Origin of the sequence: Flavobacterium adhaerens (assembly GCF_040045115.1) — a bacterium.
Lineage (GTDB): Bacteria > Bacteroidota > Bacteroidia > Flavobacteriales > Flavobacteriaceae > Flavobacterium > Flavobacterium adhaerens.
On record NZ_JBDLZX010000003.1, the window covers coordinates 346,029 to 403,699 of the forward strand.

Genomic DNA, 57,671 nt, shown 5'->3' on the forward strand with positions numbered 1-57,671 from the left:
CATAACAACCTATTTTGAGAGTGTATTCGATAAAAAGTTAGAACAAACCAAATCAAGCCAAGATCCGCTCGCTATTGATTTTATATCTGGTTTTGTACAAGAACATCCAGAAGTAAGTTTATCGGGCTTTATTCGCTACAAAAACTACTATATTTTGAGTTATTACGATACGCATGAAAAAAAATACACGATGCGTAAATTTATAGATGGATTTGAACGTTAGTCTAGCACTAAAAATTTAATCCAATTTGGAGCAAAAAAAAACTTATTGATTCGATATTCGAATCAATAAGTTTTTTTTTGAATTTGAAAAAGTCTAGTCGTGAACAGGAGTTTGCGTACAAGGACAGTTACTAATTCCTTGTAGAAATCTAAATCCTAGAGTAAATGAATGTGTACCTGAATTATAAGCCGCTAAATCATTTAGAGTAACTTGATACGAATATCCAACAGAAATAAAACCTTTTTGGAAACCTACAATTGGTCCTACCGCTAAAGGTTTTCCGATTTGATCATTCAAGAAACGATAAGAAGCTCCTACCCAATAATAGTCCTCGTACCTATTGAATTTTCTATATTTGAAGTTCAAATCAGTTACCGAACGACCATCACTGTGGTAATATTGATAAAAGGCTGATGGCTCTAACTCTTGTCTGTTCCCAATATTAAAAACATAACCACTATACACTTGGTAATTAGTAAGCTTATTTGGTTCGTAAGCAATATCAAAGTTTAAATCCTTTTGCAAAATATTAGTTGCGGTAAGACTGGCATAAAATCCTTTGTTACGATAAAGCAAACCCACCTCGAAGTTGTTATTTACCGTTGAACGGTCATCAGTTATATTAGGATCAGGTGCAGAAGGATTAAAATTAGTTGTATTTATGCGAAATGAATTGTAGATATACGAAATACCAAAAGACATATACTGCTTAGAATAATAATCTAAAATGATATGATGAGCAAAGGTAAGTTTACCCCCAGCTTGTTTAGTATTACCATTAGAGTCATTATACAAAGTCAAGCCCACACCCGATTGATCTAAAACCCTAAAATCAGCATACAACGCCTGACTCTGTGGAGAATCTTCAACACCAACCCATTGTTTGTAACCATTTAAATTTATTCTAAAATTATCACCAATACCTGCGTAGGTTGGCGAAACAACATAGGGGTTATCGGCTAAATACTGTGTGGCAATAGGAACATTCAACTCTTGACTGTAACCATTGGCAACAGTCAAAAGTAAAATGCTTAATACTAACTTTTTCATCTTCTTGTTTTAATTTGGGGTAAAACGCTCGCTTCTCTTATTTTATCTGTAAAGTGTAAAGTGACCTATAAACTCGCGATCATCTTTAGAATGTCTTAATTTCAATACATACCAGTAATCACCCATTGGCAATTCGGCACCTTTGTATTTACCATCCCAAGATTGTCCTGCTCCAAAGCGTCCTACTTCACGTCCGTATCTATCGTAAACTACGAATTCAATATCTGGGTAATTAGTAGTATTTGTTGGTTCCCAAGTATCATTTGTACCGCTTCCATCAGGTGTAAACACATTTGGAATTTCGATATCAACAAACTCGAAATACTTAGTTGCACTAGCACTACATCCGTTGCTATCTGTTACTGTTACAGTATAGTTACCAGATCTGAAGTACACATATTTATTATTAGAACCGATATCTTCACCATTTACAGAATAAGTGTAAACTCCAGAACCACCAGTTACAGTAGCGACAATTTCGTTCAATCCTCCAAGATCGATAGTGATTGCCAACGGATCAATTTGATCAATATGGAACACTTCGGTTGCGGCTATACATCCGTTAGCATGTTGTACCATTATGAAATGATCACCAGGAGTCAGATTCGTAAACTCATTGCTAGTTTGCGTTACTGTACTGTTGTCTAATGAATAAACAACATCTGCTGGATTGTTACTAGGATCGATAGTTACCGTTACTTTATTGGCTGGTAAATCGTTCACACAATCATAATTTAAGCTTGCAACTGGATCTAAAGTTACAGAAGGATCTAATTGTACCAATAATTCAAATGTACATGTATTAGCATCTTGAATGTAAACTGTATGATCTCCTCCAGATAGTGCTGTAAAGTCAACTTGAGTAGGATCTGCTACTGGGCTGTATGTTCCATTAATGTCATCTAAACTTACAGTATATGGACCAACTCCTCCAGAGATTGCAATACTAAATGCTCCCTCATTGGTATCAGAACAAACAGATTGTTGAATAGATCCTGGAATGACATCAGCAGCAATAGAAGTTGGTTCAGTAACTTCAATATCTTCAATTAAAATGAAACATCCGTTTTCATCTTGAACTAAGACATCGTATAAACCTGGTTTCAAGTTCTCGAAAGTACCACTCTCTAAGAATTTATCCATATCAGGCTCAATTGCATACTTAATGATTCCTGTACCACCAGAGGCTGTTATGATTATTTTACCATCGCCATTACCATTACAGGTCACAGGAACTGTTGTGTATGGTGCCGATAATGATGTGTCAGGCTCTATAATATTAACTGGTCCTTCTACTTTATTACAATCACCACTATCTACTCTTACATAGTAAATTCCTGCAGGCAATTGAGTGAAATTACCAGGAGTACTTTGTAATCCTACGGTAATTGCGTTACCAGAAGCATCTACTAGAGAATAAACATAATTGCCTAAACCTCCATTTGCTTCAGCAATTATAACTCCAGTAACATCATCTTTACAATTGATAACAGCATTTTCAGTTTTTAATACGATATCTAACTCTTCTAAAGGATCATTTGTAATACCATTAGAAACAATACTCACACAACCATTAGCATCACGTACATAGAAACTGAATTCTCCATTTGGTACAGCGAAAGTAACACTGTTACCAGACATCGCAATCGGGCTTGCAAAACCTGCATCAGCACTGTAAGCGTATGGTGCAGTTCCTCCACTTGCTGTAAGTGTCAATGTTGCTTGAGTTAAACAAGTTTGTGACGTTGCTTTTACTAAACTAGCTTCAACTTTTGTTGGCTCGTTAATAGTAATTACTGCAGACGTTCCGCTACAACCCCATCCATCAGTAGCCGTAATCGTATAAGTTCCAGCTCCTAATCCTGTAAATACTCCTGAGCTTTGAGGTCCAGAAGAAATTACTGGTGATAATGATGTATAATTTAATGTGTATAAGTAATTACTTCCTTGACCATTAGTTGCTACAGCAGTAATAGTAACTGATTTATCACCATTACATGCAACTAATGATACATCTGGAGTTGCTGTTACAGTTATAGGTGTAGGATTGTTCAATACAACTTCTACAAATGCAATACATCCTTTACTGTCTCTTACATTAACTCTATAATTACCATTTGTCAAGTCAGTGAAATTGAATTCAGAACCGTAAGGAACAGCTTCAACACCATTTCTCATTAATTGATATTCATAATTACCAACCCATCCACCTGTAGCCGAAACTTGGATGCTTCCGTCATTACCTGGGGTACAAGTTATCTCAGTATGTGTTTCAACAACAGACAATACAGCAGATGGTTGTTCAATCGTAAATGTCGTTGTAACTGGACATTGTGGATTGTTTGTTAATGTTGCTGTTACAGTATATAATCCTGCCGTTAAACCAGAAAGTGTTAATGGTCCAGCTGTAGCAGAAGTACCTGTACTTGGTGTTGGTCCAGTTACTACGTAACTGAAAGCACCTGCATCGTCGGTTGGAACAGCTTGTGTATCTACTAATGTCAACTCAACTGTACCTTCATTTGAACCATAACAAATTACATCACTTGTTTTCACCGCTTTCAATTCGAAAGTATTCGGTTCATTTACATAATGATATTGCTGTAAACTACAACCAGTAGTAGGATTAGTTACAGTAATTAAATAATCAGCCACTTTCAATCCTAAGAAAACACCTGTTGAATTAGTCTGACTTGGATAAATACCACCCACAACACCTGTTGAAGCATTAACATCTACTAAAGTGTAAACTAAACCTGCTGGTGTACCACCTGTAGTAGTTACAGAAACAGTAATAGCTTCATCGGCTACACAAGTGATCGGAGTATTAACTGTAACCACTATTTCATCTAAACTTATAAATGGATTAATAGTAATTGGTGCAGTAGAAGATCCAATACAACCTTTATCATCCGCAACTGTTACAGAGTAAGTTCCACCTGTGTAGTTCGTTTCGATGTACACATTAGAAGTTCCTCTTTGAACGCTTGTTGTTCCATTAAAGAATTCATAAATAGTATAAACATTAGATCCTCCTGTAACATTATCAACCGTAATAGTAGCGTGGTTAGCATCATTACCTGCTGTACATCCAAATTGAACCACTGTTGGTGTGTTTACCACAATTGGTGCTGGTTGAGTGATCGTAATATCTTCTTGATCTTCGCAAAGTCTTCCTGATACAACTTTTACAGTATAATCACCCGCTTCTAAATTGGTAAATACTGGTAATGTTTGAGCTGCTCTCACAACAGGAACACCTGCTAGTGTCGTTCCAGTCAATTCATAAGTATAAACTGGGTTATCATTAACACCAGGAGCACTTAAGTCTATTGAAGCTGTAATAGTTCCATCATTTCCACCATTACAAGTCACATCTGTTTTGTCTACAGTAAGACCAGTAATATCAGTTGCTCTAATTAAATCTAAAACAACTGTATCTGTACAACCTGTCACTACATCACGAACAACAATAGTGTGTGATCCATGAGATAATCCAGTGAAGGTATGGGTATCTGCCGAAACAATAGCACCTCCATCTAATTGGAATCTATAATTTCCTGCTCCTGTACCACCCGTAACAGATACTTCTACACTACCGTCGTTAAAACTACAACTTGGTAAAGCTGTAATATTTGTTGCCAATACTAATGGCTCAACAATAGTAACTAATGTTGGGAATGTAAACTCACAACCATTAGCATCTTTGATCGTGATATCATAACTTCCTGCATTACTTACTGTAAAAGTAGGCGAAGTTTGGAAACCAGAACCAATACTGTACTGGAATGGCCCTACACCTGTTCCGTCGATAACAGTAATTTCATAAGTTCCACTTGTACTAGGACATTGAGAACTTAATGTAGCCGTAAATCCTGTTGGTAAAGCATCAGTTGCAATCGTTATTGGTAATTGAGCTTCACAATCATTATTGTCTTTTACGTAAGCAATCCAATTAGTGATTGTTTTATCAAGAACTGCATAAGCGTTTGCAGTATAATCAGTCGCAACAGGAGTTTGACCTACTGGTTTGAAAGCATATAAATAAGTTGGAGTTCCTCCAATAGCTTCTACAGTTACCTGAGCATCTGTCATACATGTTGCATTGATATTGCTCACTGGATTTAATCCTAATACTGCTGGCTCTGAAATCGTAGCTGGAGCAGATGCTATACAACCAGATACTAAATCAGTAATATTCAATGTATAAGAACCTGCTGCTAATCCAGTTATCGTAACGGTATCACCTGAAATGGTTTGAGTACCAGCCAATGGACTTAGCACAGCGCTAAATGTTCCTGTATAATTAGCCACTTTGAACTCTAATGTTCCGTTAGCTCCAGCATTACAAGTAACCGCTTTAATTTCTTGACCTGAAACGGTAATGTTTACTAAAGGTTCTACTGTGTAATAAGCCTCGTCTGTACAACCGTTAGCATCTGTAACACGGAATAAGTATGTATCTGCATCTAAACCTGTAAAGATTCCAGATGTAGCTCCTGTTGTATTTCCTACTGCAGTAGCTGGTTCTACAATTTCGAATGCTAAACTTCCGATTCCACTTGATGTCGCAACCGTAACAGTACTTTGTGTGTTTCCAGCTGAACACCATAAATCGGTTCCAGTAACCGTATCGATAACTGGTGGATTCAAGGCATCAATTGTAGTAGTCAATGTTCCTACAAATGGACATCCGTTGGCATCACGAACATAAGCTGTTACCGTTTCTGCTGTAAATGTTTTGTAAACATTGTTTGATGAATAATTGATTCCATCAAAACTGTATTGGTATGGTGCTGTTCCTGTTGTAGCATCAACTGTTACCGTAACCTCTGCTTGTGTTGCAACATTAGCTGTTCCACAAGTTAGTGGTGTAGTTACTGCGATACTAGCAACCAATGCTGTTGGTTGACCTATAGTTACATCAACTGATATTGATGGACAACCTTTCGCATCTTTGATAGCAATTGCATAAGTACCAGCTACTAAGTTGGCGAAATAATTATCCGTTTGGAATGCTCCTCCATTGATACTGTACGTATAAGGTGCTATTCCATTAGCAGCTGTTATAGTTATCGTTCCATCAGAACCTCCTGGACAACTTACATTAATATGTGAAGTTGTAAAGTCTGGTGTTGTTGTTGGAGTTACAGTAACAACGTTAGAGAATGCCTCACATCCTTGAGCATCTGTCACTCTAAACTGATAATCTCCAGCTACGTTTACTGTATGTGTATTACCAGTAATGGCTGTGAAAGTTCCTCCATTAAAGCTTACTTCGTAAGCTCCGTAAGGTGTTGTTCCTTGAGTAGCCAATACATCGATAGTAGCATCAACATCACAAGTTAAATCTTGTGTCAAAGTAGCTTGTAACAACAATTGTTGTTTCAAGGTGTAAGTAGTGCTTACCACACATCCGTTACCATCTTTGATATAGAATGTATAATCACCAGGGGCATTCAAGGTAAAGTTTGGACTTGATTGGTAGCCATTTCCAATACTGAACTCTGGTGTTCCTACATACGTTCCCGTAATCGTAATGTTTACTGGTGCACCTGTGTAGCAATACAATCCTGCTGATGAATTAATAGTTGGTAAGGCATCGATAGTAATCGCAAAATCATGTTGCGTTGTACAATCGTTAGCATCTTTTACATATACGGTCCAGTTCAATCCTAAAGTAGCATCTAGTACTGCATCGGCTGAAGCTGTGTAATCTCCAGCTGCTGGTGCCCCTGCAGTTGTTAATGCATAAGCATACGTATAATTTGGCGTTCCACCGGTAACGGTAGCCGTTACTCTAGCGCCATAGTTACAGTTCGCTGCTTGTATTTGACTTCCAAATACGCTTAAAGCTAAAGCTGGTTGGTCAATGATTACTGTAGCTGTTGCTGTACAACCTGTAGTTTCATCGGTTACCACTATTACTTGGTTGCCTATAGCTAATCCTGTTAATGGAATTGTTGCTGCTGTTTGTCCTGTTACTGCAGTACCTCCATTGATAGTATAACTGTATGTTCCCGTGAAGTTACCCACGGTAAACTCTGCTGTTCCGTTTGTTAATCCGAAACATGATACATCTGCAGTTACTTGACCTGAAACGGTAATGTTTACTAAAGGTTCAACTGTGTAATAAGCCTCGTCTGTACAACCGTTAGCATCTGTAACACGGAATAAGTATGTATCTGCATCTAAACCTGTAAAGATTCCAGATGTAGCTCCTGTTGTATTACCTACAGCACTAGCTGGTTCTACAATTTCGAATGCTAAACTTCCGATTCCACTTGATGTAGCAACTGTAACTGTACTTTGTGTGTTTCCAGCTGAACACCATAAATCGGTTCCAGTAACCGTATCGATAACTGGTGGATTCAAGTCATCAATTGTAGTTGTTAATGTTCCTACAAATGGACATCCGTTAGCATCACGAACATAAGCTGTTACCGTTTCTGCTGTAAATGTTTTGTAAACATTATTTGATGAATAATTAATACCATCAAAACTATATTGGTAAGGTGCTGTTCCTGTTGTAGCATCAACTGTTACCGTAACCTCTGCTTGAGTTGCTGCATTAGCTGTTCCACAAGTTAATGGTGTAGTAACGGCAATACTAGCCAATAGTGCTGTTGGTTGATCTATGGTTACATCAACTGATGCTGATGGACAACCTTTCGCATCTTTGATTGCAATAGCATACGTTCCTGCTGCTAAGTTTGCAAAATAATTATCCGCTTGGAATGCGCCTCCATCGATACTGTACGTATAAGGTGCAATTCCATTAGCAGCTGATACAGTTATCGTTCCATCAGAACCTCCTGGACAACTTACATTAATGTGTGAAGTTGTAAAGTCAGGTGTAGTCGTTGGAGTAACGGTAACAATATTGGACAATGCCTCACATCCTTGAGCATCGGTTACTTTAAACTGATAATCTCCAGCTATACTTGTTGTATAAGTACTTCCTACAATAGGTGTATAAGTACCTCCATTGAAACTTACTTCATAAGCTCCGTAAGGTGTTGTTCCTTGTGTAGCCAATACTGTCATCGTTGCATTTACATCACAAGTTAAATCTTGCGTCAATGTAGCTTGTAACAACAATTGTTGTTTCAAAGTATAGGTTGTACTTACCACACATCCATTTCCGTCTTTGATATAGAAGGTATAATCACCTGGTGCATTCAAGGTAAAGTTTGGAGTTGATTGGTAGCCGTTTCCAATACTGAACTCAGGTGTTCCTACATACGTTCCTGTTATAATAATGTTTACTGGTGCTCCAGTGTAGCAATACAAGCCTACTGCTGAATCGATTGTTGGTAATGCATCAATAGTGATTGCAAAATCATGTTGCGTTGTACAATCGTTAGCATCTTTTACATATACTGTCCAGTTCAATCCTAAAGTAGCATCTAATACTGCATCGGCTGAAGCTGTATAATCTCCAGCTGCTGGAGTTCCTCCAGTTGTTAATGCATAAGCATACGTATAATTTGGCGTTCCACCGGTAACGGTAGCCGTTACTCTAGCGCCATAGTTACAGTTCGCTGCTTGTATTTGACTTCCAACAACGCTTAATGCCAATGCTGGTTGATCTATAGTCACCGTAGCTGTTGCTGTACAACCTGTAGTCTCATCCGTAACAACTATAACTTGGTTACCAATAGCTAATCCTGTTAATGGAATAGTCGTAGCCGTTTGAGCCGTTACTGGAGTTCCTCCGTTAATAGTATAACTGTATGTTCCGGTGAAATTACCCACGGTAAACTCTGCGGTACCATTAGTCAATCCAAAACATGATACATCGGCGGTTACTTGACCAGAAACGGTAATTGCAGTTACATCATTTACAGTGTATAATTCTTGATACGTACATCCATTGGCATCGGTTACTTGGAAAGTATAATCGCCAGGTGTTAAACCTGAGAAAATTCCTGTTGTGTTACTAATTCCAGTAGTAAGGTTTTCATAAGTGAATGCACCTACTCCATCTGTAACAGAATTTATAGTAACTGTACTTGTTTGACTAGCCACTGGCATACAATAAATTGGTGTACCTGTAATATCCATTTCCGTTGGTGGGTCAAGAGCAATTACTGTAGTTGACACATCAAAAATACATCCATTAGCATCTTTTACCTTAGCGGCAACCAAACCAGCTGTATAAGTTTCGAATGTGTTTTCAGATGAATAGTTTGCACCTGCATCAAAACTATACTCATAAGGTGCTGTTCCAGTTCCTGTAGTTACAGCAACAGTAACAATAGCTTTTGTAGTCGCATTACCTGTAGTACAAGTTAACTCAGTCGTTACTGAAGCAGTTGCATCAAGTGCTAAAGGTGTTCCAATAGTAAATGGTTCTGTATAAGTACACATTTTAGCATCACGTACAGTAACCATATAAGCGGTTCCAGCTGCTAATCCTGTGAATTCATTTTCTGGTTGGAATGATGATCCATCTAAACTATACATATACGGACCAACTCCGCCTGTAACATTAATCGTTACACTACCGTTACTATCCCCAGCACACAATACAGCAATTGGATTGGCTGTGATAGTTGGTACTGGTATTGGGTCTAAAGTTATAGGTGTGGTTGCCTGACAATCATCAGTAGTACTAACTGTATTATTATTATTCGTAACTCTAAACACATAATTACCTGTTGCTGAAGTTGTATGAACGTTACTACCCATAGTCACATAAGGACCTCCTATTCCTGTAGTAGAATATTCATAAGTATAAGTACCCGCTGGGTTTCCTCCTGTAGCTGTCAATGTAATTTCAGCCGCTGGTGAAGTTGTACAATCCAACTCTTTCGTCAAATCGGCTTTTAATTCTAATTGAGGATATACAAAATAATCAACATCGGCTGTACAACCGTTACCATCTTTGATAACTAAATTGTAAGTACCAGCAGCGTTGAATGTAAATGATGGAGTTGCTTGGAAAGCACTTCCGTTTACACTATAAGTAGCCCCACCAATAATGTCTGTATCAACTGTACCTGAGAAAGTAATTGTAAATGACGTTCCATCATAGCATATTGGTGCTGGTGCTGTAACTGTTGGAGCATCATCAGCATTTAATGTTACAGCAAATGGCTTGATACAACCGTAAGCATCTTTAGCATAAACAATATAATTGCCCGCATCTTTATTAAATGTACTTGTTGAAGCCCAAGCTAAATCTGTAGCAATTGGAGCTGGATCTGTAGCCAATAATATTTGATACGTATAAGGTGCTGTTCCATCTTTGGCAATAGCTGAAATTACTCCTGAATTTGGATTACAATTAGCATTTTTAGAAACTATTGCTGATACTGATAAATCAATAGCAGATTCAGTAATATTAAATGGTGCTGTCGCAATACTACATCCAGCATGTGTAGCACCAGCTGTCTCAGTAACTAATACAAAATAGTTTCCGAAAGGTAAACTTCCAAAATTACTGATCGTTAAAGAACCACTTGCTGGAATGGTTGTAGCAACAGCTGTACTAATTGCAGTAGTCGATTGTGAATCAAAAATTTGATACGTTACTGGTGTATCAACTCCGTACAATTGATTCAAAGTAAAAGTCACATTACCATCTGCACTTCCCTTACAAGTAATATTATTAGCAGTAAGAGAACTTACAGTAATTGTAGAGTTTGTAGGAATAGGGAATTCTGCCGTTTCATAATAATAACATCCTGTCAATCCATCGTGTACAACAAATGTATATGTTACTCCTGGAATTAAATTAGGAATAGTAGCTGATTTACTACCTGGTGAATCTTCATCATACCAAGGTAATGCAGTTGGTGCTGTATAGGTCAATCCAGGAGTATAAACTGCAAAGTGGAATGGGCCTACTCCAGTAATAGATGAACTTGCTCCAATAGCTACTACAGCAGAACCTGAAGTTGAACAATCTGCTGGTGGAGGCGTAACTGTTATATCCAAATCATCTGGCGGTGAAGCTACTAAAATGTCTTGTATCAACTTAGTACAGCCATTAGCATCAGTAACAATTAACTGATACAAACCAAAATCAACAATATCAAATACTTGTAAGTTACCAGGTTGATTCGGAATTTGTTGGTTATATCCATTAACCCCAGTTACATGATAAGTATAGTTTGGTGTTCCTCCAGTTACAGAATTTACAATAATTCTACCTAAAGAAACACCTCCTGCGGCACAAGTAATTGGATCAACATCATAATCAACTACAATTGGATCTGGCTGAGTTATAGTAATAAACTCCTCGTCAAAACATCCTTTGGCATCTGTAACGGTAACTACATAATAACCAGCTGGTAAACCAGAAGTTTGCGTACCAAAATCTTGAACTAAAAGTGTATGAGCTGCATCAGAATATTGTTGTACATTAACTACAAATGGAGCTTGCCCTAAAGCAGGGTTATAGACAACATTAATAGCCGCTGAATTATCACCATGACAACCAATAAATTGTGTTTGCGTTACACTAGTAATATCAGGGTTAACTGGAGCAGTAATACTCAATGGTAGTGTTGTAACCGCCGTACAAGTTGATAAATCAGTTACTCTGAATACATAAGAACCAACCACGCTAGTATTTAATACATTACTAGCCATTGGTAACCATGTAGTTCCGGCATCAATAGAATACTCATACGTTTTAGCACCTGGATTACCTCCTATTGCTGTTAAAGTAAATTGAGCATCTGCTGGAGCATTACATGTAATGCCTTTATTTAAAACGGCAGATAATGTTAACTGTGGATTAACCGTTACGGTGTTGCTTGTAGCAATACAACCGTTTCCATCTTTCATTTTGATAACATAATTTCCAGCCGTAGTCACTGGGAAAGTATTGCCCGCTTGCCATGAAGCACCATTGTTAATACTGTAAGTGATTGGTGTAACGATTGCTCCAACTGTAGTATTAGTAGCCGTAATCGTATAGCTGCCTGATCCTAAACATTGATTTACAGCCGAAGCAGAAACCGTTGGAACTGGGTCTGAAGCAATAGTAATAGGCAATACAAACGTACAACCTTTAGCATCCTTAATATGTGCATACCAAGTTAAGCTCGTAGTTGGGTTTAAATTGGCAATATTATTATTTGTATAAGTGCCTGGTGTAGTAGCCGAAGTTACAAATGAATAACTATAAGATGGAGTACCTCCAGTAGTTGTAACTGTAACTCTTGAAGTCGTTACATTACAATTTGCATTAACTGCAACATAACTAGCACCTAAAGCCGCTGTTGGTTGTGTGATAGTTACTGAATCTGTAGCAGAACAACCCGTTCCTGCATCAGTAACTATAAACGTATAAGTATCAGCTACAAGACCTGTATAAGTGAAAATTCCACCTGTATTTGATGTAAAAGTTACAGGATTACCCAAACTGTTAGTCAAAGTAGCTGTTATAACTCCAACATTGTTTGTTACTGTAAAACGAGCAGAACCATTAGTACCTCCAAAACAGTCAACATTGCTTAAAATTAGCTTAGCAACTGCAACTCTTGTAGCTGGATTTATTCTAAGGATTTCTGTATCATAACATCCATTAGCATCTGTTACTCTGAAGGTATAGTTTACGTTTTCTACTAAACCAGCAAAAACATTGTTGGTTCCATTGTTAACCACAGATGGGCTAGTCATTTGGTAATTAAGAGTACCCACTCCACCTGTAACAGTAATAGTAGCACTACTAGTAGTTGCATTACAAGTGATTGTTGTTGGTACAATTGATGCAATAACTGGTGGATTCAATGGCGCTATAATTGCTGCTTGAGCAACAGAGGTACAACCATTTGCATCTTTTACAATGATTTGGAAAGTTTGTGAACTACCTGTATTAACAACTGTTTTAATATTACTTGGTCCAAAACTAGAACCATTATCAAAACTATACGTATATGTACCAGTTCCTCCTCCAGCAGTAACTGTAATGGTTGCTGTTTGAGGTTGATTAGTCGTGCTACAAGTTAATGTCGTTTGTGCAATACTTGCAGTTACCGCAGCTGGCTGTGTAATAGTAGCATCTACTTGACCCACACAACCTTTACCATCTTTTACATAGAAAGTATGAGTTCCTTGTGCCAATCCTGTAAATGTAGCACCTGCTACAAATGTTATATTATCACGGCTATAAGTATAATTTGAACCTGAACCTCCTGATCCTGTTAAGGTAACCGAACCGTTAGTTCCTCCATTACAAGAAACGTTCACTTGGCTTGCTACCGCTACTGCAGGGTTAGTTCTTGCAATTACCGTCGCTTGTGCTGTTGTTTGACAACCATTAGCATCGGTAATCGTAAAGGTATATGTATCAGCATTAGCAACTAATACAGTATGTGTAAATGTAGGACCAGCTACTCCTGTAGTTGGAGCACTTGGCGTACCTGCACCTTTGGTAACTGTATAACTGTAAGGGGCTCTTCCTCCTGTAATAGTTGTAGTGATTGTAGCATTTGGCGTAGCTGTACAATCTAATTCTTTTGTAGTTTGAGCATTAGCTGTCAATATTGGATAAACCGTAATGGCTGCTGCTGTAGCTTTACAACCATTGGCATCACGAACCGTTATAACATAAGGTGCAGTTCTTGAACTTACAGTAAATATTCCTGTAGTGTTCGTAAAATCATTACCGTCTATACTGTAATGTAATGGTGCCACTCCCCCTGTTCCTGTAGCCGTAATGGTAAAGGTACTGTTAGAGGTTGCGGTACATTGATTGTTCAAATCTGCTATTACCGTTGGCTGATTATCATAAATAATCGTTACCGTAGTCATTGCTGTACAACCGTTGGCATCTTTTGCCCAAACATCCCAAACCAAATTAGCTCCCGAATTCGTATCTACAACGATTGGGTTCGCTGCATATGCCGTAGCCGCTGGTGCTGGCTGACCTGTTCTAACTGCTGCATAGGTATAGCCTGCAGTTCCTCCTGTGGCTATTCCTGTTATTTGCGAAGTGAATCTATTACAATTTACATTTGTAGCTGTAGCTGTTAAGCCTAAAACTGCTGGTTGATTAATTGTAATTGACGCTGGAGTTGTTGCTGTACAACCTGTAGCACTATCCAAAACATTAATCGTATAAGTACCCGCTGTCAAACCTGTAACTGTAATGGTGTTATCCGTTTTTACGGCTGTTCCTGTATTTGGTGTAATGGTAAAGGTATAGTTCCCAACGGTAGCATTTCCTGAAACGGTATAAGTAATCGCTCCTGTGGCTCCTCCATTACACAATACATCGCTCACTACATTTCCTGCGACTGCAATTGGTGTAACTGCATTTATTGTATATGCTTCTTCATAGTAACATCCATTGGCATCGGTAACTCTAAAGTTGTACGTATCTGGTGCTAGACCTGTAAATACTCCTGTGGTATTTGAAGTTACGACTCCTACTGGTGAGGTAATCGCAAATGTCAACGGCGCTACACCGTTAGTAGCTGTAACTGTTAAGGTTGTCTGTGGTGCGTTACAAGTAATTGCTGCTGCCACAAATGCTAAATCTGTCGGTGGATTTAAGCCATTCACTACTACCGAAGTGTTAAACGGACATCCGTTAGCATCAGTAACTACAATGTTGATGGTTTGGTTCGTACCGTTATCAGTAACTGTATAAGTATTGGTTCCGTTTGAAGTTCCGTTAAAAGTATAAGTATAAGGTGAAGTTCCTGTAGTTGGTGGTACAACAGTTACTAAAGCCGTTTGTTTAACATTTGATGTATTACAAGACAGCGGAGTAGCTGAAGCTGTTGTCGTTAAAGCTGTTGGTTGTGTTATCGTAACTGGAATTGAACCCACACAACCTTTACCATCTTTTACATAGAAAGTATAAGTTCCTGCAGTTAATGCTGAGAATGTAGCACCTGCTACAAATGTTATATTATCACGGCTATATGTATAATTTGAACCTGAACCTCCTGATCCTGTTAAGGTAACCGAACCGTTAGTTCCTCCATTACAAGAAACATTTACTTGGCTTGCTACCGCTACTGCAGGATTAGTTCTTGCAATTACCGTCGCTTGTGCTGTTGTTTGACAGCCATTAGCATCGGTAATCGTAAAGGTATATGTATCAGCATTAGCAACTAATACAGTATGTGTAAATGTAGGACCAGCTACTCCAGTAGTTGGAGCACTTGGCGAACCAGCACCTTTGGTAACTGTATAACTGTAAGGTGCTCTTCCTCCTGTAATGGTAGTTGTTATTGTAGCATTTGGAGTAGCTGTACAATCTAATTCTTTTGTAGTTTGAGCATTAGCTGTCAATCTTGGATAAACTATAATGGCTGCTGCTGTAGCTGTACATCCATTAGCATCTTTAACCGTTACTACATAAGGTGCTGTTCTTGATACTAAATTATTAAATACATTAGAAGTTTGGAAACTTGTTCCATCGATACTGTATTCTAAAGGAGCTACTCCTCCTGTTCCTGTAGCTGTAATGGTAAAGGTACTGTTAGAGGTTGCGGTACATTGATTGTTCAAATCTGCTATTACCGTTGGCTGATTATCATAAATAATCGTTACCGTAGTCATTGCTGTACAACCGTTGGCATCTTTTGCCCAAACATCCCAAACCAAATTAGCTCCCGAATTCGTATCTACAACGATTGGGTTAGCTGCATATGCCGTAGCCGCTGGTGCTGGCTGACCTGTTCTAACTGCTGCATAGGTATAACCTGCAGTTCCTCCTGTGGCTGTACCTGTAATTTGTGAAGTGAATCTATTACAATTTACTTTTGTTGCAGTTGCTGTTAAGCCTAAAACTGCTGGTTGGCTTATTGTAATTGGTGCTGATGTACCTGCATTACAACCTGTAGCACTATCTACAACATTGATGGTATAAGAACCCGCTGTCAAACCTGTAACTGTAATGGTGTTATCAGTTTTTACAGCTGTCCCTGTGTTAGGTGTAATTGCAAATGTATAGTTTCCAACTGTAGCATTTCCTGAAACGGTATAAGTAATCGCTCCTGTCGCTCCTCCATTACACAATACGTTGCTTACTACATTTCCTGCAACTGCAATTGGAGTTACTGCATTTATTGTATGTGCTTCTTCATAGTAACATCCATTGGCATCGGTCACTCTAAAGTTATAGGTATCTGGTGCTAGACCTGGAAATATTCCTGTTGTATTTGAGGTTACTGCTCCTGCTGGTGAGGTAATCGCAAATGTCAACGGTGCTACACCGTTAGTAGCTGTAGCCGTTAAGGTAGTTTGTGGTGCATTACATGTAATTGCTGCTGCTACAAATGCTAAATCTGTCGGTGGATTTAAGCCATTAACTACAACTGATGTGTTAAATGTACATCCATTAGCATCGGTAACTACAATGTTGATCGTTTGATTCGTACCGTTATCAGTAACTGTATAAGTATTAGTTCCATTTGGTGTACTTCCGTTAAAACTGTATTGGTAAGGCGATGTTCCTGTAGTTGGTGGTACAACAGTCACTAAAGCCGTTTGTTTTACATTTGATGTATTACATGACAACGCAGTAGCCGAAGCTGTCGTTGTTAAAGCGCTTGGTTGGGTCAAAGTAATAGTACCTGATTCTGTACAACCATTACTGTCTTTAACTTGGTAAGGATAAGCAATTCCTGCACTCAAACCAGTATAAACTGTTGTTGTTGTAAAGGCGCTGTTGTTAAAACTATACGTATAATCTCCTGATCCTCCAGCTCCTGCTAATGTAACTTGACCATTAGTTGCTCCATTACATCCAACTTGTGTTGGAGTAGCAGTAACTGTTGGGTTAGTTATAGCGTTTACAATAGCACTTGCAGTAGTACTACATCCTGTGGCATCCGTAATAGTAAAATTATATGTATTGGCTGTCGCTGTAGAATAAGTAATACTAGTAACTCCTGACGCTAAAGTAGTTGGGCCAACTCCATTAACCGTATAAGAGTAAGGTTGTGTACCGCCACTTAATCCAATTGTAATGGTAGCATCTGTAGCTGGATCACAAAGTAAACCAGTAACTACTGGAGTATTGGCAATCAATGCCGGAGCAATGATAATATTTGAAATTGTAGCCGTACAGTTATTCGTATCTGTAACAGTTATAGTATGAGTTCCTGAAGTAACATTCGTAAATGTATTATCAGGCTGTGGTGTTTGAGCATCTAATTGATAACTAAAAGTTCCTGAACCTCCTGTTGCATTAACAATTAAGGTTGCTTCATTAGTAGCATCAAAACACAAATCTGAACTAGCATCTAGTGTTGCAGCCAAGGTTGGAGCAGCAATAACCTCTACAGGCGCACCCACTGCACTTATACATGAATTAGCATCTCTTGCGAAAACAGTGTAGTTTCCTACTGGAACATTTATAAAGGTAGCATCATGAGGAAATTCGTAACCTGCAATAGCTGTTATACCATCTGCTGCGCGCAATTCGTACTCATAAGCAGGCGTTCCTCCATCAGCTTCAGCCGTAATTGTAGCACCAGTTGTACAAGTTGCTGGACTAGTTACTTGTGCAGTAACCGTTACAGCAGTTGGAGCAGTTATTGCTTGTGTTAAAGTGTAAGAACAACTTCCTGTTGCATCATTGCGAACAATAATAGTATGCGAACCTGCATTAAGACCTGTAATCACTAATTCAGAATCTGTTGTTGGGATAAATGCTCCTCCATCAACATTATATTCGTAACCTGCCGTAGTATCAAAGTTTTCAGCTAAAATAGTGATTGTTCCATCAGAAGCTCCATTACATGTTACATTAGTGAATCTTGGGATAGAAGCTTTGAACTCATTACCGCTAGTAATCGCAAATGGAATTACTTTTTCGTTACCACATGATTTTGGTATTTGGTAAACATGGATGTCATCTATCGCTAAATCGTTACCGCTAACTACCTGACTATCTGATAATATTTGAAATTCTAAATCAGTATTAGGACCAGGGTTTAATGTTAAAAGTGAGCCTGTTAATGTTGTACTAAAATGCCACTTTTCATCTCTCGGAATATCTGGCATTGCTACAGTAGCAATCACGGTTCCGTTTTTAACCAACTGTACTCTTAGTTTTGGTGAAGGTAAATTATTAGAAGTTCTCAATAGATTGGTCATATACAATGACACATTAATCTCTTGATTTGGCAATACATCATTAATTGGTTTACTGTATAATACAGCTCCTAAAGGAATCGTTGCCCCTATATTTACGGCTAAGAAACGACCATCTGTAATTGTTGCTGATGTACCATTCATTTCGGCAGTGTGGTCTTTTGGCAACCACCAACGGAAATCATTATAATGATCAGCTAATAAACCTTTTGTAACCACATAATCCCCATCATTCATCAACCAAGGATGCCAATCCGACAAAGCACAAGTTGCAAAAGCCATGGTGTTTCCATCCTGATCTTCTCTACAATATGCAGGATTAATTCCAGGTGAAGAAGTATCTCCTCCTCTACCAAAATCTTCTTGCAATAAGTTACTAAAACTAGATACGGTTTGTACGTTGTAAGTTACCTTAATATTGTGATTACCAGTAGGTACGTTGGTAAATACATTATTTCCAATTGGAGAATTAGGAACAAACGCTCCTGTACCATTCAATTGTATATAATACTCATACGTATAACTTGCTCCACCTGTAGAGGTTGGTGGTGTAACGGTAACTGTTGCTGTCGCACTACCATCACAATTGTAAACTGTATTTACGTTATCGCTTATACTTGGATCGGCTGGTTTTGGATCTAATACAACTGGATAAGGAATTTGGAATATACATCCTTGCGAATCTCTTACCGCTAAATTATAAGTTCCAGCTACTACATATTTCTCAGATACATTTTCCCATGTTTGTTGACCATCAAAACTATATTGGTATCCAGGAGTTCCTCCCTCAACATTAGTAATACGTAAAAGTCCAGATGGCTGCCCATTTATTAAAGCACCACAACCAGCCAATTCACCCACGCCAGCCGATGCCGTTACTGCTGAAGAAGCTCCTGTAATAATAACAGGAACTGCTGGATCTTGACAATATATTGTTTCTTGGTTATTGTTTTGAGACGTATACGTTATACCATATCGTACTACAACATTATACGTACCAGGAGAAAGATTAGAGAAAGTAGGATTAGTAACAAATGTCCCTCCGTTATTAATACTGTAAGACATAGAGTGACCATTAGCCACTACATTTTCTATTCTGATTTCAGAACCCGATCCGTAACAAGTAGCACTAGTACTGTCAATTGTATAAGTTGGTTTATCGTTATTAGGTATTGTTACTGATGTTATCTGACTACAATTCTTTGAATCAACAACCTCTATATCATATTGTCCTGGGGTAGTAACGATTATCTCGTTTGAAGTCTGAAATGTAGTCGACCCATTAATAAAATAATAATAAGGACTAGTTCCTCCTTGAGCTCTAATTACAATTTTACCATCACTACATGATGTTAATGGTGCTACAATGGCAGCTGTGGCTGTTAAGGCATTATAAACACCGTCAATATAAGGATAATTTGACACATCACATCCGTCTGCTGTGGTTACACGAACTTGATAAGTTTTAGCAGGTGTCAAATCTGTAAAGGTATAATCACTTTCAGTAATCGGTCCAACGCTGTTTACTAAAGTACCTCCGTCATATATATAATAATTATAACTTGGATAACCATCATTGGCAATTACTTTTATACTTCCCTTTTCACCAAAACATACCGGATGAGTGATAGATGATGTAACAGTAAAATTTCTTTTTCTAATTTGAATATTAGGGATTGAAAAAACACAACCATTAGTAACTCCTACTTGTCTGATAAAAACAGTATATAATCCTTCAGTAGTAATTGCAAAACTATTACTTGGACCATAAGTGGTTGGTGTAGTACCACCAACATTACTTATACTATACTCATAATCAGTAGGTACATTTCCGACTGTAATATTTCCAGGGGTTGTACATATTATGTCTTTATGTGTCTCTGTAGGATCTAATAAATTCTGATACACATTAAAATAGAAACGATTGAAACAATTACCAGGATATGTCATGGTAAGTCTAAACTGACCCGATGTATTAGCGATATAATTTGCGCCTGTCCCAACTACATCCCAAGTACAAGAGTCTGCTTCATTAGCACAATTCGGATTGGTAACAGCTGCACAACTTCCTTCATTTAATTTTTCCCAAATAATGGTTGAACCATCTGAAATATTAGTAATAATTTCTTTTGTCGCATTGGCTCCACACAAAAAGATATTCGGCAATAATTTTCCATCATTAGGACAAGTCACAACCTCATTCGCAAATGGAATAACCGGATTGTTTACAACACCTCCATAACGACTTACAGTTACAGCTTCGGTAATAGACAAACAAGGAGCTACAGCCGTATTATACACATAATAAATACCTGGATTCGTAACCGTAAGTGTTTGACTATTCCCTATAATTGTACCTGATGTATTCCCGTTGTTATCAAAAGGGGCTGTTGACCATTTATAACTTTCATAACCATTGGCTGCAGAAATAACAACACTATTACCACACAATACTTCACTTTTGGTAAACTCGCAATCATCAATACCTACTAAAAAGTTTGTCGCTTTAGGAACTAATATACACCCTGTACTGGTATTGATACTAGGATCATCGGAAATTGTAAAAGTAGTATTTACAGTTCCTTTATATGTTGCATAAGCTTGATTATCGATACTATTAGAACAAGCATCACTTAACATATTACAACTAGGAACTACTTGTACTTTTAACCGAATTATCGAAATACCATCGCCTATTTCTACAATACTGTTATTAACATTAAAAACAATTTCTCTAGTAGCTGCATTGTAACTGTTAATTGATACTCCTGGTGGAAGAGAAACAGAAGATGCATCTGCAGGATAATTAAAAATAGTATTTATCGGCAATATGTCTCGGATAGTAAGTGAGGTTGCATGGTCATTACCAACATTTTGCAATCCTATTTCATAATTTAAAATTTGTCCTAAAGTTACATTTTGATTACCAATATCTACGCCATCAGTATTCTTGACAATTTTAGTAAGCACAATTTTTGGCTCAATAATTTCAACATTAAAAGCATTAAAAAATAAACCATAACCATCCCCACCTGTACTTAACTTTAAAGTTGCTTCAGTTTCGTTATTCTTTATGATTGTATTTTTGGAATTGTCTAAATTAATAATACCTGAATCGTATCCTAATGTATTGCTACTATTTGGACTTCTATCAGTATATGGACCACTAACATCATTAATTGTACTGTTAAAAAAATTATCAACCTTACGCTCGTTGGTTGATATATCATAATTGTTTATCGTATATTTATCCTTTGTAGTACCAAAATCCCCCTCTAAAGAAGCAAAAGCTAGTTTTGCTTTAACTACTCCTGTGGGAATTGTTTTAAAACCAGAAACTTTATATGTAACTGGATTAGTGTTGGCTTGAATCCAACTTAAACCATCAAAAGATGTAATGTATTTTGCAGTTGATTTAGGATCTTCATATACTACAAACAAAGACCACCCTGCACAAAACCCCCCATTACTTAATTGTCCGACACTCGAAGTAATATTAGCAACGGTATAAGAACCTTCTGGATTAGAAAGCCCTTCAATCATAGATGTTACATCTTTATAATACACATACGGTATTTGATCACCATTGGTTGTACTTGGATGATAATCGTAAATTAAATCTCCCGTTAGGTCATTATAATTATTTTGATTGGCCAATTTGAACTTTACTTTTCCTAATTCAGAACGTTTGACAGTCCCATTATCAGCATCACTCTTTTTATAAATTCCAGACCAATATAACCCTGCATAAACAATTTTATAACATTCTTGACTAGCCGTTGGAATTTTTAAAGTTGCGGAACTCGAGCTAAAAGTTGAACCATCACTGTCAATATCAACATATTGCATATTGAGGTCATTATTATTCTTTGTCCCATTATAAGAAACATTAGGACCATCACTATTCTCTTTTCGATTCACAATGTTGTTACCAATCAAAAGCATATCTCCTTTCAAACTACTATCAAATCGTGGAGTAAAATCCTTTTGCCCTAATACAACAAAACTTTGTAAAATAAAGAAAAGCAGTAGCACAAAAGTGCGACTACTTGGTTTTGGAAAACGTATAGTTTGAGAAGGAATAACTCTCAAACTACACAATTTTTTTTCTTTAGAAATAAGGTCGAATAAAAAGGTTTGAAACGCATTTTCAAACAAAGATAACAACCAATAAATAAGATTAGAAAAAGTAGATTTTTTCATGTTTTTGTATATTTATTTCTATTCGACTTCAGTATTCATTGAGGCATTGAATAAAACTATCGGCAAAGAATATTTTTAAATTAAATATATTTTCAAATCAGCATATATAATAAGCAGTTGTCATTTGTATTTTAATCATCTGTAAAACAGAACAACAACACTTTTTATCGATAAAAATCACTTTAAAATATTTTTCTTATGATTTATATTACAAATACTGCGTTAAAAAATTTAAAATTAAACATTTTAAAACAATATCAAATAGAAATATAAATTATTTTCCAAAATAAAAAGACTACAAATTATTTGTCAATTTTAACAATTACCATTTTACCATTATACGGCTTACTTCCTTTTGCCGACAAGGCATCAGTAGCTTCCTGTAAATTATCAAACATTTCTGTATAGATGAAATACTTACTTGAATTTACATCATAAAAGAAGTTCACATTCGATTGACCTGCTGCCACGGTTTTGGTCACAAAAGTATCTCTCTTTTGTACATCCGAATGCACTGCCAAAATCACATAATAACCTGGCTGAATATTCTTATTATTTTTGATAATCTGCATATTCGATTGATTATCTCCAAAATCAAAATCTTCAGCTTTCAATGGTACACTACTTACTTTGGTTGTTGCCTTTATCTGTTTTAGAGTAGCCATATCTTGAGCATAACGATCTTGATCATTAATCGTAATCGCACGTTTGATTCTACGTTTTTTCTCAATTTCAGTTTCTACTTTAATTTGTTCTAAAGTTGAAATCAAAGCAGCATTAGATTGTTCTGTTTTTAATTGTTCAGCTTTTAAATTCTCGATAGTTTTCAAATAATTTTGATTAATCGGATCGTTTTTAGGTGTCTTCTTAAGTCTTTCATTATAAATTTTGGTAAACTCAGCAATATTATCAGCTTGAGATTTACTCAAATCAGCGATTTGTGCTCTAATTGCCTCAATTTCTGCATTCTCACCTGAAGTACTCTTGAACTCAACAGTTGTTTTAACAATTCCTTTCTCGCTTAAATCATTCTCTTCTCTCAACTCTCTAAGCGCCTTTTCTTTATTAGCAACAGATGCATCCAAACGGTTTAATAATTGTTGTTGTTTCTTTTTAGAACTTTCAGCAATACTTGCCAAGTTATCCATTGCTTTGCCATACTCGTCTTTAGGGGTAGCATCAGCTTTTGCTTTAGCTAAGGCTTCAATCGCTAATTTGGCAGCAGCAGCAGCTTCAATTCTATCTTGTTCGGCTTGGGCATCTGCTTTGGCTTTGGCTTCAGCAGCTAATTTAGCAGCAGCCATCTCTGCGGCAGCTTTAGCTTTAGCTTCTTCAGCTAGTTTGGCAGCAGCAGCTTCAGCATCCGCTTTGGCTTTATTATCTGCAGCCAGTTTCGCAGCAGCAGCTTCTGCATCGGCTTTCGCTTTATTTTCTGCAGCTAGTTTCGCAGCGGCAGCTTCAGCATCAGCTTTGGCTTTATTATCAGCAGCTAGTTTGGCAGCAGCAGCTTCGGCATCCGCTTTGGCTTTGTTATCAGCAGCTAATTTGGCAGCAGCAGCTTCAGCATCGGCTTTAGCTTTATTATCAGCAGCTAGTTTGGCAGCAGCAGCTTCTGCATCGGCTTTAGCTTTATTATCAGCAGCTAGTTTCGCAGCGGCAGCTTCAGCATCAGCTTTGGCTTTATTATCAGCAGCCAATTTAGCAGCAGCAGCTTCAGCATCCGCTTTGGCTTTATTGTCAGCAGCTAATTTGGCAGCGGCAGCTTCAGCATCAGCTTTGGCTTTATTGTCAGCAGCTAATTTGGCAGCAGCAGCTTCAGCATCAGCTTTGGCTTTATTATCAGCAGCCAATTTAGCAGCAGCAGCTTCAGCATCCGCTTTGGCTTTATTGTCAGCAGCTAATTTAGCAGCAGCAGCTTCTGCATCGGCTTTAGCTTTATTATCTGCAGCTAGTTTCGCAGCAGCAGCTTCAGCATCGGCTTTAGCTTTATTTTCTGCAGCTAATTTGGCAGCAGCAGCTTCAGCATCAGCTTTGGCTTTATTGTCAGCAGCTAATTTGGCAGCAGCAGCTTCAGCATCAGCTTTGGCTTTATTATCAGCAGCCAATTTAGCAGCAGCCAATTTAGCAGCAGCAGCTTCAGCATCCGCTTTGGCTTTATTATCAGCAGCTAGTTTGGCAGCAGCAGCTTCTGCATCCGCTTTGGCTTTATTGTCGGCAGCTAGTTTGGCAGCAGCAGCTTCATTTTTCTTAGCTAAAGCTTCGGCATCCGCTTTGGCTTTCGCATCAGCCTCTAATTTTTTCTTTTGAGCAAGTGCTACAGCATCTGCTTTGGCCTTAGCTGCAGCAATAGCATCGGCCTTTGCTTTTGAAGCAGCCGCTAATTTAGCTTTGTTAGCCTCAGCAATTTTTGCATCAGCTAATGCTTTTGAACTCGTTTTAGGTGTTGCAGCTACTTTTTTCTGAATTGGCGCTGGTTCTATTAATGCTCCTTCCTCTTCATCATCCCCATAATCAAAACTTCTGCCCTTAATTTTATAAGCCAAAACAATTATATGCGAAGCTCCAAGTTGTGAAACATCACCAAATCCCATCCCATAAGAATATTCTAAAGCAATTTTTGGCGTTATATTTAGACCAAATCCTGCTGTAGCGCCTAAAACGGAGTGATACCCCGCTTGAGCCCAAATCCCTTTTGGAACTGTAAACATAGCCGAACCAGAAATAATAGTCTTTTCAGTATTAAACTCAGTTTTTAAGATCCCAGAAAATTTACTTTTGTCAAAAAAACCATAACTATCAAGATATCCCGTGTACATTACATGGGCAGCAATCCCTTTATTCGGATCATCTTTCATAATTCCGCTGTTGAAATTATAAGTAACCAAATTGTTTAGAGCAAGACCAAAATCAAAAAAAGCTGTACCGTAATTAATACCAGGAGAAATAACCATTAGGGTATTAGTTGGAATATTATCTAATGAAGTATCTGAAAAATTTGAAACTACCTTTCCATTATCCAAACCGCTTCTATAAGCGCCAACATTGATACCGAAAGTTAAATTGCTTTCTTCTTGTAAAAGCAAATTATGAGAAAAATTGGCTACAAGACCAGTTGTACTTAAAACACCCTCAGACTGTTTATAAACACCAAGAGCTAATCCATTATTTTCTCTAAATCTACCGGAATAATTTAAAGAATAAGTCGTAGGAGCATTTTCAAAACCAGCCCATTGTGTTTTATTGAATAAAGTTATGTAAGTACTATTTTGTCTAACAAAACTAAAAGTTGGGTTGATAAAAAATGAATTAAATTTTAATGAGTTTCCTGTTGGCATAGCATAAGATACTACACCATCTTCTTGTTGAGCATAGAAAACGTGAATTGAACAGCAAAAAAAGAAAACATTGAGTAAAATTTTTTTCATATTATTTCAGAAGAGTTATAGATCCCTTTTTGGCAGAACCAACACTTGGAGTAATTATATAATAAAAAATTGGGTTGAAGTTTTTGAACTCAATATTAGATTGTGGCCAACCATAAGTATTGTCATAATTATTAGTTTCAAAAACCTTATCGCCAAATGAACTTAAAATAAGAACATGAGTATTGGTATTGTTATACTCATTTGGAATGATCCATGTATCATTATTTCCGTCATTATTGGGAGAAATAATATTAGGAATCTTAGGCACATTATAGTCGATTACAGTGTCATAAGAAACTTTGAAATCCAATGAACATCCAGAAATAGACACACTATAATTTCCAGCTACAGTGATATCTAAAGAACTTGAAGTTGCACCATTAATTTCAGCATTATTTAGATACCATTGATAACTTGGACTAGCAGTAGTTGTACTAGCAGTAACAGTGACTGTATCACCTTGATCAATACGAATAGTTTCGTTGGCAGCTATAGCAGTACCATTGGCACTAATAGAACCATTATTTTTTAAATCGATGGTTGCAGTAGCATTACAACCTCCAAAATCAATATCACATGTATAAACTCCAGGAATATTGGTTTGATACGTTTGACTTGTGCCTAATACCGTACCACTGCCATCTCTTCTCCAGCTGTAGGTATTACCAGCAGGGGCAGATAAAATAGTTGCATCAGATGCACAAAAAGGGTTGCCCAAACTAGATACTATCGTTGCTCCACCAGACCCCCCAGAAGCACTAGTAACAGTAACTCCTTGCGATCTAAAATTAACATCAGTACAAGCTCCATAATCCAATTCGGCATAATAATTACCTCCAGAATTCACAACCAATGAACTTCCTTTCTCACCAGCGATTAAAACATCATCTTTATACCAGTTGTATTGTAATTGAGGAAAATTGGCTGGAGAAGAATTTACATCATCTGGAGTTGGATTATAGACGGATAAGGTTACGCTACCTCCACTGCAAAAATTAATTGTAGCATTTTTATCATTAATATAAAAAGACTCATTGTAAACTTTAAAATAGGCTGAAAAATTTTTAGTACTTGTTGAACCAAAAATAGTAAACGGCTGACTGACCACCCCAGTACTACTCTTAACTCGTAACCTATAGTTTGTAGAACCCACTAAGTTTTCAGGTACTGCAAAAGTTAAAGTTTTAAGAACCTCTGTATCTGCTGGAGTTCCAGGCAAAGGAGCTAAAGCAATCGTTGCTGTTGGAGTAGTAAAAGCACCCTCAACATCGGATAGTTCCACTATAAAAGTAACATCAGAAGCAAAACCACTAATACCAAATTGCGCCTGATACTCATTAAATACTTGACTTGGATTATTTGGATGTGGTCCACCAGCACAAATAGCACTAAAAGGTAGTTTTTGAGGAGAAATTGTTTGTGCACACAATTTTGTGGTTGCTGAAATAACCAGCAACATTAAAAACAACAAAAAAATACTAAAAGAAAATAAATGAGTAGTTTTTCTTTTCATAGGTTTAAATTTATTGCTAGATTGGGGACAAGCAGTATAAAATTACTTTCAATAAAAATTCTCCAAATAATAAGGTAATTTGCTTAAACGTATTTTTAAATTAATAAAATGAAAGCCAAACCCTTTAAATATAAGGTTTAACTTTCATTTTATCTTTATTCAATCTAATAGTGATTTATTTTGATGATGCAGTAAACTTACTTAAAGCTAATCTAAAATCAGGTCTTCTAGGGTTATCGAAATCATTAAAAGTTTCAACATTAGAAGTTTTAGAGTATAAGTTAAAGAAAACACTATTTCCATAATAGCTTTCTAAGTCTTCATTATTTAAAGATCCTGCAGAGAAAATATTACCTTTACAGTTATTTAAATACATTTCTTCAATTCTAATTTTCTTAAGATTTTTATCGTTGATCTCAATATTAGTATCTAATATTACTGCAGGTTTGAATCCAGAAATTACACTTTTTCTTAAAACCAAAGTTGTATTTTCGGCTACAAAAACAGCTTCTTTTACCAACCCTTTACTAATGTCAGCATCAATTGTTTCGCTATCATTTGCAAAAGTTAAATTTGTAGCCGTAACTGATGTTTGTTTTTTGCTAAAATCAATACCCTCTTTTTTGGTATATGAAGAAACATCTAAACAACGAGAACCACTACTGTCACTGATATAAGAAGATCTAATAGCTAATGAATTGTCTATTTTTGCTTGAGTTCCTAAAGTAAATTGGTAGTCAGTACCGTTACATTTGTACGAAACCATCTTAGTCATTACTGGTTCACCTCCCAAAACTTGAAATGCATTTCCAGCAGCATAACTTACCATAATATTTTCAAGGATTGTTTTGTTACCAATACCACCAAGTAGAATAGCGTTAAAATTATCAGCACCTCTTACTTTTTTTCCAGCATACTCGATTCTCACAAACTTTAAAACTCCAGAAGAGCTTTCTACGTTATCACCTCCAAAAGTAGTTAAAGCAGGATCTAGATCGTCTAAACTTATTGACGAATGAAGACCAAATTTATTTAATGGTGCTTCACCCAGGACGATAATTCCGCCCCAATCTCCAGCTTTTTTAAGACTTTTGTTAGAAGTAAAAACAATAGGGTCAGTTTCTAAACCTTCTGCCATAATTTTGGCTCCCTTAGTAACAATTAAAGTACCTCTAGATTCGGCATCTCCAATAATTACTGTTCCAGGCTCAATAGTAAGTACAGCATTGTTAGTAACATATACATTCCCTTGAATGATATACACATCTTTTTTGGATAAAGTTGTGTTTATAGCAATATTTCCGGCAAGGATCTGAGTAGCTTCTCCATAATCAGCTTTAGCTGGTTTGAATTCAGTCCAGTTATTCAACCAATTGCTTGGTCCGAAAATACCTTTTTCTTGTTGTGCGTTTGCATTTGAAACAATCGCAAGGAAAACCCATATAAATAGTAATTTAGTCTTCATAGGTTTGGGGTGTATTTAGTTTTAACTTTAAGCTCTAATAGAAAGAGTTGTACTCACTAAGAGTTAAGGGATCAATTTATAATTAATTTAGGATTTATTGTACTTCTAAATCTCGTAATGCTTTTAAAGTTTGCTCATAAAACAAAATTGCGTTTATAAGTTGACCTTTATCACAAAACGGTAGCATTTTTCGTAAATAATCTTGTGTAATATCCAAATAAGTTTGAGTAGCATCTTTTTCAAGATCTAATGCTTTTTTGTTATCTGAAGTGTCTGGAATACCTAAATCTGTCATAGTAACACCTGGCTTAGTAGCTAAACCAATTTTAGGCAATATTCTTACAATAACTTTCATGCGCTCAATATATAACTCTACCAATTCTCCTTTTGACATAGCCTTCAACGTTTTGTCATCGTTATATGTACGAATTGATGCGCTGGTACTGATAATACTTTGCGGCATATTTGGTTTTGTCTGTGCATTAGATTTATAAGAGCTTATAGCTAACATAAAAATACTGAAAAGAATAATTTTCACTTTCATAACTTGAATTTAAAATTAATAATAAAACAAAAATATACAAATAAATTGAATTAACAAGTGTAGAAAACCAAAAACAGCCTACTTTATATTACTAAAAGATAGCACAACAAACACTACACCTCATATAATCAACACTTTATCTATAAAATAGAATTACAAAAAAAAACAAAACGAGAAATAAACTTTAACTAATAAATACTCTTTTTCTTACTAAAATACATGTTAAAAATACAAAAAATTAACGTTCAACATATAAAACCTAAAACTTATTAACATTTGTTGGTTGAAAACATTTTGTTATTTTTATAAGTTATTTAATACAACTATTAAGATGGTATTCTTTAAAACAAAAATATATTTATAGTATTTTTGAAACTATCATTTTCTTATATCTTTGCCAGATGCATTTTACTAAAATTTTAGGTCAAGAATACATAAAGAATCATTTGCAAAAAAGTGTCGATTCTGGTAGGATAGCTCATGCTCAATTATTTGTTGGCCCTGAGGGTAGTGGTACTTTGCCAATGGCTATAGCCTATGCGCAATATGTATTATGTAATTCTAATCAAGTTTTAAACGAATCCTGCGTCCTAAAATTTGAAAAAATATCGCATCCCGACTTACATTTTATATACCCAACAGTTACTACCGAAGAAATTAAACAAAAACCTAAAAGTATTGATTTTATTGCCGATTGGAGACAATTTATTTTAGAAAATCCTTATGGAGGCTTATTCGATTGGTATGCAAAGTTAGGGGTTCAAAACAAACAGGGTGAAATTCGTGTTGATGATGCACAAGAAATCTTAAAATCATTATCGTTAAAATCATACGAAGGTGGTTATAAGATTATGATTATTTGGATGGCTGATAAAATGAATACCGCCGCTTCTAACAAACTCCTAAAATTATTAGAAGAACCGCCAGAAAAAACCATTTTTCTACTTATTTCAGAAAATGAAGAAGATATTCTTCAAACCATTCGATCCCGTTGTCAGGTTACCCATTTTGGTAGTCTGAGTGAACAAACAATTGCCAATGCTTTGGTAGAAAAAGAGCAGATTGATCCAAAAATGGCTTTAAAAATAGCACATCAATCTCAGGGGAATTATAACAAAGCCCTACAGCTACTTAAGGATGATGAAGCAACACCTTTTGAACAATGGTTTGTAACATGGGTTCGTGCCGCTTTTAAAGCCAAAGGAAATGCAACGGCAATTCAGGACTTGATTGAATGGAGTGAACAAATAGCCGCTTTAGGACGCGAAACCCAAAAGAAATTCTTGCAATATTGTCTTGAAATGTTTCGGCAAGCACTACTTTTAAATTACGAAGCGAAACCATTAGTTTATATAGAAACAAAGGTGGACAAATTTAAGTTGGAAAATTTTGCGCCTTTTGTAAATGGTAATAATATAAATGACATTTACAAAGAACTGTCTGATGCCATGTATCACATTGAACGTAATGGAAATGCTAAAATAATTTTGACTGACTTATCCATAAAACTTACCCGTTTAATTCATAAAAAATAAGACATGAATAATATTGCCTCCATCTTAATCTTAGTTTTTTTGGCCATCACTTTTTTGCAATCTTCTCAAGAGAAACTTTTTCATTGGAAAGATAATTTGAAATGGTTGAAACAACATTTTGCCGAAACCCCATTGCGTAATCAAGTGCCACTTGCTTTACTAAACTTACTCGTTTTAGAATTAATTTCGGGTATATTATGTACAGTGGGTGCCATTGAACTTGCTGTAAACAGCGGAAGAATCTATGGTCTATACGGCGCCATTTTTTCTTGTATTACACTTATAATGATGCTTTTTGGTCAAAGACTTGCCAAAGACTACGATGGGGCAAGAACCATAGTCCTATATTTCATCCCTTCGGTAATGGCTGTATATTGGCTGAATTAAAATCATACTTGAAAAAAGTCAAACAAGAAAACCTAAAAAAAATTAAACGAATTATAAAATGACAGCAAAACACCCTTCAGAATCCTTAACCATTTTAACCGATTTGGTTTTACCGAGCGAAACCAATCCGTTGAACAATTTATTTGGAGGAGAATTATTAGCAAGGATGGATCGTGCGGCAAGTATAGCAGCAGGAAGACATTCCCGCCGAATTGGGGTAACAGCATCTGTAAATCATGTGGCCTTCAACAAAGCTATTCCGTTGGGGAGTGTAGTAATTATTGAAGCAAAAGTATCAAGAGCATTCAAGACTTCGATGGAAATTTATTTGGATGTTTGGGTAGAAGATCGACAATCGTCTAAGAGGACTAAAGCAAACGAAGCGATTTATACTTTTGTTGCAGTTGACGATACTGGAAGACCAGTAGAAATACCGCCCATTGAGCCTGAAACAGAATTGGAAAAACAACGATTTGATGCTGCTTTGCGAAGAAAACAATTGAGTTTGGTTTTGGCTGGAAAAATGAATCCACATGATGCTACTGAATTAAAAGCATTATTTGTTTAATTTATAATTGAAAATTGAATTCTAGCATTCTATACTGAAACGATATTGTGCATCATACTACAATTCTTAACAAAAAAACTTGCGTGAGGGATTGCAGCTAGCTACCGAAGTAGCGCGGAAAGCCCGACAGCTTTCTAATAAAAGGGCAATGACCTCCTAGTAAATAGCCCTTTTATTAGAAAGGTGGCACGCCCAAACAAACCTTCTTTATTGTTGAAAACTCAATAATTGTGGTTCAGAAAAAAAAAGTAATTTTACGAACATTAAAATAAATTTTGATCCAAATATTTGATCTAAATAATTGGAAAACCATATAAATAACAGAAAAATGAAAGAAAAAGTCAGTTCAGACAAAGAAGCTAAGTTAAAAGCACTACAACTTACTCTTGACAAATTAGACAAAACCTACGGAAAAGGAACTGTAATGAAAATGGGCGACAAAGCCATTGAGGAAGTTGAAGTAATTTCATCAGGTTCTTTGGGGGTTGATTTGGCTTTAGGAGTTAATGGTTATCCAAAAGGGAGAATTATCGAAATATTTGGACCAGAATCTTCCGGTAAAACAACTTTGACTTTACACGCAATTGCAGAAGCACAAAAAGCGGGGGGAATTGCTGCTTTTATAGATGCGGAACACGCATTTGATAGAAATTATGCGGAAAAATTGAATGTTGATATCGAAAACCTCATCATTTCGCAACCCGATAATGGTGAACAAGCATTAGAAATTGCAGAAAACTTAATTCGCTCAGGAGCAATTGACATAGTGGTAATTGACTCGGTAGCAGCATTGACACCAAAAAGTGAAATTGAAGGCGAAATGGGAGACTCTAAAATGGGACTTCACGCACGTTTGATGTCACAAGCATTGCGAAAACTAACTGGAACTATTAGCAAAACCAATTGTACCGTGTTTTTCATCAACCAATTGAGAGAAAAAATAGGGGTGATGTTTGGAAATCCTGAAACAACAACTGGAGGTAATGCATTGAAGTTTTATGCTTCTGTTCGATTAGACATACGTCGTTCTACTCAAATCAAAGATGGAGAGAACGTATTGGGTAACCGTACCAAAGTAAAAATCGTAAAAAACAAAGTGGCTCCACCATTTAAAGTAGCAGAATTTGATATCATGTATGGTGAAGGTATCTCGAAAACGGGTGAAATTCTAGACCTAGCAGTAGAATTTGAAATTATCAAAAAATCGGGTTCTTGGTTTAGTTATGGAGAAACAAAATTGGGTCAAGGACGTGATGCAGTAAAAACATTGATCAAAGACAATCCAGAACTAGCTGATGAATTAGAAGTGAAAATTAAAGCACAGATAAAGGAGTTAGCTGAAGAAGAATAAAAAAAAATCCGCAAAAGCGGATTTTTTTTTAATTCTCTAAAGCATCTTTTTCTTGAAATGCAATCAATTCGTTATAAATTAAGGCTCGAACACCTTCCCTTAAATCTTTTCTATCAATTGGTTGACCATCATCTGAAACTGTTTCTACAGCTGGCAAAATTTTGACACGCATTAATCCAGGACTTCCACTATAAAAAGTATAAGAAAGTCGTTTTTTATTATCTGGAAAAACCAAAGGTACAATTGGCAAATTATGTTCTGACGCTAATCGAAAAGCGCCATCTTTGAAACCATCTAAAAGTAAAGTCTCATCCTGAGGTACTCCTCCTTCAGGAAAAATGCAAATACTCAAGCCTCTATTGATTCTTTTTTGCGCTTGCTCAAAAACCTCACCTCTACTTTTGGAAGAACTTCTATCAACCATAATCATAGTTCGTTTATAAAAAAATCCAAATAAAGGAATTTTAGCTAATGACATTTTACCAACAAAAACAAACGGATTTTTTACCACTGAAAGCATCAACATAATGTCGGTCATAGAGGTATGGTTGGCCACAAACATATAACTCCTTTTGAGGTCAAGTTCTTCAACTTTTTCAACTCTATAATAAAACCCCATTCCAAAAAGAACAAATTTTGCCCAAATCCGAGCCAATCTAAAAAAATACGGATATCCGCTTTCTGTTAAAATTGAAATGACCAAAAAAGGGAGCATAAGCAAAATTGGAATCAACATTACAATGTAAAACCAAACCCGCCAAATGGTCCAAAATATTTTTTTTAAATTTCTCATGTACTATTTATAGCATTCTAAAGGGAGTGAGCAATTCGAATCGATGATTGATTTTATAAAAAAACAAAATTGTAATCATTTCATCGAGCCAAAAATAAGTAAACTTGTGGAAAATTTAGCAAAAGAATTAACTTTGCTTAAAAATACTAACTTCATTATATTCCTAAGATATTTAAAACAATAAAAATGGCAAAAATACTTACAGGCGTTCAAAGTACTGGTACTCCACATTTAGGAAATTTATTAGGCGCAATTATCCCTGCAATTGAATTATCAAATAAACCCGAAAACGAGTCCTTTCTTTTTATAGCCGATTTGCATTCGGTTACGCAAATTAAAAACGGACAAGAACTAAGAAGCAATACCTATAGTACAGCGGCAGCATGGTTAGCTTGTGGATTGGATATCGAGAAAGTAATTTTTTATCGTCAATCGGATGTCGTACAAACTACTGAACTCACATGGTATTTGAGTTGTTTTTTTCCGTTTCAACGTTTAACATTGGCACACTCCTTCAAAGATAAATCCGATCGCCTTGATGATGTCAATGCTGGTTTGTTTACCTACCCAATGTTGATGGCTGCCGATATTTTATTGTATGATGCCGAATTTGTGCCTGTTGGAAAAGATCAATTACAACATTTAGAGATTACTCGTGATGTAGCATCGCGTTTCAACCATCAAATGGGGGAAACTTTTGTTATTCCAGAAGCTAAGATTCAAGAAAATAGTATGCTTATTCCTGGGACAAATGGAGGAAAAATGAGTAAATCAGCAAACAATTTCATTAATATTTTCTTAGATGACAAAGCCTTACGAAAACAGATCATGAGTATCGAAACGGACAGTACTCCGCTAGAAGAACCTAAAAATCCAGATACTTGTAACTGCTTTACCATTTACAAATTGTTAGCAAATGAAAAACAAATTGAACAAATGAGAGCCAATTATTTAGGAGGAAATTATGGTTATGGCCATGCTAAACAAGCTTTGTTTGAGTTAATCATTGAAAAATTCAAAACAGAAAGAGAAAAATACAATTACTATATCAACAACCTTCCAGAAGTAGATGCTCTATTGAAAAAAGGAGCCGCAAAAGCAAGTGTAATTGCTGATGGTGTTTTAACAAAAGTTAGAGAAAAATTGGGGTTTGAAAATTAATTAATTTTAAAAAAACCATAAAAGCATGTCAAATTCATTATTTTAAAAACTGAATCTGACATGCTTTTATGGTTTCATCCTCTAACTAAACTTTATACGCAAAGTAAATTTGTTTATTAGAAACACTTTATAAATAAATAAATCTAAATTTAAATTTGATTTTCTAAGATTAATTTTAAAAATAACCAATCAGAAAGCCTATTTACAACAATAACCTCAATTCTCGTTAAACAGCACTTTATAATACCAATAAATTTTTATCAAAACCTTATCTTTGCAAAAAAAAATTGGCAGATAATATCTATTTGTGAAAAATTCTAAAAAGATGACAGAAAATCCAAAAACATTTATATTCGATTTTGACAGTACTTTCATTAAAGTCGAAGCACTAGATGTATTATGTGAAGTAATTTACCAAGATAGTGCAGCTGGAGAGCAAATATTAAACGAAATCCAAAGATTGACTAATTTAGGGATGGAAGGAAAGCTTTCTCTAAAAGAATCTTTGACCAAAAGAATTCAATTGTTACAAGCCAATAGAGATCATATTGGAGCTGTAATTGAAGAATTAAAAAAGAAAGTAACTGCTTCGGTAATTAGAAACAGATCTTTTTTCAAACAACATTCCGATAATATCTATATCATATCTAATGGTTTCAAAGAAATCATTATCCCAATTGTTTCCGAATACGGTATCAAACCAGAACACGTTTTGGCCAATACTTTCAAATTTGACCACGATGGTAAAATTGTAGGCTTTGATGAAAAAGACGAATTGTGTGAAAACCAAGGAAAAGTAAAAAAAATCAAATCTTTGAATCTTCAAGGTGAAGCTATCATGATTGGTGATGGTTATACAGATTATGAAACTCTTGAAGGTGGAGCTGTAGATAAATTTTTTGCTTTTACTGAAAACATAAGTCGTCAAATTGTGGTAGAAAAAGCAAGCCAAATTGCACCATCATTGGATGAAATCCTTTATGAGTTATCTTATAAAGCCTCAGTATCATATCCAAAAAACAGAATAAAAGTTTTATTATTAGAAAACATTCATAAAGATGCTGTAGAAATCTTCGAACATGAAGGTTATTCAGTAGAAACTTTGAAAGGATCTTTGAATGAAGATGAATTAATCGAAAAAATCAAAGACGTTTCTATATTAGGAATTCGCTCTAAAACTCATGTAACAGCAAAAGTTTTAGAACATGCCAAAAAACTTCATGCTGTAGGGACATTCTGTATTGGTACCAACCAAGTCGATTTGAATGCTTGTAGCATGAAAGGTATTTCGGTTTTCAACGCTCCTTACAGTAACACCAGATCGGTTGTAGAATTGGCTTTGGGACAAATTATTATGCTGGTTCGTAATACTTTCGAAAAAAGTAAATTGATGCACGAAGGTAAATGGGACAAATCTGCTACCAATAGTGTTGAAATTCGTGGTAAAAAATTAGGTTTAGTTGGATACGGAAGTATCGGATCACAACTTTCTATTGTTGCTGAGGCATTGGGTATGAAAGTGTATTTTTACGATGCTGTCGATCGTTTAGCTCTTGGAAATGCAAAAAAATGTACATCATTAAAAGAATTATTATCGCTTTCGGATGTAATTTCTTTACACGTTGACGGGCGTGCCAGCAACAAAAACATGATTGATGCTGCTGCTTTCGAATACATGAAACCAGGGGTTGTATTTTTGAATCTTTCAAGAGGACATGTTGTTGATATTCCTGCATTAGTAGCCAACTTAAAAAATGGTAAAATTCACGGAGCTGCAGTGGATGTTTTCCCTGAAGAACCAAAAAACAATGACGAACCTTTTGTTTCTGAATTAATCGGAATGAAAAATGTTATCTTGACCCCTCACATCGGAGGTAGTACCGAAGAAGCACAAGAAGACATCGGACATTATGTTGCCAACAAAATCATCAATTACATCAATACTGGAACCACTTACGGAAGTGTAAACCTTCCTGAAATTCAGCTTCCAGAACTTCAAAGTGCGCACAGAATCATGCACATTCATGAAAATGTAAAAGGCATTTTGGCACAAATCAATAATATTCTTTTAGAGTATGATAATAATATTCTAGGACAATATTTGAAAACAAATGAAACTTTGGGTTATGTGATTACCGATATCGATAATTTTCATAATACCGATTTGGAGAAAAAACTAAAAGAAATTCCAAATACCATTCGCTATAGAATTCTATACTAAATAAATTTAAATTTCAGGTTTTAGATTTCAAATTTCCGAATATCTAAAACCTGAATTTTTTTACATAAAAATATCACAATGAATCTTCAAAATCTTGAAAAGCAATTAGATGGTAAGTTGTTATACGACCATACCATGCGTACGCTTTATGCTACAGATGCAAGTGCTTATAAAGAAATGCCATTGGCTGTTGCCATTCCAAAAACCAAAGAAGACATCCAAAAAATAATTGCCTTTGCAAGAGACAACAAAACTAGTGTCATTCCACGTGCCGCTGGGACATCACTTGCTGGTCAAGTAGTTGGAAACGGAATTGTAGTCGATATTTCCCAAGAATTTACCAAAATCCTTTCTGTAAATGCTGAAGAAAAATCAGCTTGGGTACAACCTGGTGTAATTCGAGATGAGTTAAATCTACATTTAAAACCATACAAATTATTCTTTGGACCAGAGACCTCAACCAGTAACCGCTGTATGATTGGTGGAATGGTAGGTAACAATGCCTGTGGGGCCAGATCGGTTGTCTATGGTTCAACTCGTGAACATTTGTTGGAAATCAAAGGGTTCTTGGCCGATGGAAATGAAGTTACGTTTGGTGAATTGACCAATGCCGAATTTGAAGACAAATGCAACGGAATTAACGTAGTTAGCCCGTTGGAACAAGCCATTTATGTTCAAGCCAAAGAATTACTAGGTTCTGAAGACAATAAAGCTTTATTTGAAGAAAATTATCCTAAAAAATCTATTCCAAGAAGAAACACTGGTTACGCATTGGATTTATTGGTCGATAGTGAACCTTTTGGTAATCCGTCAGAAAAATTCAATTTCTGTAAATTAATCGCCGGTTCTGAAGGGACGCTCTTTTTTTCGACCGAAATTAAACTGAATTTGGTAGATGCCTTAAAACCTTTTGCAGGTTTGGTTTGTGTACACCATAACAGTATCAACGAATCCTTGAAAGCTAATCTTGAGGCTTTAAAATTCAACCCCGATAGTGTAGAGTTGATCGACCATTATATTTTGGAATGTACCAAAGAAAATATTGAGCAAAGCAAAAATCGATTCTTTGTACAAGGCGATCCGCAAGCGATTTTAGTAGTTGAATTTTTGAGGGATTCCAAAGAAGAAATCGAAGAGCTTGCCAAAGAAATGGAAGCCTTGATGCGTTCCAAAAATTTAGGTTACCACTTCCCTATTGTTTGGGGAGAAGACACCAATAAAGTTTGGAACTTGCGAAAAGCTGGTTTGGGATTATTGTCGAATATTCCAGGCGATGCCAAAGCGGTTGCTGTTATCGAAGATACAGCAGTTGATGTTAGTGACTTACCCGATTTTATCGAAGATTTTAACGCTGTTCTAAAAGAAAGAAACCTAAGCTGTGTACACTATGCGCATGCTGCAACTGGAGAATTGCACCTCCGCCCGATAATTGACTTAAAAACCAAAGAAGGTACTGAGTTGTTTAGAACAATCGCTACCGATATTGCCCATTTGGTAAAAAAATACAAAGGTTCATTGAGTGGAGAACACGGAGACGGAAGACTTCGCGGCGAATTTATTCCACTGATGCTGGGAGACGAAATTTACAAACTCTTTATTGAGGTAAAAAACACTTGGGATCCTTGGGGTATTTTCAATCCGGGGAAAATCGTGAATACACCTCCGATGGATACCAACCTAAGATACACTCCTGGACAAGAAACTCCAATGCCAGAAACCTATTTTGATTTCTCGGAACTTAACGGAATTGTTCGTGCCGCCGAAATGTGCAACGGATCGGGAGATTGTAGAAAAACAGAAAAAAGTGGCGGTACCATGTGTCCTAGCTATATGGCAACACGTGATGAAAAACACACTACTCGAGCAAGAGCCAACATCCTGAGAGAAACTATTACCAAATCTACCAAGGAGAATAAATTTGACGATCCTGCTTTACTGGATGTACTCGATTTATGTTTGAGCTGCAAAGGCTGTAAATCCGAATGCCCATCAAACGTGGATATGGCAAAATTAAAAGCAGAGACTTTACAACAATATCACGATAAAAACGGAGTGAAATTCCGCTCTAAATTAATTGGAAACACACCAAAAATCAATCAACTATTCGCTTCAGTTCCTTGGTTGTATAATTTTGGTACCAAAGGAATCATCGGGAACCTTGTGAAAAGTGCTACTGGTTTTGCCACCGAAAGATCATTGCCACAAATGTACAAAGTAACCTTTGCCAAATGGTTTAGAAACTACAAACAAAGTGGGAATTTCATCCAAGGAAAAGTCTATCTATACAACGACGAATTCCTGAATTTCAATGATGTTGAAATTGGTCAGACAGCTGTGAAACTGTTCAACCGTTTGGGTTATGAAGTAGTTGTGCCTGCTATCGGTTACAGCGGAAGAACCTATCTTTCTAAAGGTATGTTGAAAGAAGCTAGAGAAATCGCTGAAAAAAACATTATAGCTTTTGCCAAAGAAATTCCCGAAAACGCCATTTTAATAGGCATTGAACCTTCAGCAATATTGTCTTTCCGAGATGAATATCCAGATTTGTGTCGAGGTGATTTAAGAGCAAAAGCCAAAGCTTTTTCTAGCAGAGCGATGTTGATTGAAGAATTTTTAGCCAAAGAATTAGACGAAGGAAGAATATCGTCGGATTCCTTTACCGAAAATACAGAGAGAGTTCGTATGCATGGTCATTGTTTCCAAAAATCATTGTCATCATTAGTGCCTTTGAAAAAAATCCTAATGTTGCCTAAAAATTATACTGTTTTGAATATTCCTAGCGGATGTTGTGGTATGGCGGGATCCTTTGGATACGAAAAAGAACATTATGGTATTTCGATGAAAGTTGGAGAATTAGTACTGTTCCCAACCATTCGTTCCGAAGCCGAAGCGACCCTAATTTCTGCCTCAGGAACGAGCTGCAGGCATCAAATTAGCGACGGAACCAAGCGTAAGGCACTACACCCAGTCGAAATCCTTTTTAAGGCTTTAAAATAAGTACAATTAGTTTTTTAATTAAAAATGCAGCTGTTTTAGAATGGCTGCATTTTTTTATTCATAATTAAGCAAAAACCCTTATAATCATTTGTAAGAAAAAAAACAATATATTTGAATAAGTATGAAACAAAAAAATTAAAATCATTGAACAATATTCAGTCACTACCCAAAGATATAAAATCAGTTGTTGGAACAGAAAAAATAGATTTTTCCATAATTGCCAAAAGGAAGCAACCACTAAAAAATTCATTGGGGCTTATAATTTTTGGAGTAATATGGTCTGCCTTTATTAGCATTTTTGTTATAGCCTTTTTTGGACCTCTTTTAAAAGGAGAAGAAGTTCATTTTAAAGTAAATGATGAACCAACTATTGGAAGTTTGGAAAATTTTGATTCTTTACTTGTTCCCGCTTTATTAATCGGTCTTTTTGTTGTGGTAGGAATTGTCATTTTGGTTAGTGGAATTATCTCTTTCTTTCAAAAAGGGGGCTATTTTGTCGGGACGGAAAGCAGACTTATTCATTTTCTTAACGGAACTATTAAAACCTATGATTGGGAACAATTTACAGGAAATATGGAAATAAACAGTAAGAAAGAAGATGTCTCAATGGAGCTTAGAACTGGAAAAATGGTTAGTAAGAAAAACGAATCAGACAAATATGTCCCTGATATTCTTTATATCTCGGGAGTTCCAAATGTATTAGAAATTCAAAAGATAATTACTTTACGAATTAAGCAAAATGACCCAACTCCGGCCAAAATTATGCCAACAGAATTTACATCTTAGTCCGAACAAATAGTCCTAGTGTACAATCAATAAATATTGTCTTTTGCAAATAATTCCGTTGATATCAAGATAGTTTCCCGAAAATACACAACGTTAATTATTACTATTTTCAACATTCGCTAACAATATTTACAAATTATAAAACAATATTTTACTAACCATAAACTCAGCCAAACCATTATGAAAACTTTACAAAACTCCTTTTTACTATTTCTTTTACTCATAAACTTTTGCAACGCACAAGAAAAAATCGAACCTCCAAAAAAAATAAAATTAGACAAAGAATTGGTCGTGAAAAAGGAAACCAAGTAGAAAATGTTGAAAAAAGTTGGGTAATGGAACGCAAAAAAGACGGATCATTCACTTTACAATTTACTACAAAAGAAAACGATGTTACAGATACCTTTGTTGAAACTGGAAAATGTTGGACAGAAAAGGGGAAATTTTATGAATATCATGAAAACTCTCAAAAAACGGATATTTATACTTACGAAGTTTTAAATGAAAATCAGATTAAATTCAAAATGATTAATTCAGCAATAGAATTTAATAGCGATGGACCATACGAATTTATTGATACTCGTGACTCTGAAGCTAAAATCGCCCTTAGTACATATGAAGAAAATAATGCCAATGCTGATGGTTTGAGCATCGAAACAGCAATAAAAGTCAAAAACATCAAAGAAGAATACACTTATGTTCGTGAAAATTGTGCGGATTGTAACGTGTTGGGACAAGCATTACTTTTTGAAAAAAACAAACCTTATGATCGTTTAGATGCACAAAAACCAGATGGAAGCAAAATCAGCTATTATTTTGATATTTCTTCTTTCTTTGGAAAATTCTAATAGATGATTACAATAGTTTAAATTATAATAGAGACGTTGCAAATGTAACGTCTCTACTTGTCTTTGTAAAACTTAAAATAATCACAACGACTCATTTATTGTGCAATGAATCAATTAGATTTACAAAAGAATATAATAATTTAGAAATACACATTACAACAAACTTTCTAAGTCATCCCAAAAAACAGATTATGAAGAACCTCTTTTCTGCTATTATTTTCTTGGTTAGCATTACAGTATCTGCGCAATTAACTTTTGACAAAACCGTACTGGATTGCGGGAATAAATGGGTTGCTTTTCCCGAGGGTAGCAACGGATTTTATAAATATGGTTTCATTTATTTGGATACACAAATGGGGCTTACATTTGATTATAGTGGAAATTTCAAAATTGATACTGCAGGTAAAATTATAGCGATTCCAAATGAAAAAGGATCATCAATCAAAATTCCTTTGTATCCAAATAAAATACAAATAGCAGCTATTCCCGAAAACCTATTTGAACAATTAAAAATAGCCAACAAAATTCCGGATTGGTTCAACTCTTATACATCGAAAGAAGGCTCCATAGAACAATTGTACAGTTGGGGTTCTACCTACAATGCTTGGGGTGAATGCAAAAAAGCATTAGAATCCTTAGAAAAAGCTTATCCAATTGACAGTGAATTTAAAGACATCAAATTACAATTAGCGCATTCCTATAATTGTGTACAACAATATGAAAAAGCAATTATACTATTATCAGCAATACTAAACACCAATCCGAATGATGCCTATGCTTACAAAGAATACATTTTTGCTTTAGCCAATACGCAACAGTTAGATCTTGCCATCGAAAACTACAACAAGTCACTGAAACTTTGTACAGATACTACCTATGTTCCAGAAAATGCTTTTTATATTTTACAAGGCTATTTTTATAAAATAGATCAACCAAATTTTGAAAAGTGGCTTGGCGCAAATGAGAATGTTATGATTTCTAATCCACAAATAAAAAAAATAATAGATCAAATGAAATTGGCATTCAAAAAAAAACAGTAGCAACCTAACGCTACTACTGCTTTTAAATTATCGACTATAGATATATCTTCAATTTTAAAAATACTCAAAAAACAACTATTAAGCTGACTTTTTAATTAAATCAAACATCGGACAACGAGAGCAACGCTTTTTTTCGCTCTTTTTATATTTCTCACAACAACTTGATTTACAGTTTGAAGCCACTTTACAACCAACCATACAACTAGACTTACAACTTTCGGCAGCTTTGATTTTTTTTAGGAGATCTTTTTTCTCTTTCTTTTTCTTTTTGTCCTTTTTCTCCTTTTCCTTTTCTTTCTTGCTCAATGTAACGTCTATTAAAAATTTGTATTCATTTGAAACTTATGGTATAAAGAATTTAAAACCAAGGCAAATGTAGTTTATTTTAAACTGTTCTAAATAAAATTTAACACATTTTTGGTGCAAAAAAAATTCTCAAAACCATTTTTTCGATTTTGAGAATTTGTTTAGTAAACCTTATCTTATTTTTACTTTGCAGCGGTATTTGCGGCAGCGCTAACTACGGCTATTTGTTGAATATCCCTATCAAAAAGGTACAAACCTCCTTTATCATCACCAATCAGATTAATCTTATCTAGGATTGTTTTAGCAGTAGCTTCTTCTTCAATTTGTTCGGCAACATACCATTGCAAAAAATTATGAGTTGCATAATCTTTTTCTTGAAAAGTTATATGCACTAAATCGTTTATAGATTGTGAAACAAAAACTTCATGTTTATAAAGTTCCTCAAACATCCCTTTGAAAGTTTCGTAAGTTGTTTTTGGAGCTTTCAAATCAGTAACTTGGGCATGACCTCCACGCTCGTTTACATATTTTATCAGCTTAAGCATATGCAAACGTTCTTCATCTGATTGAGCGTACATGAATTGTGCAATTCCTTCCAATCCATTCACCTCAGCCCAACAAGCCATCGATAAATAAATTTGTGAAGATTCTGCCTCAATTCGAATTTGTTTGTTTAAAGCGATTTCGATATTTTCTAATAGCATGATTTCTAGTTTTTAGTAAAATTAAAGAAAAAAGTTTAACAATAAGAATTCATTTACTTATAAGTAAAAGAACTACTGTCTATTTATCAATAAAAAACATTATTAAATTAAATCTACTGGTTAAACTTTCTCTCGTTGTTAGCAAACATTTCCTTAAATTTGCTTCCAATATTTTAGTTATAAAAATAAAACTATGTTACAAATCGCATTTATTAGAGAAAATCAAGAAAAAGTAATCAAAGCTTTGGCCAAAAGAAATATGGATGCCAAAGTAATTGTTGATGAAGTGGTACAATTGGATGAAAAACGTCGCGCTACACAGGTAGAATTGGACACTGTTTTATCCGAATCTAATAAATTATCCAAAGATATTGGCGAATTGATGAAAGCAGGAGAAAAAACCAAAGCAGCCATCCTTAAAGAAAAAACAGTTTTATTAAAAGAAAAAAGCAAAGTACTTTCTGAAAATTCAGCTGCTTTAGCCAATGAATTAACAGAAAAATTATACACAATACCTAATCTTCCTGCTGATATAGTTCCAGAAGGAAAATCGGCAGACGATAATTTAAATGTTTATGAAGAAGGTAAGATTCCTGTTTTACACGAAAGTGCTCAACCGCACTGGGAATTAGTAAAACAGTACGATATCATTGATTTCGAATTAGGTAATAAAATTACTGGAGCTGGTTTCCCTGTTTATAAAGGAAAAGGGGCTCGTTTGCAACGTGCTTTAATCAATTATTTTTTAGACAAAAATACTGCGGCAGGTTATCAAGAAGTTCAAGTTCCTCATTTTGTGAATGAAGCATCTGCTTACGGAACTGGACAATTACCAGACAAAGAAGGTCAAATGTATCATGATGCTACAGATGATCTTTACTTGATTCCAACAGCCGAAGTTCCTGTGACCAATATTTTTAGAGATGTAATCGTTAACGAAAATGAATTTCCAATACTCAGAACTGCCTATACGCCATGTTTCCGTCGTGAAGCAGGTTCTTATGGAGCGCATGTTCGTGGTTTGAATCGTTTGCATCAGTTTGACAAAGTAGAAATTGTTCGAGTAGAGCATCCCGCGAAATCATACGAAGCCTTAGATGGTATGGTTGAACACATAAAAGCAATTCTAAATGAATTAAAATTGCCGTTTAGAATACTTCGCCTATGTGGTGGAGATATGGGCTTCGCTTCGGCATTAACCTATGATTTTGAAGTATATTCTACCGCACAAGAACGTTGGTTAGAAATTTCATCTGTTTCTAATTTCGAAACATTTCAATCGAACCGTTTAAAATTACGTTTCAAAGATAAAGAGGGTAAAAACCAATTGGCACACACCTTGAACGGAAGTTCATTGGCTTTGCCTAGAGTACTTGCTGGAATTATAGAAAATTACCAAACTCCAGAAGGAATTGTAATCCCGGAAGTATTGCGTCCTTACTGTGGTTTTGACATTATTAATTGATTAAACATATAAGTCATATAAGATCCCTGCATCAACATTTTAAGTAAATGCGAACTTATATGACTTATATCTTTCAACAAATTGTTCTTGAAAAATGAAAAAAATCTTTCTACATATTGCTCTATTTTTTTCATTGATTTGTTTTTCTCAAAACGAACAATTGGCTCAATATTACTTTGAAAAAGGAGACTTTGAGAAAGCTTTAGTCAGTTTTAAAGAATTATCAGATGCTTTACCCTCTAATCCTTTGTATTTTCAGCGAAAAATTGAATGTATGCAACAATTACTTCAATTTGAAACTGCCGAAAAGGAGATTCAAAACCGATTGTCCAAGTATAAGTTTTCTCCACTTTTGATTGAGTTAGGCTATAATTATCAATTGCAAAAAAATGATACCAAAGCAAAAAAGTATTATGATGAAGCAATAGATAAAATCCGAAAAACACCTAATGAAGTCTATAGTGTTGCCAATACTTTTGAGAAAAAAATATTACTGGAATATGCTTTAAAATCCTATCTACTAGCTAGCGAAATTGTTCCTACTTATGATTTTAAATATCAAACAGCTCTTTTGTATGGACAATTAGGTAATAATGAGCAAATGATCGCAAATTTATTGGATGTAGCTTTTGAAAATCAGCAATCGACCGTAATGATGCAAAATCAATTGTTGCGATATATGTCATCTGAAGGAGATTCCAAATTTAATGATAGCCTAAAGAAAACATTAATTCTTAGAGTCCAAAAAAATCAAGATATCTATTGGAATCAATTTTTGAGTTGGTTCTATATGCAACAAAAAGAATTCGGGAAAGCTTTTATTCAAGAAAAAGCCATTTATAAACGAAATCCAGAGTCGCTTACCAACATCATCAGTTTGGGACAAATGGCTATAGAAGAAAAGGAAAACGAAGTAGCCAAAGAAGTAATGGATTATGTCTTAGCAAATACCTCGGATGTAAACGTAATTGTACAAGCCAACACCTATTTGTTGCAAATGAAAATTGATAAGGCACAACCCAATCAGTATGCTGACATAAGCACTCAATTTGATGCTTTATTACAGCAATATGGTTTTAGCCCAACTACATTACCCTTGTTATTAAAACAGGCTCATTTTGAGAGTTTTGTAATGAGAAACCCGACTCATGGAAAAGTCATCATCAAAAAGGCAATGGAAATGCAATTGAACCAATTTGATCAAGCAAAATGCAAAATGGAATTGGCCGATATTTTACTTTCTGAAGAAAAATTCAATCAAGCATTACTTTATTATTCTCAAATACAAGAAAACTTGCAAAACAATGTATTATCGCATGAAGCCAGTTTAAAATCAGCCAAAACAAGCTACTTTAAAACTGATTTCGAATGGGCTTTAAAACAATTTAAAGAACTAAAATCAGCCAATACACAATTAATTGCCAATGATGCATTAGAATATTTTTTATTAATAAATGATAATACCGTAGCCGATTCGACCCAAACTGCATTAAAAGAATTTGCCAAAGGAGATTATCTTTTATATCAAAATAGAAATCAAGAAGCGATAACGCAGTTTCAAGCTATTCTAAAAAGTTTTAAAGGACAGGAAATTGAAGCGGTAACCCTATTAAGATTAGGCAACGTATATGAAAGAGTTGGAGATTATACACAAGCATTACCAAATTATCAAGAAATAATTGACCGCCATGCTGACGGAATCTATGTCGATGAAGCACTCTATTTTTCGGCTGAAATTTACAATAAGCAACTCAAACAAATCGATACGGCCAAATCGCTCTATGAAAAAATTATCTTCAACCATCAAGATAGTATCTATTTTGTCGATGCAAGAAAGAAATTCAGAGAGTTGAGAGGAGATGCAAACTTATAGTAGTTTAGGACTGAAAGAAAATTGCAAAAACAAACAAGATAAAACAATTAAACAATCAATACTCAAAATGATAATTTACAACGTAACCACAAATATTCACGAAAGTGTTCATGATAAATGGATGATTTGGATGCAACACAAACATATTCCAGAAATGCTTGCGTGCGGGAAATTTAGCTCAGCTCGCATGGTTCGTGTTATGGTAGAGGAAGAAATGGGAGGTACTACTTATTCTGTTCAATATACAACAGACAGCAAAGAAACATTAGAAAAATATTATACAGAAGATGCGCCCATATTACGTGAAGAAGGAGCAAAATTATTTGGGGATAAAATGCTAACGTTTAGAACCGAATTAGAAGTAATAAGTGAACATTAATTAAGTGTCCCGAAAAGTAGTTTTAGTATTCCGTTTTTAAAAAAATAATCCATGAATGATAAGCAAATTTCAGATTTTGATATATTAGTTAAAGGTCAACTGACTGTTAATTTACCTGTTATTATAGTTATGGTATTTGCTTTTTTAGGATTATTGGAATTTGCATATTTTTCATTGCAACAAAATTTACTAATAGCCTTTGTTATTGGATGGATTACCTGGAGTTTTCTAGTAAGAAAATGGATTCTATGGGCTACTAAAAAGAATGTTTCCGATGAACGATTATTGAGAATAGGGAAACCTGGAATGCTAGTTTGGAGTATTAACACCATACAAACAGTTACAATTAAGAATAAAACTCCTTGGATTTAAACAAAAAACACAGCGAGAATGCATTATCGCTCGCAACTACAGATATGGAAAAAGTAAAAGCCAAAAAACACCTCGGACAACATTTTTTGAAAGATGAAAGCATTGCCAAAGACATTGCTGATACTTTGAGTTTAGAAGGATATGAGGATATTTTAGAAATAGGACCAGGAATGGGAGTATTGACCAAATACATGTTGGACAAACCAATAAATACTTATGTGATTGAAATTGATGATGAGTCTGTAGCGTATTTAAATGGCAATTATCCAAAACTTCATGGCCATATCATTTCAAAAGATTTTTTAAAATATGATATAAATGAAGTATTCCAGGGTAAGCAATTCGCTATAATAGGTAATTTCCCTTATAATATTTCAACACAAATTGTCTTTAAAGTATTAGAATATCGCAATCAAATTCCAGAATTTTCAGGGATGTTTCAAAAAGAGGTGGCCGAGCGTATTTGTGAAAAAAAGGGAACAAAAGCGTATGGAATTTTATCTGTTTTAGCTCAAGCTTTTTATGATACAGAGTATCTGTTTACTGTAGATGAAAACGTATTCAATCCGCCCCCAAAAGTAAAATCGGGAGTGATGCGTATGCATAGAAAAGAAGATTATAGTTTGCCCTGTAATGAAAAATTATTTTTTACCGTTGTAAAAACAGCTTTTCAACAACGTAGAAAGACCTTGCGTAACAGTTTAAAAACGCTAAATTTGTCCGATAAACTGAAAGAAGAGACTCTTTTTAATCTTCGCCCAGAGCAGTTGGATTACAAAGAATTTATAGCATTGACGCAAAAAATAGAAGCCGATGGAGGAGTTTAAAATCAGCAAAGAATTAATTATACAACTGGGTGAATTCATTCAAAGTAAAAACGACCATCAACTGGAAGTTTTACTGAAAGATATGCACCATGCTGATATTGCCGAAGTTCTAGATGAATTGGATTTCGATCAAGCAACCTATATTTTCAAAGTTTTAGACAGTGAAAAGACTGCCGAAATCCTTCTAGAATTAGAGGATGATTTACGCGAAAATATCCTAAGTCGTCTTTCGCCAAAAGAAATTGCAGAAGAGCTGGATGAACTCGAAACCAATGATGCAGCCGATATCATTGGCGAACTCTCGAAAGAGAAAAAAGCCGAAGTAATTTCGGAGTTACAAGATGTAGAACACGCCAAAGATATTGTCGATTTGCTACGTTATGACGAGGATACAGCGGGAGGAATCATGCACAAAGAGTTGGTAAAAGTTAACGAAAACTGGAATGTACTTACTTGTGTCAAAGAAATGCGTATTCAAGCCGAAAACATCTCCAGAGTGCATTCTATTTATGTAGTAGATGATGAAGATCGTTTAAAAGGAAGACTTTCGCTAAAAGATCTCCTTACTACCTCTACAAGAACCAATATAAGCGATGTCTATATTCGAAAATTAAATTCAGTTACCGTTGATACCGAAGACACCGAAGTAGCACGTATCATGCAAAAATACGATTTGGAAGCCATTCCTGTCGTGGACGAATTAGGACGATTAGTGGGTCGTATCACTATCGATGACATCGTCGATGTGATCAAGGAAGAAGCAGAAAAAGATTACCAATTGGCAGCGGGTATTACCAACGACGTAGAATCGAGCGATACCGTTTTAGAATTAATGAAAGCTAGATTACCATGGCTATTAATAGGGATGGTGATCGAAATTTTTGCCTCGAAGGTACTCGAAGGAAATCAAACCTCGATACAACCCTATTATACCTTGATGATTTTTGTACCGTTACTATCGGCAACAGCTGGAAACATTGGTGTTCAAGCCTCTGCAATTGTGGTTCAAGGTTTAGCAAACGGAACTTTAAAAGAGTATAGCAAAGAATACTTAACCAAAGAACTTTCGGTAGCCTTAATATCGGGAACGATAATTTCGCTATTCTTATTTGCCTATCATTCTTTGATGTATCAGCAATACTTAGTTGGGTTTGCCATCTCGATTTCGATGTTGGTTGTGATTGTTTTTGCGGCAACATTGGGAGTAATAGTTCCTTTGTTATTGAATAAAAACAAAATCGATCCAGCAATCGCAACAGGCCCCTTTATCACCACAACCAATGATGTCTTTGGTATTATGATTTATTTTGGAATAGCTAGATTGATTTTAGGCTATTAACACTTTAGAATATAACAATTATCTAGATATTATTTAAATTAAAAAGTAAACAATTCGAGATAAATCGTGTACTTTGTGAATTCATAAACCAGTATTCAAAATACTATTAACTAATCTAAGAATAAAACCAATCCGTATGAAAGTACACATCATAGGCGGAGGAAACCTTGGAGCTTCTGTCGCAATTGGAATCGCAAAATTTACAAAAAACAATCAGGTAACTGTTACAAGACGTAATCTAGCTCCTATCGCTCACTTGAAAGAACTCGGAATTACAATTACAAGTGACAACACCAACAATATACAGGAAGCAGATGTCATTATCTTAACCATCAAACCGTACCAGGTGGATACCGTTTTAGCCGAAATATTACCTGCTATTTCAAACAAAGTCATCGCTTCGGGTGTAAGCGGACTTTCGATCGAAAATTTGCAAAATAAAATAGGCGAAAACAATACTGCAGTACGTATCATGCCGAACATTGCAGCACAATTTGGAGCCTCGGCAACCTGTATTGCTTTTAGTGAAAAAAACAGAGAAAAAGCACAAGAAACGGTTACTCTTTTTCAAGGATTAGGAACAGCTCCCATCATAGATGAAAAGTTGATGGATGCCGCAACAGTTCTTGCTGCTAGTGGTACAGCTTTTGCATTGCGATACATTCGTGCCTCTATGCAGGCGGGAATCGAAATTGGATTTGATTGGCAAACCGCATTAGCTATATCTGCTCAAACTGTAAAAGGTGCTGCCGAAATGCTTCTTGAAGAAAAAGGACATCCTGAACAATTAATTGACCGTGTAACCACACCAAAAGGATGCACCATTGCAGGATTAAACGAAATGGAATTACACGGTTTCAGCTCTTCGTTAATCAAAGGAATCAAGACTTCTTTGAAACAAATTCAAGGCTAAAAAATGGTTTGGTTTTAAAAATCAAACTATAGAAATTATAAAAAACACTAACTTTTTCACAAGGCTTCATTAGTTCACTGATGAAGCCTTTTTTGATTTAGGAGATTAAAAATCCGTTCAATTCAACTCAATTTTTATAGATATACTATCCAACACAAAACTTATTCTAAACAATTCTTATCCCAAAAGCAATCTTTGCTCGTTTCTAAATTATTTTTATATATTTGAAAATATTAACTTTTTTATCATAAAATAAATTATTACAATCGTTTGCTTTTATATATAAATTAAAAATTTAATAAATTCATTATAAAGAATTCTTTATTGGTTGTTTTGTTCTTTTTTTCGGTTAGGTTATTTTCTCAATCTATTTCAGACACCATAAAGCCTCAAATCCTTTCGACAGTAACCATTGAAACTCTAAAAAACCAAGAAGATATTGAACGACTTGAACCCATAAAAGGAACATACCTATTTGCAGGGAAAAAAAATGAAGTAATTCTTTTGACCAAAAAAGATGCGGCTATAACAGAAAAATACGGACGTCAGATATTTGCCAAAATACCTGGTATTTTTGTTTACGACATGGATGGGACTGGAAATCAGGTAAACATCTCAGCTAGAGGGCTCGATCCGCATAGGAGTTGGGAATTCAATATTCGCAAAGATGGAATCATCACCAACACCGATATGTACGGCTATCCAGCAAGCCATTATAATATTCCGATGGAAAATGTTGAGCGAATAGAATTAGTAAGAGGAACGGGCTCATTATAATATGGAGCCCAATTTGGAGGAATGCTTAACTACATTAGTAAACAACCTGATAGTTCCAAAAAGTTTAGTTTTGAAACCATCAATACTGTAGGCTCTTATGGTTTAGTAAGTACCTACAATGGAGCTTCTGGCAAAATTGGTAAATTTCGCTATTCGGCTTGGTTCAATAAAAAATGGAATTCTGGTTATAGAGAAAATAGTGATTCACAGTCTGATGCCGAAGCAATTTCGCTTTTTTATGATGCTTCAAAGAATCTACAATTCAAATTAGAATGGACCCATTCAAATTATGTAATTCATCTCGCTGGTCCACTAACCGACAGTATGTTTGAATCTGATCCGCAAATGTCCACCCGAGCTCGAAATTATTACAACCCAAACATACATATTCCTTCAATTACAATGAATTGGATATTTCAAAATCAACAAAAATATTACTTACCTCATCGGCAGTTTTGGGTTCAAGAAGCAGTGTCATGTTTGATAAACCCGCAAATGTACCCGACGTAATCTCACCTGAAACTTTAGAGTACAGTAATCGTCAAGTAGATATCGACAATTACAACAGTTACACCTCTGAATTAAGACTTTTACATTCCTACAAAATATTCAATCAAACCAGTAGTTTATCTACAGGAGTTCAGTATATGAATAATGATCTGCATAGACGTCAACAAGGAAAAGGGACAACAGGAAGTGATTATGATTTGACATTGGTAACTCCAGGTTGGGGAAGAGATCTTCATTACAAAACAGACAATATTGCTTTTTTTGCCGAAAACAGATGGATGTTAACTCGAAAATTATCGATAAACACAGGAGTCCGATTAGAAATCGGTGAAACCGATATGACTGGAAAAACCACGTATTACTCCGATCAAGAATTGCCTAACACAATAGAACATCATTTCCCTTTATTTGCAATTAGTACTCAATATGATTTAACAAAAGACATCAATTTTTACGCAGGCTGGTCACAAGCCTATCGCCCTGTGCTCTTTAAAGACATTGTTCCAGGATCGCTTTATGAAGAAACAGACAAAAATCTAAAGGATGCATATGGATACAACACAGAAGGGGGATTTAGAGGAAAATGGAAGTTCTTAAAATGGGATTTTACAGGGTTTTATCTGCAATATAATAATCGTATGGGAAATTTGGCTCAAACCGATTCTGATGGGAACCTCATCGTTTATAAAACCAACATTGGTGATTCGAGATCTACTGGTTTAGAAATGTTTCTGCAAACTGATTTTATCGTTGGTAAAAAAACTACCCTATCAGCATTTACCTCAACATCTTATATCAATGCAAAATATCAAAATGCGGTTATAAAATCTGGAACCGAAAATGTTTCCGTTGATGGCAACAAGGTCGAAAGTACACCTGCCTGGATTTCTAGAAATGGATTTACCATAAACTATTCCTTATTGAGTATATCGGCACTTTGTAGTTATACCGCTGAGAGTTTTGCTGATGCGTTAAATACTAATGAACCTAATGCTAGTGGCTCAGTAGGTATAGTACCATCTTATACCATTATTGACCTGAATATGGGGTTCAAAATTTCGGAAAAGATCAAGTTGCAATTCAATGCCAATAATATTTTCGACAGACAATATTACACCAAACGTCCTCAATTTTATCCTGGTCCTGGAATTTGGCCTTCTGATGGCAGAACCTTTTCAGGAACGATTTCTGTAAAAATTTAACCCTATATCAAAACGATTTTTACAATAAAAAAAGCCTGCATAAAGAACCTAAAATTCTCGATGCAGGCTTACCCAATTACAAAATATTAATTATTTTTTCTTTTCAAATTGTAAATAGTTTCAGTAACTGTGAACCAACAGAAATAGAAAATACCAATTGAAAAGATAATGTCACCTATCATTCGTAACCATTTTAAAGTTTGAATAGTTGGGGAGTACAACAATTCAGACTCTCTAGCAAATGAATATCCTTTGGTAATAGAAGTATAAGCCTGAATAATTCCAATTGGCAATAAACTAAAGACTACCATTGCAATTAGTCCGATGTTTAAAGCCCAGAAAGCTTTTTTCAATTTACTTTCGTCCCACACTCTATTAGAATAAAAACGCAAACAAATCAAAATGAATCCCATACCCAACATTCCGTAAACTCCAAATAAAGCGGTATGAGCGTGGACAGCTGTAGTATTCAACCCTTGAATATAATACAAAGCAATAGGAGGATTAATTAAAAATCCGAATACACCTGCACCCAAGAAATTCCAAAATGCTACCGAAATAAAGAAGAAAATTGGCCATTTGTATTTTTGCATCCAAGCAGTGCTTTTTAAAAGATTGTAATTTTCTCTAATTTCAAAGCCCATCAACGTAAGTGGTACAACCTCTAGAGCACTAAAAGTAGCCCCAAGTGCAATTGCTTTTACAGGTGTTCCCGAAAAATACAAATGATGCAAAGTTCCTAAAATCCCTCCTGCCAAAAAGATACTTGCCGAAGCTACAGAAACACGTCCAGCGGTCTTGGCTGAAATTATCTTCATTTGAGAAAAAATGTACGCAATTACTACAGTTGCAAATACTTCGAAGAAACCTTCTACCCAAAGATGCACTAGCCACCATCTCCAATAATTAATTACTGGCAAACTACTGTTTTCTCCATACATCAATCCAGAGAAGAAAAACATTCCAATTGCCATTACCGATACCAATAATATCGTTAATAACGATTTAGAACTGTCATTTTTACGAATAGCAAAAAGAATATGTTGACTAACCATAAACACCCATAAAACCAAACCTATCCCTAAAAAAATTTGCCAAAAACGACCAAGATCCATGTACTCATACCCTTGATGTCCAAAGAAAAAGTTTGTGGTTAAATCTAAAAACTGGTGAACACCTAACCATTCTCCAAACATAGATCCCAACACGATTATCAACAAAGCCACGAAAAGGAAGTTGATACCAAAAATATGTCCCTTCATTTCTTTGCCTGAAATCATTGGCGCCAAGAAAAGTCCTGTGGCCAACCAAGTAGCAGCAATCCAAAAAACAGCCAACTGTGTATGCCAAGTTCTAGTAACAGAATAGGGCAAGAATTTGGATATTTCAAAACCAAAGAATGCTTGACCTTCTACGGTATAATGCACTGTAATAACACCTAAAACCACTTGCAATACGATCAGTAATGAGATGATTAAAAAGTATTTCAAAACTGCTTTTTGGGAAGGTAATAATTTTAAATCGTGCAATGGATCCGATTGTGGTTTTGTTAACAAATCGCCCTTTTCGTGGTTTAAAAGATAGTAATATGTTAAAACCCCGATGAATAACAACAACAATACGATAGATAAACCAGACCAAATTACAGAACTGTTTGTAATCGTATTATCGATCAAAGGTTCGTGGGGCCAGTTTGATGTATAAGTATAATCGGCATTGGGTCTGTTGGTACTGGCTGCCCAAGAAGTCCAGAACAAAAAGGCATTCAGTTGACCTAATTTTTGAGGATCTGTCAAAGCACCTTTAGGGATTGCATATTGTTCATGACCTTCAGAGAAAATTTTAGCGAAATGTTCAGAATTACTTTGAATCGCTTTGAATCGCTCAGCCGAAATACTGATTGTCTTAGTAGTCTCATCAAAAGTATTGGTCCTAATATCATTAATCAATCGTGCTTTTAGAGCTGCTTGTTTTTCTACGTCCAATGCCTCATAAGCCAAATTGTACTCTTTTGCCCAATTATTCAACATAAATGTTGCTTCTTTGTGGATCCAATCTGCGGTCCAGTCTGGAGCTACATAACTACCATGCCCCCAAATAGAACCAACTTCCATCCCACCTATAGATTCCCAAACATTTTGTCCTGTTTGAATATCTTCTTTTGTATAAACAACTTCTCCAGTACCTTTTAAAACCACTTTTTCTGGTATTGGAGGTTGCGTCTGATAAATTTCTTTACCAACGCCAATAAGTACTATAAATGAGATTACCACCACACTTATAAACGCTAACCAAGTCTTTTTCATTTAGTTAATTTTTTAATTTAATTTTTAATGTACTTCCCGAATTTTTAAGAAAAAACACTCCTCTTGTATAAACCAAATTCAAAAGAATAATTGTTATTCAGTTTTTGATTTATGCTACAAAAATAATCAAATAAAAGATAAAAATGTCTTTTTCTCTTTTATTGTTTATTGAAAAAACACAACGAACTAATATACAGTAATTTAAAAAAATAAATTTCAATCAAATTCATCTGTAATTAGTATAAAAATAACCTAAATAGCTTCAAACATTTTACCTGGTAAAGGCCTAATAACGCCTTTCAATTCCATATTCAACAACAAACTCGACATTTTGTAAATGGGAAATTCACACTCCAGAGCGATAACATCTAAAAGTTCTTTACCTGATTTGAGCAAGAAATCGTAAATTATTTGTTCATCGGTTTCGAGAGAAACGAATAATTGTTTCTGAACAGGTTTCAATTCTTTGGCAATATCCCAATTCAGATTGAAAATCACATCTGCTGCCGAAGTAAGTACATAAGCCTTTTGGGTTTTGATCAAGTTGTTGCAACCTTGGCTGTACTTGTCGGTAGTGCGACCCGGAACGGCAAATACATCCCGATTATAATCATTTGCCAAATTAGCAGTAATAAGAGAACCTCCTTTATCAGCAGACTCTATGACGATAGTCGCTTCGGATATACCTGCTACAATTCTGTTTCTTCTAACAAAATTTTCTTTATCAGGGTTAGCATTACTCCAAAACTCTGTCAAAAAACCGCCATTTTCCTCCATTTTAGCCATATATTTCTTGTGCGTTTTAGGATAAATCTGGTTCATACCGTGTGCTAAAACTCCAATCGTTTGTAAACCACAATCCATAGCCATTTGATGCGCCACAATATCCACTCCATAAGCAAACCCGCTCACAATCACAGGATTCATTGGAACTAAATCTTCAATTAATTTTTTACAAAACTCGGTTCCATAAGAAGTAATTTGACGAGTTCCGACAATGCTAATCACTTTTCGGTTTGCTAAATTGATATTACCCGCCGAAAACAATAAAGTTGGCCCATCAAAACAATGTTTTAGACGATCTGGATAATCAGCATCTTGAAAACTTGAGACACGAATAGAATTTTTACGAATAAAATCAAGCTCTTGGTTGGCTTTGTCAAAAATAGATTTGACTTTAAAATTTTTCAACAAAACAGTACCCACTCCCTCAATACCGGCAAGTTGATGCTGTTTGGCTTTTAAAACATTTTCGGCGGTACCAAAATGAGAAAGTAGTTTTTTGGCCATAATATCACCAACACCTTCTACTCTCAATAAAGCTAATAAGTAAAATAAATTTTCTTCTGACATATCTTACAATTATACAATAATTATTTGATTATGAGCAAATTTAAAACTTTAAAAAAATTAGATTTATACAAAAACGACCTCATCAAAGAGCCTAAAAAGAACAATACGTTTTTAAAACAAAACTCTAATCTGTTGATAGTGTATAAAATGCAAATTGTTAAT

At 35.4% G+C, this 57,671-nt stretch carries 32 protein-coding genes (1 of these 32 only partly in view); 21 read left to right on the forward strand and 11 right to left on the reverse strand.

The genetic code is table 11. The features are described 5' to 3' along the window. Window positions 1-223 carry the 3' portion of a hypothetical protein gene (locus ABEB18_RS06070; RefSeq protein ID WP_348798279.1) on the forward strand. Its footprint begins 1,145 nt before the window's first position, so only the last 223 of its 1,368 coding nucleotides appear in the window; its start codon lies off the left edge, out of view; it ends in the stop codon at window positions 221-223. Between the two features lie 93 nt (window positions 224-316). Here ABEB18_RS06070 and ABEB18_RS06075 read toward each other — a convergent pair whose 3' ends face one another. From ABEB18_RS06075 to ABEB18_RS06100, 6 genes are all read right to left on the reverse strand, one after another. After that, a complete protein-coding gene (locus ABEB18_RS06075) occupies window positions 317-1,273 on the reverse strand; it encodes a PorP/SprF family type IX secretion system membrane protein (protein ID WP_348798280.1) in 957 nt (318 codons plus the stop codon). A gap of 42 nt (window positions 1,274-1,315) precedes the next feature. Beyond that, entirely contained in the window at window positions 1,316-22,549 is a 21,234-nt protein-coding gene (locus tag ABEB18_RS06080; RefSeq protein WP_348798281.1) for a T9SS type B sorting domain-containing protein, read from the reverse strand. A 302-nt stretch (window positions 22,550-22,851) separates the two neighbouring features. Next, entirely contained in the window at window positions 22,852-25,974 is a 3,123-nt protein-coding gene (locus tag ABEB18_RS06085; RefSeq protein WP_348798282.1) for a PorP/SprF family type IX secretion system membrane protein, read from the reverse strand. Between the two features lies 1 nt (window position 25,975). Further along, a complete protein-coding gene (locus ABEB18_RS06090) occupies window positions 25,976-27,487 on the reverse strand; it encodes a T9SS type B sorting domain-containing protein (RefSeq protein WP_348798283.1) in 1,512 nt (503 codons plus the stop codon). Window positions 27,488-27,662: 175 nt separating this feature from the next. Next, window positions 27,663-28,952: a beta-helix domain-containing protein gene (locus tag ABEB18_RS06095; protein WP_348798285.1), complete on the reverse strand. Its 1,290-nt coding sequence runs from the start codon at window positions 28,950-28,952 to the stop codon at window positions 27,663-27,665. Window positions 28,953-29,046: 94 nt separating this feature from the next. Then, a complete protein-coding gene (locus tag ABEB18_RS06100) occupies window positions 29,047-29,496 on the reverse strand; it encodes a hypothetical protein (RefSeq protein ID WP_348798286.1) in 450 nt (149 codons plus the stop codon). Between the two features lie 401 nt (window positions 29,497-29,897). Here ABEB18_RS06100 and ABEB18_RS06105 point away from each other — a divergent pair, with 401 nt between their 5' ends. From ABEB18_RS06105 to recA, 4 genes are all read left to right on the forward strand, one after another. Further along, window positions 29,898-31,031, forward strand: coding sequence for a DNA polymerase III subunit (locus ABEB18_RS06105; RefSeq protein ID WP_348798287.1), 1,134 nt, complete (start codon window positions 29,898-29,900; stop codon window positions 31,029-31,031). A gap of 3 nt (window positions 31,032-31,034) precedes the next feature. Beyond that, window positions 31,035-31,418 carry a DoxX family protein gene (locus ABEB18_RS06110; protein WP_348798289.1) on the forward strand — a complete coding sequence of 128 codons (384 nt, stop codon included), beginning with the start codon at window positions 31,035-31,037 and terminating at the stop codon, window positions 31,416-31,418. 58 nt (window positions 31,419-31,476) lie between these two features. After that, a complete protein-coding gene (locus ABEB18_RS06115; protein WP_348798291.1) occupies window positions 31,477-31,986 on the forward strand; it encodes an acyl-CoA thioesterase in 510 nt (169 codons plus the stop codon). A gap of 328 nt (window positions 31,987-32,314) precedes the next feature. Then, on the forward strand, window positions 32,315-33,337 hold the full coding sequence (recA, locus tag ABEB18_RS06120; RefSeq protein WP_348798292.1) for a recombinase RecA: 1,023 nt from the start codon (window positions 32,315-32,317) through the stop codon (window positions 33,335-33,337). A 28-nt stretch (window positions 33,338-33,365) separates the two neighbouring features. Here recA and ABEB18_RS06125 read toward each other — a convergent pair whose 3' ends face one another. Beyond that, entirely contained in the window at window positions 33,366-34,130 is a 765-nt protein-coding gene (locus tag ABEB18_RS06125) for a lysophospholipid acyltransferase family protein (protein ID WP_348798294.1), read from the reverse strand. A gap of 186 nt (window positions 34,131-34,316) precedes the next feature. Between ABEB18_RS06125 and trpS the strand changes: the two genes are divergently transcribed. The 6 genes from trpS (at window position 34,317) to ABEB18_RS06155 (ending at window position 43,183) form a co-directional block, all read left to right on the forward strand. Then, window positions 34,317-35,291: a tryptophan--tRNA ligase gene (gene trpS, locus ABEB18_RS06130; protein WP_348798295.1), complete on the forward strand. Its 975-nt coding sequence runs from the start codon at window positions 34,317-34,319 to the stop codon at window positions 35,289-35,291. A gap of 325 nt (window positions 35,292-35,616) precedes the next feature. Further along, complete coding sequence (gene serA / locus ABEB18_RS06135; protein ID WP_348798296.1) at window positions 35,617-37,512, forward strand: phosphoglycerate dehydrogenase; 1,896 nt, start codon at window positions 35,617-35,619, stop codon at window positions 37,510-37,512. A 78-nt stretch (window positions 37,513-37,590) separates the two neighbouring features. Further along, on the forward strand, window positions 37,591-40,509 hold the full coding sequence (locus tag ABEB18_RS06140; RefSeq protein WP_348798297.1) for an FAD-binding and (Fe-S)-binding domain-containing protein: 2,919 nt from the start codon (window positions 37,591-37,593) through the stop codon (window positions 40,507-40,509). Window positions 40,510-40,620: 111 nt separating this feature from the next. Then, window positions 40,621-41,295: a hypothetical protein gene (locus ABEB18_RS06145; protein WP_348798298.1), complete on the forward strand. Its 675-nt coding sequence runs from the start codon at window positions 40,621-40,623 to the stop codon at window positions 41,293-41,295. 230 nt (window positions 41,296-41,525) lie between these two features. After that, on the forward strand, window positions 41,526-42,143 hold the full coding sequence (locus tag ABEB18_RS06150) for a hypothetical protein (RefSeq protein ID WP_348798300.1): 618 nt from the start codon (window positions 41,526-41,528) through the stop codon (window positions 42,141-42,143). A gap of 191 nt (window positions 42,144-42,334) precedes the next feature. Further along, a complete protein-coding gene (locus ABEB18_RS06155) occupies window positions 42,335-43,183 on the forward strand; it encodes a tetratricopeptide repeat protein (RefSeq protein WP_348798301.1) in 849 nt (282 codons plus the stop codon). Between the two features lie 78 nt (window positions 43,184-43,261). Here ABEB18_RS06155 and ABEB18_RS06160 read toward each other — a convergent pair whose 3' ends face one another. Beyond that, complete coding sequence (locus ABEB18_RS06160; protein WP_348798303.1) at window positions 43,262-43,489, reverse strand: hypothetical protein; 228 nt, start codon at window positions 43,487-43,489, stop codon at window positions 43,262-43,264. Window positions 43,490-43,671: 182 nt separating this feature from the next. Continuing rightward, window positions 43,672-44,193: a ferritin gene (locus ABEB18_RS06165; protein ID WP_348798304.1), complete on the reverse strand. Its 522-nt coding sequence runs from the start codon at window positions 44,191-44,193 to the stop codon at window positions 43,672-43,674. 193 nt (window positions 44,194-44,386) lie between these two features. Here ABEB18_RS06165 and serS point away from each other — a divergent pair, with 193 nt between their 5' ends. From serS to ABEB18_RS06215, 10 genes are all read left to right on the forward strand, one after another. Beyond that, the gene (gene serS / locus ABEB18_RS06170) at window positions 44,387-45,658 is read left to right on the forward strand and encodes a serine--tRNA ligase (RefSeq protein WP_348798305.1); all 1,272 of its coding nucleotides are present in this window, start codon (window positions 44,387-44,389) and stop codon (window positions 45,656-45,658) included. A 94-nt stretch (window positions 45,659-45,752) separates the two neighbouring features. Then, window positions 45,753-47,531, forward strand: a complete 1,779-nt coding sequence (locus ABEB18_RS06175; RefSeq protein ID WP_348798306.1) for a tetratricopeptide repeat protein — start codon at window positions 45,753-45,755, stop codon at window positions 47,529-47,531. A gap of 67 nt (window positions 47,532-47,598) precedes the next feature. Then, window positions 47,599-47,910, forward strand: a complete 312-nt coding sequence (locus tag ABEB18_RS06180) for a DUF4286 family protein (protein ID WP_348798307.1) — start codon at window positions 47,599-47,601, stop codon at window positions 47,908-47,910. A gap of 51 nt (window positions 47,911-47,961) precedes the next feature. Further along, window positions 47,962-48,282, forward strand: a complete 321-nt coding sequence (locus ABEB18_RS06185) for a hypothetical protein (protein WP_348798309.1) — start codon at window positions 47,962-47,964, stop codon at window positions 48,280-48,282. 44 nt (window positions 48,283-48,326) lie between these two features. After that, window positions 48,327-49,109 carry a 16S rRNA (adenine(1518)-N(6)/adenine(1519)-N(6))-dimethyltransferase RsmA gene (rsmA, locus tag ABEB18_RS06190; RefSeq protein WP_348798327.1) on the forward strand — a complete coding sequence of 261 codons (783 nt, stop codon included), beginning with the start codon at window positions 48,327-48,329 and terminating at the stop codon, window positions 49,107-49,109. Beyond that, complete coding sequence (gene mgtE, locus ABEB18_RS06195; RefSeq protein WP_348798310.1) at window positions 49,096-50,448, forward strand: magnesium transporter; 1,353 nt, start codon at window positions 49,096-49,098, stop codon at window positions 50,446-50,448. The genes rsmA and mgtE overlap by 14 nt, the downstream gene beginning before the upstream one ends. 136 nt (window positions 50,449-50,584) lie before the next feature. Next, window positions 50,585-51,361 carry a pyrroline-5-carboxylate reductase gene (proC, locus tag ABEB18_RS06200; protein WP_348798311.1) on the forward strand — a complete coding sequence of 259 codons (777 nt, stop codon included), beginning with the start codon at window positions 50,585-50,587 and terminating at the stop codon, window positions 51,359-51,361. Window positions 51,362-51,685: 324 nt separating this feature from the next. Continuing rightward, window positions 51,686-52,138, forward strand: coding sequence for a TonB-dependent receptor plug domain-containing protein (locus ABEB18_RS06205; protein ID WP_348798312.1), 453 nt, complete (start codon window positions 51,686-51,688; stop codon window positions 52,136-52,138). Between the two features lie 21 nt (window positions 52,139-52,159). Next, a complete protein-coding gene (locus ABEB18_RS06210; protein WP_348798313.1) occupies window positions 52,160-52,648 on the forward strand; it encodes a hypothetical protein in 489 nt (162 codons plus the stop codon). Next, complete coding sequence (locus tag ABEB18_RS06215) at window positions 52,615-53,850, forward strand: TonB-dependent receptor family protein (RefSeq protein ID WP_348798315.1); 1,236 nt, start codon at window positions 52,615-52,617, stop codon at window positions 53,848-53,850. The genes ABEB18_RS06210 and ABEB18_RS06215 overlap by 34 nt, the downstream gene beginning before the upstream one ends. Window positions 53,851-53,936: 86 nt before the next feature. Here the strand turns inward: ABEB18_RS06215 and ABEB18_RS06220 are convergent, their stop codons facing one another. Next, window positions 53,937-56,156 (reverse strand): nitric-oxide reductase large subunit, encoded by a 2,220-nt coding sequence (locus ABEB18_RS06220; RefSeq protein ID WP_348798316.1) that lies wholly within the window; start codon window positions 56,154-56,156, stop codon window positions 53,937-53,939. Window positions 56,157-56,408: 252 nt separating this feature from the next. Next, window positions 56,409-57,509 (reverse strand): DNA-processing protein DprA, encoded by a 1,101-nt coding sequence (gene dprA / locus ABEB18_RS06225; RefSeq protein WP_348798317.1) that lies wholly within the window; start codon window positions 57,507-57,509, stop codon window positions 56,409-56,411. Window positions 57,510-57,671 lie beyond the last annotated feature (162 nt).

Coding starts and splice junctions, on each gene's coding strand:
- ABEB18_RS06075 (WP_348798280.1), bottom strand. CDS start 1,273: ATGAAAAAGTTAGTATTAAGCATTTTACTTTTGACTGTTGCCAATGGT.
- ABEB18_RS06080 (WP_348798281.1), bottom strand. CDS start 22,549: ATGAAAAAATCTACTTTTTCTAATCTTATTTATTGGTTGTTATCTTTG.
- ABEB18_RS06085 (WP_348798282.1), bottom strand. CDS start 25,974: ATGAAAAAAATTTTACTCAATGTTTTCTTTTTTTGCTGTTCAATTCAC.
- ABEB18_RS06090 (WP_348798283.1), bottom strand. CDS start 27,487: ATGAAAAGAAAAACTACTCATTTATTTTCTTTTAGTATTTTTTTGTTG.
- ABEB18_RS06095 (WP_348798285.1), bottom strand. CDS start 28,952: ATGAAGACTAAATTACTATTTATATGGGTTTTCCTTGCGATTGTTTCA.
- ABEB18_RS06100 (WP_348798286.1), bottom strand. CDS start 29,496: ATGAAAGTGAAAATTATTCTTTTCAGTATTTTTATGTTAGCTATAAGC.
- ABEB18_RS06105 (WP_348798287.1), top strand. CDS start 29,898: ATGCATTTTACTAAAATTTTAGGTCAAGAATACATAAAGAATCATTTG.
- ABEB18_RS06110 (WP_348798289.1), top strand. CDS start 31,035: ATGAATAATATTGCCTCCATCTTAATCTTAGTTTTTTTGGCCATCACT.
- ABEB18_RS06115 (WP_348798291.1), top strand. CDS start 31,477: ATGACAGCAAAACACCCTTCAGAATCCTTAACCATTTTAACCGATTTG.
- recA (WP_348798292.1), top strand. CDS start 32,315: ATGAAAGAAAAAGTCAGTTCAGACAAAGAAGCTAAGTTAAAAGCACTA.
- ABEB18_RS06125 (WP_348798294.1), bottom strand. CDS start 34,130: ATGAGAAATTTAAAAAAAATATTTTGGACCATTTGGCGGGTTTGGTTT.
- trpS (WP_348798295.1), top strand. CDS start 34,317: ATGGCAAAAATACTTACAGGCGTTCAAAGTACTGGTACTCCACATTTA.
- serA (WP_348798296.1), top strand. CDS start 35,617: ATGACAGAAAATCCAAAAACATTTATATTCGATTTTGACAGTACTTTC.
- ABEB18_RS06140 (WP_348798297.1), top strand. CDS start 37,591: ATGAATCTTCAAAATCTTGAAAAGCAATTAGATGGTAAGTTGTTATAC.
- ABEB18_RS06155 (WP_348798301.1), top strand. CDS start 42,335: ATGAAGAACCTCTTTTCTGCTATTATTTTCTTGGTTAGCATTACAGTA.
- ABEB18_RS06165 (WP_348798304.1), bottom strand. CDS start 44,193: ATGCTATTAGAAAATATCGAAATCGCTTTAAACAAACAAATTCGAATT.
- serS (WP_348798305.1), top strand. CDS start 44,387: ATGTTACAAATCGCATTTATTAGAGAAAATCAAGAAAAAGTAATCAAA.
- ABEB18_RS06175 (WP_348798306.1), top strand. CDS start 45,753: ATGAAAAAAATCTTTCTACATATTGCTCTATTTTTTTCATTGATTTGT.
- ABEB18_RS06180 (WP_348798307.1), top strand. CDS start 47,599: ATGATAATTTACAACGTAACCACAAATATTCACGAAAGTGTTCATGAT.
- ABEB18_RS06185 (WP_348798309.1), top strand. CDS start 47,962: ATGAATGATAAGCAAATTTCAGATTTTGATATATTAGTTAAAGGTCAA.
- rsmA (WP_348798327.1), top strand. CDS start 48,327: ATGGAAAAAGTAAAAGCCAAAAAACACCTCGGACAACATTTTTTGAAA.
- mgtE (WP_348798310.1), top strand. CDS start 49,096: ATGGAGGAGTTTAAAATCAGCAAAGAATTAATTATACAACTGGGTGAA.
- proC (WP_348798311.1), top strand. CDS start 50,585: ATGAAAGTACACATCATAGGCGGAGGAAACCTTGGAGCTTCTGTCGCA.
- ABEB18_RS06210 (WP_348798313.1), top strand. CDS start 52,160: ATGCTTAACTACATTAGTAAACAACCTGATAGTTCCAAAAAGTTTAGT.
- ABEB18_RS06215 (WP_348798315.1), top strand. CDS start 52,615: ATGTTTGATAAACCCGCAAATGTACCCGACGTAATCTCACCTGAAACT.
- ABEB18_RS06220 (WP_348798316.1), bottom strand. CDS start 56,156: ATGAAAAAGACTTGGTTAGCGTTTATAAGTGTGGTGGTAATCTCATTT.
- dprA (WP_348798317.1), bottom strand. CDS start 57,509: ATGTCAGAAGAAAATTTATTTTACTTATTAGCTTTATTGAGAGTAGAA.